At 53.3% G+C, this 57,671-nt stretch carries 48 protein-coding genes, 1 pseudogene and 1 riboswitch (2 of these 50 cut by a window edge); of the genes and pseudogenes, 23 read left to right on the top strand and 26 right to left on the bottom strand.

Translation table 11 applies throughout. The features are described from left to right. A protein-coding gene (locus RYZ59_RS09425) for a sugar efflux transporter (protein WP_318047530.1) crosses the window boundary here: on the bottom strand, nucleotides 1-949 show its 5' portion. The gene continues 230 nt to the left of window position 1, outside the view; only the first 949 of its 1,179 coding nucleotides appear in the window; the start codon lies at nucleotides 947-949; its stop codon lies beyond the left edge, outside the window. Between the two features lie 115 nt (nucleotides 950-1,064). Continuing rightward, nucleotides 1,065-1,187 (bottom strand): glucose uptake inhibitor SgrT, encoded by a 123-nt coding sequence (gene sgrT / locus RYZ59_RS09420; RefSeq protein ID WP_137383736.1) that lies wholly within the window; start codon nucleotides 1,185-1,187, stop codon nucleotides 1,065-1,067. A gap of 99 nt (nucleotides 1,188-1,286) precedes the next feature. On the opposite strand from sgrT, the gene sgrR reads away from it, so the two are divergent. The 4 genes from sgrR to thiQ all read left to right on the top strand — a co-directional run bounded on the left by sgrR (nucleotide 1,287) and on the right by thiQ (nucleotide 6,596). After that, on the top strand, nucleotides 1,287-2,942 hold the full coding sequence (gene sgrR, locus RYZ59_RS09415) for an HTH-type transcriptional regulator SgrR (RefSeq protein WP_318047534.1): 1,656 nt from the start codon (nucleotides 1,287-1,289) through the stop codon (nucleotides 2,940-2,942). A gap of 46 nt (nucleotides 2,943-2,988) precedes the next feature. Then, nucleotides 2,989-3,112, top strand: a riboswitch (TPP riboswitch). 232 nt (nucleotides 3,113-3,344) lie between these two features. Continuing rightward, entirely contained in the window at nucleotides 3,345-4,328 is a 984-nt protein-coding gene (gene thiB, locus RYZ59_RS09410; RefSeq protein WP_202039516.1) for a thiamine ABC transporter substrate binding subunit, read from the top strand. After that, entirely contained in the window at nucleotides 4,304-5,914 is a 1,611-nt protein-coding gene (thiP, locus tag RYZ59_RS09405) for a thiamine/thiamine pyrophosphate ABC transporter permease ThiP (protein ID WP_318047536.1), read from the top strand. Before thiB ends, thiP begins: the two co-directional genes overlap by 25 nt. Then, the gene (gene thiQ, locus RYZ59_RS09400) at nucleotides 5,898-6,596 is read left to right on the top strand and encodes a thiamine ABC transporter ATP-binding protein ThiQ (protein WP_318047538.1); all 699 of its coding nucleotides are present in this window, start codon (nucleotides 5,898-5,900) and stop codon (nucleotides 6,594-6,596) included. The genes thiP and thiQ overlap by 17 nt, the downstream gene beginning before the upstream one ends. Before the next feature lie 44 nt (nucleotides 6,597-6,640). On the opposite strand, the gene RYZ59_RS09395 is transcribed toward thiQ, so the two are convergent. Continuing rightward, nucleotides 6,641-7,408, bottom strand: coding sequence for a DedA family protein (locus RYZ59_RS09395; protein ID WP_318047540.1), 768 nt, complete (start codon nucleotides 7,406-7,408; stop codon nucleotides 6,641-6,643). Between the two features lie 119 nt (nucleotides 7,409-7,527). After that, nucleotides 7,528-8,373 carry an arabinose operon transcriptional regulator AraC gene (araC, locus tag RYZ59_RS09390; protein WP_005124526.1) on the bottom strand — a complete coding sequence of 282 codons (846 nt, stop codon included), beginning with the start codon at nucleotides 8,371-8,373 and terminating at the stop codon, nucleotides 7,528-7,530. A 339-nt stretch (nucleotides 8,374-8,712) separates the two neighbouring features. Between araC and araB the strand changes: the two genes are divergently transcribed. The 6 genes from araB (at nucleotide 8,713) to rluA (ending at nucleotide 18,925) form a co-directional block, all read left to right on the top strand. Beyond that, nucleotides 8,713-10,422, top strand: coding sequence for a ribulokinase (gene araB / locus RYZ59_RS09385; protein ID WP_137371171.1), 1,710 nt, complete (start codon nucleotides 8,713-8,715; stop codon nucleotides 10,420-10,422). Nucleotides 10,423-10,432: 10 nt separating this feature from the next. Further along, entirely contained in the window at nucleotides 10,433-11,935 is a 1,503-nt protein-coding gene (gene araA, locus RYZ59_RS09380; RefSeq protein ID WP_318047545.1) for an L-arabinose isomerase, read from the top strand. 97 nt (nucleotides 11,936-12,032) lie between these two features. Next, nucleotides 12,033-12,728 carry an L-ribulose-5-phosphate 4-epimerase gene (araD, locus tag RYZ59_RS09375; RefSeq protein ID WP_318047546.1) on the top strand — a complete coding sequence of 232 codons (696 nt, stop codon included), beginning with the start codon at nucleotides 12,033-12,035 and terminating at the stop codon, nucleotides 12,726-12,728. 90 nt (nucleotides 12,729-12,818) lie between these two features. Further along, on the top strand, nucleotides 12,819-15,170 hold the full coding sequence (gene polB, locus RYZ59_RS09370; protein ID WP_318047547.1) for a DNA polymerase II: 2,352 nt from the start codon (nucleotides 12,819-12,821) through the stop codon (nucleotides 15,168-15,170). Between the two features lie 177 nt (nucleotides 15,171-15,347). Next, nucleotides 15,348-18,254 carry an RNA polymerase-associated protein RapA gene (gene rapA, locus RYZ59_RS09365; protein WP_318047549.1) on the top strand — a complete coding sequence of 969 codons (2,907 nt, stop codon included), beginning with the start codon at nucleotides 15,348-15,350 and terminating at the stop codon, nucleotides 18,252-18,254. 11 nt (nucleotides 18,255-18,265) lie between these two features. Continuing rightward, nucleotides 18,266-18,925: a bifunctional tRNA pseudouridine(32) synthase/23S rRNA pseudouridine(746) synthase RluA gene (gene rluA, locus RYZ59_RS09360; protein WP_137383748.1), complete on the top strand. Its 660-nt coding sequence runs from the start codon at nucleotides 18,266-18,268 to the stop codon at nucleotides 18,923-18,925. 84 nt (nucleotides 18,926-19,009) lie between these two features. Here rluA and djlA read toward each other — a convergent pair whose 3' ends face one another. After that, nucleotides 19,010-19,825, bottom strand: coding sequence for a co-chaperone DjlA (gene djlA / locus RYZ59_RS09355; protein ID WP_202039525.1), 816 nt, complete (start codon nucleotides 19,823-19,825; stop codon nucleotides 19,010-19,012). Nucleotides 19,826-20,275: 450 nt separating this feature from the next. On the opposite strand from djlA, the gene lptD reads away from it, so the two are divergent. Genes lptD through apaH form a run of 6 tightly spaced genes read left to right on the top strand, consistent with a single transcriptional unit; the run spans nucleotide 20,276 to nucleotide 27,021 of the window. Further along, a complete protein-coding gene (gene lptD, locus RYZ59_RS09350; protein ID WP_318047552.1) occupies nucleotides 20,276-22,636 on the top strand; it encodes an LPS assembly protein LptD in 2,361 nt (786 codons plus the stop codon). Between the two features lie 53 nt (nucleotides 22,637-22,689). Next, nucleotides 22,690-23,976, top strand: coding sequence for a peptidylprolyl isomerase SurA (gene surA, locus RYZ59_RS09345; protein WP_318047554.1), 1,287 nt, complete (start codon nucleotides 22,690-22,692; stop codon nucleotides 23,974-23,976). Next, complete coding sequence (gene pdxA, locus RYZ59_RS09340) at nucleotides 23,976-24,968, top strand: 4-hydroxythreonine-4-phosphate dehydrogenase PdxA (RefSeq protein ID WP_318047556.1); 993 nt, start codon at nucleotides 23,976-23,978, stop codon at nucleotides 24,966-24,968. Before surA ends, pdxA begins: the two co-directional genes overlap by 1 nt. Further along, the gene (gene rsmA, locus RYZ59_RS09335; RefSeq protein WP_048212723.1) at nucleotides 24,961-25,782 is read left to right on the top strand and encodes a 16S rRNA (adenine(1518)-N(6)/adenine(1519)-N(6))-dimethyltransferase RsmA; all 822 of its coding nucleotides are present in this window, start codon (nucleotides 24,961-24,963) and stop codon (nucleotides 25,780-25,782) included. The genes pdxA and rsmA overlap by 8 nt, the downstream gene beginning before the upstream one ends. Before the next feature lie 2 nt (nucleotides 25,783-25,784). After that, nucleotides 25,785-26,162, top strand: coding sequence for a Co2+/Mg2+ efflux protein ApaG (apaG, locus tag RYZ59_RS09330; RefSeq protein WP_003018867.1), 378 nt, complete (start codon nucleotides 25,785-25,787; stop codon nucleotides 26,160-26,162). 10 nt (nucleotides 26,163-26,172) lie between these two features. Further along, on the top strand, nucleotides 26,173-27,021 hold the full coding sequence (gene apaH / locus RYZ59_RS09325) for a bis(5'-nucleosyl)-tetraphosphatase (symmetrical) ApaH (RefSeq protein ID WP_137383753.1): 849 nt from the start codon (nucleotides 26,173-26,175) through the stop codon (nucleotides 27,019-27,021). A gap of 67 nt (nucleotides 27,022-27,088) precedes the next feature. On the opposite strand, the gene folA is transcribed toward apaH, so the two are convergent. From folA to RYZ59_RS09280, 9 genes are all read right to left on the bottom strand, one after another. Next, on the bottom strand, nucleotides 27,089-27,568 hold the full coding sequence (gene folA, locus RYZ59_RS09320; RefSeq protein WP_003018873.1) for a type 3 dihydrofolate reductase: 480 nt from the start codon (nucleotides 27,566-27,568) through the stop codon (nucleotides 27,089-27,091). A gap of 198 nt (nucleotides 27,569-27,766) precedes the next feature. After that, nucleotides 27,767-29,629 (bottom strand): glutathione-regulated potassium-efflux system protein KefC, encoded by a 1,863-nt coding sequence (gene kefC / locus RYZ59_RS09315; protein ID WP_318047558.1) that lies wholly within the window; start codon nucleotides 29,627-29,629, stop codon nucleotides 27,767-27,769. Then, entirely contained in the window at nucleotides 29,622-30,152 is a 531-nt protein-coding gene (kefF, locus tag RYZ59_RS09310; protein WP_048212726.1) for a glutathione-regulated potassium-efflux system oxidoreductase KefF, read from the bottom strand. Before kefF ends, kefC begins: the two co-directional genes overlap by 8 nt. A gap of 104 nt (nucleotides 30,153-30,256) precedes the next feature. Further along, entirely contained in the window at nucleotides 30,257-30,490 is a 234-nt protein-coding gene (locus RYZ59_RS09305) for a YgdI/YgdR family lipoprotein (protein ID WP_040230165.1), read from the bottom strand. A 90-nt stretch (nucleotides 30,491-30,580) separates the two neighbouring features. Continuing rightward, nucleotides 30,581-31,924, bottom strand: a complete 1,344-nt coding sequence (locus tag RYZ59_RS09300; protein ID WP_318047562.1) for an MFS transporter — start codon at nucleotides 31,922-31,924, stop codon at nucleotides 30,581-30,583. Between the two features lie 145 nt (nucleotides 31,925-32,069). Then, complete coding sequence (gene fixX / locus RYZ59_RS09295) at nucleotides 32,070-32,357, bottom strand: ferredoxin-like protein FixX (RefSeq protein WP_318047564.1); 288 nt, start codon at nucleotides 32,355-32,357, stop codon at nucleotides 32,070-32,072. Next, nucleotides 32,354-33,640, bottom strand: a complete 1,287-nt coding sequence (locus RYZ59_RS09290) for an FAD-dependent oxidoreductase (RefSeq protein WP_202039533.1) — start codon at nucleotides 33,638-33,640, stop codon at nucleotides 32,354-32,356. Before RYZ59_RS09290 ends, fixX begins: the two co-directional genes overlap by 4 nt. A 50-nt stretch (nucleotides 33,641-33,690) precedes the next feature. Then, a complete protein-coding gene (locus RYZ59_RS09285) occupies nucleotides 33,691-34,632 on the bottom strand; it encodes an electron transfer flavoprotein subunit alpha/FixB family protein (RefSeq protein ID WP_318047566.1) in 942 nt (313 codons plus the stop codon). Between the two features lie 15 nt (nucleotides 34,633-34,647). Then, on the bottom strand, nucleotides 34,648-35,418 hold the full coding sequence (locus RYZ59_RS09280; protein ID WP_318047568.1) for an electron transfer flavoprotein FixA: 771 nt from the start codon (nucleotides 35,416-35,418) through the stop codon (nucleotides 34,648-34,650). Between the two features lie 480 nt (nucleotides 35,419-35,898). Here RYZ59_RS09280 and caiT point away from each other — a divergent pair, with 480 nt between their 5' ends. The 6 genes from caiT (at nucleotide 35,899) to caiE (ending at nucleotide 42,980) form a co-directional block, all read left to right on the top strand. Continuing rightward, nucleotides 35,899-37,416 carry an L-carnitine/gamma-butyrobetaine antiporter gene (gene caiT, locus RYZ59_RS09275; protein ID WP_318047569.1) on the top strand — a complete coding sequence of 506 codons (1,518 nt, stop codon included), beginning with the start codon at nucleotides 35,899-35,901 and terminating at the stop codon, nucleotides 37,414-37,416. A 34-nt stretch (nucleotides 37,417-37,450) separates the two neighbouring features. After that, a complete protein-coding gene (gene caiA / locus RYZ59_RS09270) occupies nucleotides 37,451-38,593 on the top strand; it encodes a crotonobetainyl-CoA dehydrogenase (protein WP_137383761.1) in 1,143 nt (380 codons plus the stop codon). A gap of 60 nt (nucleotides 38,594-38,653) precedes the next feature. Then, nucleotides 38,654-39,871, top strand: coding sequence for an L-carnitine CoA-transferase (gene caiB / locus RYZ59_RS09265; protein ID WP_318047572.1), 1,218 nt, complete (start codon nucleotides 38,654-38,656; stop codon nucleotides 39,869-39,871). Nucleotides 39,872-39,934: 63 nt separating this feature from the next. Then, a complete protein-coding gene (gene caiC, locus RYZ59_RS09260) occupies nucleotides 39,935-41,488 on the top strand; it encodes a crotonobetaine/carnitine-CoA ligase (RefSeq protein WP_318047574.1) in 1,554 nt (517 codons plus the stop codon). Nucleotides 41,489-41,542: 54 nt separating this feature from the next. Then, nucleotides 41,543-42,328 carry a crotonobetainyl-CoA hydratase gene (gene caiD / locus RYZ59_RS09255; RefSeq protein ID WP_318047575.1) on the top strand — a complete coding sequence of 262 codons (786 nt, stop codon included), beginning with the start codon at nucleotides 41,543-41,545 and terminating at the stop codon, nucleotides 42,326-42,328. A 55-nt stretch (nucleotides 42,329-42,383) separates the two neighbouring features. Further along, on the top strand, nucleotides 42,384-42,980 hold the full coding sequence (gene caiE / locus RYZ59_RS09250; protein ID WP_318047577.1) for a carnitine operon protein CaiE: 597 nt from the start codon (nucleotides 42,384-42,386) through the stop codon (nucleotides 42,978-42,980). Nucleotides 42,981-43,056: 76 nt separating this feature from the next. On the opposite strand, the gene caiF is transcribed toward caiE, so the two are convergent. From caiF to RYZ59_RS09195, 11 genes and pseudogenes are all read right to left on the bottom strand, one after another. Continuing rightward, the gene (caiF, locus tag RYZ59_RS09245) at nucleotides 43,057-43,452 is read right to left on the bottom strand and encodes a carnitine metabolism transcriptional regulator CaiF (RefSeq protein WP_318047579.1); all 396 of its coding nucleotides are present in this window, start codon (nucleotides 43,450-43,452) and stop codon (nucleotides 43,057-43,059) included. A 272-nt stretch (nucleotides 43,453-43,724) separates the two neighbouring features. After that, nucleotides 43,725-46,952 (bottom strand): carbamoyl-phosphate synthase large subunit, encoded by a 3,228-nt coding sequence (carB, locus tag RYZ59_RS09240; protein ID WP_318047581.1) that lies wholly within the window; start codon nucleotides 46,950-46,952, stop codon nucleotides 43,725-43,727. 17 nt (nucleotides 46,953-46,969) lie between these two features. After that, a complete protein-coding gene (carA, locus tag RYZ59_RS09235; protein WP_318047583.1) occupies nucleotides 46,970-48,118 on the bottom strand; it encodes a glutamine-hydrolyzing carbamoyl-phosphate synthase small subunit in 1,149 nt (382 codons plus the stop codon). Between the two features lie 454 nt (nucleotides 48,119-48,572). After that, the gene (gene dapB, locus RYZ59_RS09230; RefSeq protein ID WP_318047585.1) at nucleotides 48,573-49,409 is read right to left on the bottom strand and encodes a 4-hydroxy-tetrahydrodipicolinate reductase; all 837 of its coding nucleotides are present in this window, start codon (nucleotides 49,407-49,409) and stop codon (nucleotides 48,573-48,575) included. Between the two features lie 173 nt (nucleotides 49,410-49,582). Then, on the bottom strand, nucleotides 49,583-50,497 hold the full coding sequence (gene rihC / locus RYZ59_RS09225; protein WP_318047587.1) for a ribonucleoside hydrolase RihC: 915 nt from the start codon (nucleotides 50,495-50,497) through the stop codon (nucleotides 49,583-49,585). 65 nt (nucleotides 50,498-50,562) lie between these two features. Then, nucleotides 50,563-51,513 (bottom strand): 4-hydroxy-3-methylbut-2-enyl diphosphate reductase, encoded by a 951-nt coding sequence (gene ispH / locus RYZ59_RS09220; RefSeq protein ID WP_202039546.1) that lies wholly within the window; start codon nucleotides 51,511-51,513, stop codon nucleotides 50,563-50,565. A gap of 1 nt (nucleotide 51,514) precedes the next feature. Continuing rightward, complete coding sequence (gene fkpB / locus RYZ59_RS09215; RefSeq protein WP_137383771.1) at nucleotides 51,515-51,964, bottom strand: FKBP-type peptidyl-prolyl cis-trans isomerase; 450 nt, start codon at nucleotides 51,962-51,964, stop codon at nucleotides 51,515-51,517. Nucleotides 51,965-52,081: 117 nt separating this feature from the next. Further along, nucleotides 52,082-52,579, bottom strand: a complete 498-nt coding sequence (gene lspA / locus RYZ59_RS09210; RefSeq protein ID WP_187259118.1) for a signal peptidase II — start codon at nucleotides 52,577-52,579, stop codon at nucleotides 52,082-52,084. After that, a complete protein-coding gene (gene ileS, locus RYZ59_RS09205) occupies nucleotides 52,579-55,395 on the bottom strand; it encodes an isoleucine--tRNA ligase (protein WP_318047590.1) in 2,817 nt (938 codons plus the stop codon). The genes lspA and ileS overlap by 1 nt, the downstream gene beginning before the upstream one ends. Before the next feature lie 37 nt (nucleotides 55,396-55,432). Next, nucleotides 55,433-56,371, bottom strand: coding sequence for a bifunctional riboflavin kinase/FAD synthetase (gene ribF, locus RYZ59_RS09200; protein ID WP_318047592.1), 939 nt, complete (start codon nucleotides 56,369-56,371; stop codon nucleotides 55,433-55,435). 7 nt (nucleotides 56,372-56,378) lie between these two features. After that, nucleotides 56,379-56,582 (bottom strand): annotated as a pseudogene (locus RYZ59_RS09195) (DUF2575 domain-containing protein). A 117-nt stretch (nucleotides 56,583-56,699) separates the two neighbouring features. On the opposite strand from RYZ59_RS09195, the gene rpsT reads away from it, so the two are divergent. Continuing rightward, nucleotides 56,700-56,963, top strand: a complete 264-nt coding sequence (gene rpsT, locus RYZ59_RS09190) for a 30S ribosomal protein S20 (RefSeq protein WP_003018940.1) — start codon at nucleotides 56,700-56,702, stop codon at nucleotides 56,961-56,963. A gap of 59 nt (nucleotides 56,964-57,022) precedes the next feature. Here the strand turns inward: rpsT and nhaR are convergent, their stop codons facing one another. Further along, nucleotides 57,023-57,671, bottom strand: the 3' portion of a protein-coding gene (gene nhaR, locus RYZ59_RS09185) for a transcriptional activator NhaR (protein ID WP_137383775.1). Its footprint extends 251 nt past the window's final position; the window shows 649 of its 900 coding nt (coding positions 252-900); the start codon falls outside the window, past its right edge; its stop codon occupies nucleotides 57,023-57,025.

Raw genomic sequence — 57,671 nt, 5'->3', positions numbered from 1 at the left:
ATACCGCGTTAAACAGTTGCAGCACCAGCAGCGCCGTATGGCTGTGAAAGAAAATAAGACCAAGATAAAACAGCACGCCGGCCGCCACGGCGGTAATCATCATTCGCCGTTTACCAAAGCGCTTCACGTAATAGCCCGCCAGAATCATCGCCGGAATTTCCAGCCCGGCCGCCGTCCCCATCAGGATCCCAGCAAGCTTGTCGGGTAAACCCAGTTCAAGGCTTATCCACAGCGGCATATCGATGATGTACATCGTGTTGCAGGTCCACATCAACGTGGAGGCAATAAACAGCATGCGTACATTTTTATCCTGCCAGCCCCCCGTTTGTTCAAGCGGTAGATCAACAGGTTGTTCCACCCGGGCGACAGAGGGCAGGATCAGCGCAATCAGCACCAGGCTTATCGCAAAAATGCCAGCCGCAATAGAGAACATCACCGTGAAACCGTAATTCAGTGCCAGCATGAAGGCCAGCGGTGGCCCAATAACCCACGCCAGCGAAAGCTGCGCACGCATCACCGAACTAAACATCACCACTTCACGCGCGGAATTATCCGCATACTCCCGCGCCAGCGCAAACAACTGCGGCATCGCGGTATTGGCCAGCGAGGCCAGCAGCACCCCGCAGGTGATCAACGTGAGATAGTGACGATTAAAGGCAAACAGCAGCGCGTTGCCAATTGCCATCAGGCAGCAAAACATAATCAGCTTGCGCCGATCGCCCTGGCTGTCGGAACGTTTTGCAAGCCCGAGACTAACCACAATCCCGGCAATCGCATTGACGGTATAAAACAACCCAACCCAGAATGGCTGCGCCCCGACTTCACGGCTCAGGAACAGACTCAGCGTGGGTGCCTGCAATGCCCCCGCCACGCCCATCATAAAAGCGACCAGCATAAATGCCGCGTAAACGCCGTTGAGGCGCCGTCCCATGGTCATAATCCAGAGCATTGTTATCCCTATTGGCTGGGCTGATACGAAAAAAGCCAGCAGATAATACCTGCTGGCGCGGCGATTAACACCAATACTCAGTCACACATGATGTCTGCAATTCCCAATTCAGGAGTCAGGCTGTCACCTCCCACTGCATCAGATCTTCGAGCATCTTTAAGCGCTGCGGTGCGCTCAGGCAAGCCAACCAGGACGATTTCTCTGTCGCGGTAAAGTACTTCATATAGAACTGACGCATAGATGACCCCTTCGTTGTCTCATCGCTTCATCGGAATCTATTATTGGCTTAATATAAGGATAATAAAATTGCTGAGTTTTTTGCAGGAGTTCCCCTTTTATGTCTTCTGGTCGTTTGCAACAACAGTTCATCCGTCTGTGGCAATGCTGTGACGGCAAAACGCAAGACACGACGCTGAACGAGCTGGCGGAGCTGCTTAGCTGCTCGCGCCGCCATATGCGAACCCTGCTCAACACCATGCAGGAACGCGGCTGGTTAACATGGGAAGCGGAGGTCGGTCGGGGTAAACGCTCACGCCTGACATTCCTCTATACCGGGCTGGCGCTCCAGCAGCAGCGGGCAGAGGACCTGCTGGAACAGGATCGCATCGATCAACTGGTACAGCTGGTCGGTGACAAAACCGCCGTACGGCAGATGCTGGTCTCCCACCTTGGCCGCAGCTTTCGCCAGGGGCGGCACATCATGCGCGTCCTGTATTATCGACCGATGCGCAACCTGCTGCCCGGTACGGCATTACGTCGTTCCGAAACCCATATCGCCCGGCAAATCTTCAGCGCCTTAACCCGTGTAAATGAGGAAAATGGGGAACTGGAAGCGGATATTGCCCATCACTGGCAGCAGATATCACCTTTACACTGGCGATTCTTTCTACGCCCGGGGATTCATTTTCACCACGGTCGTGAGCTGGAAATGGACGATGTGATCGCCTCACTGACCCGCATTAATACGTTGCCGCTGTACTCACATATTACCCAGATCGTCTCTCCCACGGCCTGGACGCTGGATATCCATCTGGCCCAGCCAGACCGCTGGCTTCCCTGGCTATTGGGGCAGGTCCCCGCCATGATCCTGCCGCGAGAATGGGAAACGCTAAACAATTTCTCCAGTCACCCGATTGGGACTGGCCCGTATGCGGTAATACGAAACACCAATAACCAACTGAAAATTCATGCATTTGATGATTACTTTGGCTACCGGGCGCTGATCGACGAAGTTAACGTTTGGGTATTACCCGACATCGGAGAAGAGCCTGGCGGCGGGTTGACGCTAAAAGGTCCCACAGAGGATGAAAAGGCAATCGAAAGCCGCCTCGAAGAAGGTTGCTACTACCTGCTGTTTGATACGCGTACCCACCGCGGCGCTAATCAGGAGGTCCGCGAGTGGGCTAGCCGCGTACTCTCGCCAACCCATTTAATCTGCCACGCCGATGAACAGTATCAGCGACTGTGGTTCCCCGCCTATGGTTTACTCCCCCGCTGGCACCACGCCAAACCCGGCCATGGTGAAAAACCAGCCGGACTGGAAACGCTGACGCTCACTTACTATCGCGATCATATCGAACACCGGATTATCGCGCAGATCATGAAAACGTTGCTGGCGCAGCATCAGGTGCAACTGAATATTCAGGAGATCGACTACGATCAATGGCATGCAGGTGAAATAGTCAGCGATATCTGGCTAAACAGCGCCAACTTTACCCTACCGCTGGACTTCTCGCTGTTCGCCCATTTGTGCGAAGTCCCGTTGCTGCAAAACTGTATCTCGCGGGACTGGGAAAACGATGCCGCCCGCTGGCGAACCGGTGAAATGAGCCTGGCGGCATGGTGCCAACAGTTGCTCGCCACAAAGGCCATTGTGCCATTGATCCACCACTGGTTGATCATTCAGGGACAGCGCAGTATGCGCGGGTTACGCATGAACACCCTCGGCTGGTTTGATTTTAAATCGGCGTGGTTTGCACCACCGGATCCTTAGATCCGGCTCTTGATTGCCGCATAGCAACAAAATCATTACACTAACGCCGTTCTCAACGGGGTGCTAAATAAAAACATACACAAAATCATTCGATCTGCGTATGGGCTGAGAGATACCCGTCGAACCTGATCCGGATAATGCCGGCGAAGGGATTTGAGGCTGTAGCTCAAGTCCTTTGCCACCTAACTCGTCATACTTCAAGCTGTAGATGCGTTGGCTTTATTACTCGGCCCATCCATGGGCCTCGCCCTTTCAGGGCCGCTGCAAGCAGCGTTCAAATCTGCTCCCGGCAGGTTTGTCGCTCACCCCAGTCACGTACTACCTGTACGCTCCTGGGGATGCGCTGCGTCGCCGCCTTCCTGCAACTCGAATTATTTAGAGTTTTACTTTATGAGGTGCAAAGTGTTTAAAAAATGTCTTCCGCTTGTACTGCTGTGCGCGGCGCCTGCCTTCGCTAAACCTGTACTGACCGTCTATACCTACGACTCGTTCGCTGCTGACTGGGGCCCGGGCCCGACAATCAAAAAAGCCTTTGAAGCTGACTGCAACTGCGAGCTGAAACTGGTCGCGTTAGAGGATGGCGTATCGTTGCTAAACCGCCTGCGTATGGAAGGAAAAAACAGCAAAGCTGACGTCGTACTGGGACTGGACAACAACCTTCTGGCTGCCGCTACGCAAACCGGGCTGTTCGCTAAAAGCAACGTGCCGGAGAATGCAGTCAGTGTGCCAGGCGGCTGGAAAAACGACACCTTTGTCCCATTTGATTACGGTTATTTCGCCTTTGTTTATGATAAAAACAAGCTGAAAAACCCGCCGAAGAGTCTGAAGGAACTGGTAGAAAGCGACCAGAAATGGCGCGTAATCTACCAGGATCCGCGTACCAGCACGCCGGGTCTGGGGCTGCTGCTGTGGATGCAAAAAGTCTATGGTGATAAAGCGCCGCAGGCATGGCAGAAACTGGCGGCAAAAACCGTCACCGTCACCAAAGGCTGGAGTGAGGCCTACGGCCTGTTCCTGAAGGGTGAAAGCGACCTGGTGTTGAGCTACACCACCTCTCCCGCCTATCACATCATCGAAGAGAAAAAGGGTAACTACGCCGCCGCTAACTTTAGCGAAGGTCACTATCTGCAGGTGGAAGTTGCCGCACGTACCGCAGCCAGCAAGCAACCGGAGTTGGCGGAAAAATTTCTGAAATTTATGGTATCTCCGGCATTCCAGAATGCGATCCCAACGGGCAACTGGATGTATCCGGTGACGCAGGTCACCCTGCCGCCAGGATTTGAGCAACTGGAAAAACCGGTCAACGCACTGGAATTTACCCCGCAGCAAGTTGCTGCCCAGCGTCAGGCATGGATTAGCGAATGGCAACGCGCCGTCAGCCGTTAATTCCCGGCTGGCTGATCCCAGGGCTTTCAGCTGCCACATTGATGGTGGCTGTCGCGCTAGCCGCATTTCTGGCGCTGTGGTTTAACGCACCGCAGGGAGAATGGTTATCGCTCTGGCAGGACAGCTACCTGTGGCATGTGGTGCGCTTTTCTTTCTGGCAGGCATTTTTATCCGCAGCGTTGTCCGTTATCCCGGCGATTTTCCTCGCCAGAGCGCTCTATCGCCGGCGCTTTCCCGGACGTCTGGCCCTGTTGCGCCTGTGCGCGATGACGCTGATCTTGCCGGTGCTGGTCGCCGTATTCGGCATCCTTAGCGTATATGGTCGTCAGGGCTGGCTGGCCTCGCTCTGGCACACATTCGGGCTGGAGTGGACGTTTTCGCCTTACGGCTTACAGGGTATTCTGCTGGCACATGTCTTTTTCAACCTGCCGATGGCCAGTCGCCTACTGCTGCAATCGCTGGAGAACATCCCCGGCGAACAGCGACAGTTAGCCGCACAGTTAGGGATGCGCGGCTGGCATTTCTTCCGTTTTGTCGAATGGCCGTGGCTGCGTCGTCAGATCCTTCCCGTAGCAGCACTTATCTTTATGCTGTGTTTCGCCAGCTTCGCCACCGTGCTGTCGCTCGGCGGCGGACCGCAGGCAACCACTATCGAGCTGGCTATCTATCAGGCACTAAGCTTTGATTACGATCCCGCGCGGGCGGCTATGCTGGCCCTGATCCAAATGGTTTGCTGTTTAGCGCTGGTACTGCTCAGCCAACGGTTGAGTCGCGCCATTGCGCCCGGCACGACGCTGGTACAAGGCTGGCGCGATCCTGACGATCGCCTACACAGCCGACTGACTGACTTAATACTGATTGTTCTCGCGCTGTTGCTGTTGCTTCCGCCGTTGCTGGCGGTGATTGTCGATGGTTTAAACCGCAATGTACTGGATGTGCTTACGCAGCCAGTGCTGTGGCAAGCTCTGGGGACGTCACTGCGCATCGCGCTGGCGGCAGGCATATTGTGCGTCATTCTGACGATGATGCTGCTGTGGAGTAGCCGCGAACTGCGCGCCCGGCAGCAGGTATTGGCAGGTCAGGCGCTGGAACTGAGCGGTATGATGATACTCGCCATGCCGGGTATCGTGCTGGCCACCGGGTTCTTTTTGCTGCTCAATAGCAGCATTGGGTTACCGGAATCGGCTGACGCCATCGTGATTTTCACCAATGCGCTGATGGCGATCCCTTACGCGCTGAAAGTGCTGGAAAACCCGATGCGCGATGTGACCGCACGCTACAGTATGTTGTGTCAGTCTTTGGGCATTGAAGGATGGTCACGGCTAAAAGTGGTTGAACTACGCGCCCTGAAACGCCCGCTGGCGCAGGCGATGGCCTTTGCCTGTGTCCTGTCGATTGGTGATTTTGGCGTAGTCGCCCTGTTCGGCAATGAAGATTTCCGCACCCTGCCGTTTTATTTGTATCAACAGATTGGATCTTACCGCAGTCGGGATGGCGCTGTTACTGCGTTATTGTTGCTGATCCTGTGCTTCACGCTGTTTACCGTTATTGAGAAATTGCCGGGACGAAATGTTAAAACTGATTGATATTACATGGCTTTATCACCACTTACCCATGCGTTTCACATTATCGGTGGCGCGCGGTGAGCAGGTCGCGGTGCTCGGGCCAAGCGGCGCCGGGAAAAGCACGCTATTGAATCTGATTGCCGGATTTCTGGCGCCTGCCAGCGGCACAATGATGATTGAAGGCGAAGATCACACCGCTACACCGCCCTCTCGTCGTCCTGTTTCCATGCTGTTTCAGGAAAACAACCTGTTCAGCCATCTGAACGTGCAGCAAAACATCGGCCTGGGTCTGAATCCGGGATTAAAACTGAACGCGTCTCAGCGTGAGAAACTACAGCACATCGCCCAACAAATGGGTCTTGATAACCTGCTGGACAGGCTTCCCGGCGAGCTTTCCGGCGGTCAACGGCAACGTGTGGCGCTGGCGCGTTGTCTGGTTCGCGAGCAACCTGTTTTACTGCTTGATGAGCCGTTCTCTGCACTCGACCCGGCGTTGCGCCAGGAGATGTTATCGCTGGTTGCCGAAGTTTGTCGTGACAAACAACTGACGATGCTGATGGTTTCCCATAGCGTTGAAGATGTGGCACGCATTGCACCACGTTCAATTGTGGTCGCCGATGGGCGCATTGCATGGCAAGGCAAAACGGACGATCTGTTAAGCGGCAGCGCCAGCGCCTCGGCGCTATTGGGCATTAAAGCATAATGCGTTGCCGGATAAGGCGAAGCCGCCATCCGGCAAAGGAATCGTCAGTAACCTACCACTTTACGCAAAATATCGAGATACACCGGCATCAGTGGATGACGCAATAACGCCACCAGCGCGACCACACCAATCCCCAGCGTCAGCGGCGCCAGATACAGCAGGCGGCCACGCGGTAAATATGCGGTTAAGCGATCGACAGCCGCTTTGCCACTGCGCCACAGTCGCCAACACAGCCAGCCACCCACCCACAGCAGCAGTGCAGTCGCCAGCAGCAGCCATTTGAAATCTCCGCTCTGCATATCAGAAGGAATATCGATTGCCGCGCCCGCCAGAATCCCCGGCAGGAAATAGAACGGAGGCCACAACACACAGCCGATGATATTGGGGACGATGAATTTGGCGACGGGCAGATCCAGCATTCCCGCCACCATCGGTACCAGTGGACGCGTCGGCCCCACAAAACGCCCCACCAAAATAGTAAACATGCTGTGCTGGTGTAGCGCGTGTTCGGTCTTGTCCAGCAACGCTTTGTTCTTTTTCATGAAGGACCAACGGTGCAACGGCTTTTTAAAGCGCCATCCCAGCCAGAAAGAGATCCAGTCCCCCAACAAGCAACCAACGATGCCTGCAAGCCAGGCATGCCAGAAATTCAGTTCACCACTGCCAATTAAGGCGCCCAACCCCGCCATCATCACGGTGCCTGGTAGAATCAGGCCAACCAGCGCCAGCGACTCTAAAAAAGCCACCAGAAGCACAGCTATCAAAGAGTACAGGGCGGACTGGAGAATAAAGTGTTCCAGCAATGCTTGCATAATGTGTCCGTCAGATTTACGAAGCAGGGATTCTGCTAACCCTTCTCAACTTCGTCAAGCCATCAATTGGCTGAATAGATTGCGAGTTATGACAACTTTCAGGACACATCATTCACTTTTTATTCACATCCAGCGCGAAACTCGCTCGGACTGGCACCGGTACATTTTTTGAAAACGCGGGAGAAATAGAGCTGATCGTCAAAGCCAACATTGCGACCTACGGTGGCAATGGGCATACGTGTGGTACTCAGTAATAGCTTCGCCTGGCTGATGCGCTGATCTTCGCGCCAGCTTAATACGCTGATACCCAATTGCTGACGAAACAGATGCGACAACCGGGACGGTGACAGGCAGACGTGCTGCGCAACGCTGGCAATATCAAAATTACTGTCCGCCAGATGATCGCTGATGTACTGGCAGGCATCGCGCACGCGGTTATCCATCGGCGGATGCAGCGATTCGTTAATCGCGTCCATGCGTCTGAGCAATAATTGCTCCAGCAGGTTTATCGCCAGCAGTTCGGAATAGCGCCCTTCCCCCTGTCCGGCATGAATGATCTGTCCAAACAGTTCGTTAAAATGCGGCTGGTGCGCTTCGTCCGGGCGGAAAAAACCGGTCTGGGCAAAGATTGCCGGCCAGGCCAGCCACTCCTGCCAATAGGCGCGCGGTCGGAAGTAGACCCACTGGTGATACCACTCGCTGGCATCAGGATGGCGTCCGTAATGGTGAATTTCGCCGGGTGGGAACAACAAAATGTCGCCAGGTCGACAGACAAACTGCTTCCCCTGATTATTGATAACCCCTTCGCCGCGGATGGTGAGATTAAGGATATAACCCTTCATACCCAGCGGCCTGTCGATAAAAAAATCCAGGTATCCATTCGCCTCAATGGGGGTTAATCCGGCCACCAAATGTGCGTTAAACGAATAACCTGGCAACAGGGGATCGTTTTGCGTTTCAGCCATAATTTCAATACTCCCTATATCCTGCCAAGAAACAATTTGTCCATATTACGCCAGACATCATCGCTGTCGCCCCTGAGGACCGCTGTATTTGCGGTAATGGACCACCAATCCCGCTTGTGAAAAGCTCTTTGTAAAAAACATGTGCTACGCCAACGTCAAAATCGGCTAACAAAAGTGTCTATAACTACGGCAGAAATGTCCACATTGATTATTTGCACAGCGTCACACTTTGTGATGCCACAGCATTTTAGTCCATAAGATTAGCGGATCCTGCCTGACGGTTTTTATCGCTACTCACTACTGTTTATCCATACCCGTATTTTTGGATGGAGTAAGACGATGGCGATTGCAATTGGCCTCGATTTTGGTAGTGATTCAGTACGCGCTTTGGCGGTGGAATGTGCCACCGGCGAAGAGATCGCCACCAGCGTTGAGTGGTACCCACGTTGGCAGGAAGGGCAGTATTGCGATGGCCCAAACAACCAGTTTCGCCATCATCCGCGCGACTACATTGAATCCATGGAAGCGGCGCTGAAAACCGTACTGGCCGAACTGAGCGCTGAGCAGCGCGCGGAAGTAGTCGGTATTGGCGTTGACAGTACCGGTTCAACCCCGGCACCCATCGATGCAGACGGTAACGTGCTGGCGCTGCGTCCGGAGTTCGCGGAAAACCCGAATGCAATGTTTGTCCTGTGGAAAGATCACACCTCAGTAGAAGAAGCTGAAGAAATCACCCGCCTGTGCCACACACCAGGCAAGATAGATTACTCCCGCTATATCGGCGGCATTTATTCCAGCGAATGGTTCTGGGCCAAAATCCTGCATGTAACTCGTCAGGACCATGCGATAGCCGAAGCTGCGGTCTCGTGGATTGAGCTATGCGACTGGGTTCCGGCCCTGCTCTCCAACACCGTACGCCCACAGGATATTCGTCGCGGTCGCTGCAGCGCCGGGCATAAATCCCTGTGGCATGAAAGCTGGGGTGGCCTGCCGCCAGCCAGTTTCTTTGACGAACTCGACCCCATCCTCAACCGCCATCTGCAATACCCAATGTTTACCGATACCTTCACCGCGGATCTGCCGGTTGGCACCCTGTGCGCCGAGTGGGCACAGCGTCTGGGACTACCGGAAAGTGTGGTGATTGCAGGCGGCGCTTTTGACTGCCATATGGGCGCGGTCGGCGCAGGTGCACAGCCTAACACGCTGGTGAAAGTCATCGGCACGTCGACCTGCGACATTCTGATTGCCGACAAGCACAGCGTTGGCGAGCGTGCGGTGAAAGGCATTTGCGGCCAGGTTGATGGCAGCGTGGTACCTAATTTTATTGGCCTCGAAGCTGGTCAGTCTGCATTCGGCGATATCTATGCCTGGTTTAGCCGCGTGCTGAGCTGGCCTCTGGAACAGCTTGCCGCACAGCATCCGGAACTGCAGACCCAGATTAAAGCCAGTCAAAAACAGCTGCTGCCTGCACTCACCGAAGCCTGGGCGAAAAATCCATCACTGGAGCATCTGCCGGTGGTGCTCGACTGGTTCAACGGTCGCCGTACGCCCAATGCCAACCAGCGTCTGAAAGGCGTAATTACCGATTTGAATCTGGCAACCGACGCGCCAGCGCTGTTCGGTGGTCTGATTGCCGCCACCGCCTTTGGTGCGCGCGCCATTATGGAATGCTTCACCGAACAGGGTATTGCGGTTAACAACGTAATGGCGCTTGGCGGCATCGCGCGCAAGAACCCGGTCATCATGCAGGCTTGCTGTGACGTGCTGAACCGTCCGCTACAGATTGTTGCTTCAGACCAGTGCTGTGCGCTCGGTGCGGCTATCTTCGCCGCCGTTGCCGCGAAAGTACACGCTGATATCCCTGCCGCTCAGCAGCAGATGGCAAGCGCCGTGGAAAACACGCTGCAACCACGCCCAGAGCAGGCTCAACGTTTTGAACAACTCTACCGCCGCTATCAACAGTGGGCAGTAAGCGCTGAACAACAATACCTTCCGACTGCCGCTCCGGCGCAACAAGCCCCGGTAGATCTGGCAACCCTGACACATTAAGGACACGACAATGACGATTTTTGATAACTATGAAGTGTGGTTTGTGATTGGTAGCCAGCATCTGTATGGCCCTGAAACACTGCGTCAGGTAACCCAACATGCCGAGCACGTCGTTAACGCACTGAATACTGAAGCTAAACTGCACTGCAAACTGGTCTTAAAACCGCTGGGTACCTCGCCTGACGAAATCACCGCTATTTGTCGTGACGCCAACTATGACGATCGCTGCGCAGGGATGGTGGTCTGGCTGCATACCTTCTCCCCGGCCAAAATGTGGATCAACGGCCTGGCGATCCTCAATAAACCGCTGATGCAGTTCCACACCCAGTTTAACGCCGCCCTGCCGTGGAACAGCATTGATATGGACTTTATGAACCTGAACCAGACCGCGCACGGCGGCCGTGAGTTCGGTTTCATCGGCGCGCGTATGCGTCAACAGCATGCCGTGGTCACCGGTCACTGGCAGGATAAACAGGCACACGAACGTATCGGTTCCTGGATGCGCCAGGCCGTGTCCAAACAGGATACCCGCCACCTGAAAGTCTGCCGCTTTGGCGACAACATGCGTGAAGTTGCGGTCACCGACGGCGATAAAGTCGCTGCGCAGATCAAGTTCGGCTTCTCGGTAAATACCTGGGCCGTAGGCGATCTGGTGCAGGTAGTGAACGCAATTAGCGACGGCGAAATCAACGCGCTGATCGACGAGTACGAAAGCACCTACACCATGACAGCGGCCACTCAGATCCACGGTGACAAACGTCAAAACGTGCTGGAAGCGGCGCGTATTGAACTGGGCATGAAGCGTTTCCTGGAACAGGGCGGATTCCACGCCTTTACGACAACATTCGAAGATTTGCACGGCCTGAAACAACTTCCGGGTCTGGCCGTACAGCGTCTGATGCAGCAGGGCTACGGCTTTGCGGGCGAAGGCGACTGGAAAACTGCCGCTCTGCTTCGCATCATGAAGGTGATGTCAACCGGTCTGCAGGGCGGCACCTCATTTATGGAGGATTACACCTACCACTTCGAGAAGGGCAACGATCTGGTGCTCGGCTCGCACATGCTGGAAGTGTGCCCGTCTATCTCGGTGGAAGAAAAACCGATCCTCGACGTACAACACCTCGGCATTGGTGGTAAAGACGATCCGGCCCGCCTGATCTTCAATACTAAAACCGGCCCTGCTGTTGTTGCCAGCCTGATCGATCTCGGCGATCGCTATCGTCTGCTGGTTAACTGCATCGACACCGTACCCACTCCACATGACCTGCCGAAACTGCCGGTGGCAAACGCACTGTGGAAAGCCCAGCCGGATCTGCCAACCGCATCTGAAGCCTGGATCCTCGCCGGCGGCGCGCACCACACCGTCTTTAGCCATGCGTTGGATCTGAACGATATGCGTCAGTTTGCTGAAATGCACGATATTGAGATCGCAGTGATCGATAACGACACCCGCCTGCCGGCCTTTAAGGACGCACTGCGCTGGAACGAAGTGTATTACGGGTTCAAACGTTAATTGTCGAAACGGATTGCCCGGTGGCATTTCATCTACCGGGCCTGCAAACCACTGTAGGCCGGATAAGCGAAGCGCCGTCCGGCATTCAGGAGTTAACATGTTAGAAGATCTTAAACGTCAGGTACTGGAAGCCAATCTGGCGTTGCCTAAGCACAATCTGGTCACCCTGACCTGGGGCAACGTTAGCGCCGTCGATCGCGAGCGCGGCGTATTTGTGATTAAACCATCCGGTGTCGATTACAGCGTCATGACTGCCGACGATATGGTCGTTGTCAGCATCGCAACAGGCGAAGTGGTGGAAGGCCAGAAAAAACCCTCTTCTGATACACCAACGCACCGTCTGCTGTACCAGGCATTCCCGACGATTGGCGGCATTGTTCACACCCATTCTCGTCACGCAACCATCTGGGCGCAGGCGGGCCAGTCAATCCCGGCCACGGGTACAACGCATGCGGACTATTTCTATGGCGCCATCCCCTGCACGCGTAAAATGACCGATGCCGAGATTAACGGCGAATATGAATGGGAAACCGGCAATGTGATCGTCGAAACCTTTGAGAAACAAGGGATTGATGCCGCACAGATGCCTGGCGTATTAGTGCATTCTCACGGCCCGTTTGCATGGGGAAAAAATGCCGAGGATGCAGTACATAACGCGATTGTGCTGGAAGAAGTCGCCTATATGGGCATCTTCTGTCGCCAACTCGCACCGCAGTTACCGGATATGCAGCAAACGTTGCTGGATAAACATTACCTGCGTAAACACGGTGCTAAAGCGTATTACGGACAGTAACCACTGTCGAACATGACAACTGTATAAAATCACAGCTAACCTATCAGAACCAGGCTATAATAATGCCTGGTTTTTTGATGGATACGCAGCGTGGCGCAAGCAGGTTTTATTTTAACCCGGCACTGGCGGGACACCCCACAGGGGACAGAGGTTTCATTTTGGCTGGCAACGGACAATGGGCCACTGCTGGTTACGCTTGCGCCACAGGAATCCGTCGCGTTTATCCCCACACACCAGACGCCTCGCGTAACGTCATTATTACGCACAGAAAACGGCTATCGGCTGACACCGCTCACACTCCAGGATTTCCACCGTCAACCGGTTTCAGGCCTGTATTGCCGCTCGCACCGCCAGCTTATGCGGCTGGAAAAACTGCTGCGTGAAAATGGTGTGACGGTTTACGAGGCCGATGTGCGTCCGCCAGAACGTTATCTGATGGAACGCTTTATTACCTCCCCGGTTTGGGTCGAAGGTACGCCTCAAAACAACACGCTGATTAATGCCCGGCTGAAACCGAACCCGGACTACCGACCACCGTTGAAATGGGTATCGCTGGATATCGAAACAACGCGTCACGGCGAGCTGTACTGCATTGGCCTTGAAGGTTGCGGGCAGCGTATTGTCTATATGCTCGGCCCGCCGAATGGCGATGCCTCCCGGCTGGATTTTGAACTTGAGTATGTCGCCAGCCGCCCGCTGCTGCTGGAAAAACTTAACGACTGGATTGCCCATCACGATCCTGATGTGATCATCGGTTGGAATGTGGTGCAGTTCGATTTACGCGTCCTGCAAAATCATGCTGAACGTTATCGTATCCCACTGCGTTTTGGCCGCGACAACAGCGAACTGGAGTGGCGTGAGCACGGTTTTAAAAACAGTGTTTTTTTCGCGCAGGCTAAAGGGCGTCTGATTATTGACGGCATTGAGGCGCTGAAATCCGCATTCTGGAATTTCTCGTCATTCTCGCTGGAAACGGTATCGCAGGAACTCCTTGGCGAAGGGAAGTCGATTGATAATCCCTGGGACAGAATGGACGAAATTGACCGCCGTTTTGCCCAGGATAAGCCTGCTCTTGCCACTTACAACCTCAAAGACTGTGAGCTGGTCACGCGTATTTTTCATAAAACCGAGATCATTCCGTTTCTGCTGGAACGTTCGACGGTCAACGGTCTGCCTGTCGACCGGCACGGCGGTTCGGTTGCCGCTTTCGGGCACCTCTACTTACCGCGGATGCACCGCGCCGGTTACGTCGCGCCCAATCTGGGAGAAGTTCCCCCTCATGCCAGCCCCGGCGGCTACGTGATGGACTCGCGCCCGGGTTTGTACGACTCTGTATTAGTGCTGGATTACAAAAGCCTGTATCCCTCAATTATCCGTACTTTCTTGATCGACCCCGTGGGACTTATCGAAGGGATGGCACATCCGGACCCGTTGCACAGCACCGAAGGGTTCCTCGACGCGTGGTTCTCCCGCGAAAAGCACTGCCTGCCGGAGATTGTTACCCAAATCTGGCACGGGCGCGACGAAGCGAAACGCCACGGCAATAAACCGCTCTCGCAGGCGTTGAAAATCATCATGAACGCATTTTACGGCGTGCTGGGCACCACCGCCTGTCGCTTTTTCGACCCGAGACTGGCCTCATCCATTACCATGCGCGGCCATGCGATCATGCGCCAGACCAAAGCGTTAATTGAGGCTCAGGGTTACGATGTCATCTATGGCGATACCGATTCCACCTTTGTCTGGCTGAAAAAGGCGCACTCAGAAGACGATGCAGCCCAAATTGGTCGGGAGCTGGTGAGCTATGTCAACACCTGGTGGGCGCAATCGCTGAAGCAGCAAAATCTGACCAGCGCGCTGGAGCTGGAGTTTGAAACCCATTTTTGTCGCTTCCTAATGCCGACCATTCGCGGTGCAGATACCGGCAGTAAAAAACGCTATGCGGGGATGATTCAGGACGGTGCTGAGCAACGAATGGTGTTTAAGGGACTGGAAACGGTACGAACCGACTGGACACCGCTGGCACAGCAGTTTCAGCAGGCGCTGTACCTGCGAATTTTTCGTAACGAACCTTATCAGGAGTTTGTCCGCGAGACCATCGACAAGCTGATGGCGGGTGAACTGGATGAACAACTGATTTATCGCAAACGTCTGCGCCGCCCGTTAAGCGAATACCAGCGCAATGTCCCACCGCACGTTCGTGCGGCGCGACTCGCCGATGAACAGAATGCAAAACTTGGCCGCCCACCACAGTATCAAAATCGCGGGACGATCAAATATGTCTGGACGGTAAATGGCCCAGAACCCGTGGATTATCAACAATCCCCCCTGGATTACGAGCACTATCTGACCCGCCAGATCCAGCCGGTAGCCGAGGGAATTCTTCCCTTTATTGATGATAATTTTGCTACACTACTCACAGGACAACTGGGGTTATTTTGACGCGTGACGAAACCGCCGCCATCCAGTACCATAGCGCCCTTTCCATTTCTGGACCCATTTAACACCACTACCACTGATTTATTAGCCTGGTAGCGGGGTCGTATGCTCTCAAAACCTCGGGCTAGCCCGAAAAATGACGAGCATTGCCTGCAATTAAAGATATAGAGCCGAACATATATGCCTTTTACACTTGGTCAACGCTGGATCAGCGATACAGAAAGCGAATTGGGACTTGGTACCGTTGTCGCCATGGATGCGCGAACCGTCACTTTACTTTTCTCATCGACGGGCGAAAACCGTCTGTATGCGCGCAGTGATTCCCCCGTGACCCGCGTGATGTTCAATCCTGGCGATACGATAACAAGCCATGAAGGCTGGCAACTGCATGTCGATGAAGTAAAAGAAGAAAACGGCCTGCTTGCTTATATCGGAACCCGTCTCGACACCGAAGAAACTGGCGTCATGTTGCGTGAAGTGCTGCTCGACAGCAAGCTGGTGTTCAGTAAACCCCAGGATCGCCTGTTTGCTGGCCAGATTGACCGTATGGACCGCTTCGCACTGCGCTATCGTGCGCGTAAATTTCAAAGCGAGCAGTACCGCATGCCGTGGAGTGGTCTGCGCGGTCAGCGCACCAGCCTGATCCCACACCAGCTTAACATCGCCCACGATGTCGGCCGTCGCCATGCGCCTCGCGTTCTGCTGGCTGATGAAGTTGGGTTAGGTAAAACCATTGAAGCCGGGATGATATTGCATCAACAGCTACTTTCCGGCGCTGCAGAACGCGTGCTGATCATCGTCCCGGAGACGCTACAGCACCAGTGGCTGGTCGAAATGCTGCGCCGTTTCAACCTGCGTTTCGCGCTGTTCGATGACGAACGCTATGCAGAAGCGCAGCACGATGCCTACAACCCGTTTGAAACTGAGCAACTGGTTATCTGCTCTCTGGACTTTGCCCGTCGCAGTAAACAACGTCTGGAGCATCTGTGTGATGCCGAATGGGACCTGCTGATTGTCGATGAAGCCCATCACCTGGTATGGAGCGAAGATGCGCCCAGCCGCGAGTATATGGCCATTGAACAGCTGGCAGAGCGCGTGCCGGGTATCCTGCTGCTGACCGCAACGCCGGAACAACTCGGCATGGAAAGTCACTTTGCGCGTTTGCGCCTGCTGGACCCAAGCCGCTTCCACGATTTTGCCCAGTTCGTTGAAGAACAAAAAAATTATCGCCCGGTTGCCGATGCGGTTGCCATGCTGCTGGCTGGCAACAAGCTGAGTAACGATGAGCTAAACATGCTTGGCGACATGATTGGCGAACAGGATATTGAGCCGCTATTACAGGCAGCGAACAGCGACAGTGACGACGCCCAGAGCGCGCGTCAGGAGCTGGTTTCGATGCTGATGGACAGACACGGCACCAGCCGCGTATTGTTCCGTAACACCCGTAACGGTGTGAAAGGCTTCCCGAAACGCGAACTGCATACCATCAAGCTGCCGCTGCCAACCCAATACCAGACAGCCATCAAAGTCTCGGGCATTATGGGCGCACGTAAGAGTGCGGAAGATCGCGCACGCGATATGCTCTACCCGGAACAGATTTATCAGGAATTTGAAGGCGATACCGGTACCTGGTGGAACTTTGACCCGCGCGTGGAATGGCTGATGGGTTACCTGACCAGCCACCGCTCACAGAAAGTGCTGGTGATCTGCGCGAAAGCCACCACCGCGTTGCAACTTGAGCAAGTGCTGCGCGAACGCGAAGGTATCCGCGCCGCCGTGTTCCATGAAGGGATGTCGATCATTGAGCGTGACCGTGCCGCCGCCTGGTTTAGCGAAGAAGATAGCGGTGCGCAGGTAATGCTGTGTTCTGAAATCGGCTCCGAAGGGCGTAACTTCCAGTTCGCCAGCAATCTGGTGATGTTTGACCTGCCGTTTAACCCGGACCTGCTGGAACAACGTATCGGCCGTCTGGACCGTATTGGTCAGGCGCATGATATTCAGATTCACGTTCCGTATCTGGAAAAAACCGCGCAATCCGTGCTGGTGCGCTGGTACCACGAAGGTCTGGATGCGTTCGAGCACACCTGCCCGACCGGCCGTACCATCTATGACACGGTCTATAACAATCTGATCGGCTACCTGGCGGAGCCAGAAAACACCGATGGCTTTGACGATTTGATCAAAACCTGCCGCGAACAGCATGACGCGCTGAAAGCACAGCTGGAGCAAGGTCGCGATCGCCTGCTGGAGATCCACTCTAACGGCGGCGAAAAAGCACTGGCGTTGGCTGAAAGTATTGAAGAACAAGACGACGATACTAGCCTGATCGCCTTCGCGATGAACCTGTTTGATATCGTTGGTATTAATCAGGATGACCGTGGCGACAATTTGATCGTGCTGACACCTTCCGATCACATGCTGGTGCCTGATTTCCCAGGACTGCCGGAAGATGGCTGCACCATTACGTTTGAGCGTGATGTCGCTCTGTCGCGTGAAGACGCGCAGTTTATTACCTGGGAGCACCCGCTGATCCGTAATGGTCTGGATCTGATCCTCTCCGGCGATACCGGTAGCAGCACCATTTCGTTGCTGAAAAACAAAGCATTACCGGTCGGTACTCTGCTGGTTGAACTGGTCTACGTTGTTGAAGCGCAAGCGCCAAAACAGCTGCAGTTAAACCGCTTCCTGCCGCCAACGCCGGTACGCATGCTGCTGGATAAAAACGGCAATAATCTTGCCGCCCAGGTTGAATTCGAAACCTTTAACCGTCAGCTCAGCGCCGTTAACCGCCACACCGGCAGCAAACTGGTCAATGCCGTGCAGCAGGATGTTCATGCCATTCTGCAACTCGGTGAAGCGCAAGTAGAAAAATCGGCCCGTGCGCTGATCGATGCAGCACGTAAAGAAGCAGATGAGAAACTGACCGCGGAACTGTCGCGTCTCGAAGCGCTACGAGCCGTGAACCCGAACATCCGTGATGACGAGCTTGCAGCCATAGAAAGCAACCGTCAGCAGGTGATGGAAAGCCTCGATCAGGCTGGCTGGCGACTGGATGCGCTACGCCTGATCGTCGTGACACATCAGTAACGGAGCTGAAAATGGGGATGGAAAACTACAATCCGCCGCAGGAACCCTGGTTGGTTATCCTGTACCAGGATGAGCACATTATGGTGGTCAACAAGCCAAGCGGCTTGTTGTCCGTACCGGGTCGCCTGGATGAGCATAAAGACAGCGTGATGACACGTATTCAGCGCGACTATCCGCAGGCTGAATCCGTACATCGTCTGGATATGGCCACCAGCGGCGTGATTGTAGTAGCGCTGACCAAAGCAGCAGAGCGCGAACTCAAACGCCAGTTTCGCGAGCGTGAGCCGAAGAAGCAGTACGTGGCGCGGGTGTGGGGACATCCCGCACCTGCCGAGGGGCTGGTTGATTTACCACTGATTTGTGACTGGCCCAACCGGCCAAAGCAAAAGGTGTGTTATGAAACCGGAAAATCCGCGCAAACAGAATACGAAGTTGTGGAGTTTGCCGCGGATAATACCGCCCGGGTCGTGCTCAAACCCATTACTGGACGTTCCCATCAGTTACGCGTGCATATGCTGGCGTTAGGACATCCGATTCTGGGTGACCGCTTCTATGCGCCACCGGAGGCGCTGGCAATGGCACCGAGACTGCTGCTGCATGCAGAGATGTTAACCATCACTCATCCCGAATACGGCAACAGTATGACGTTTAAAGTCCCGGCGGATTTTTAAATTCAGTTCCCATTTATGCCGGGGGAGCTTCGCTTGCCCGGCCTACAGTTATCAACGTAGGCCGGATAAGGCGCGGCATAACGATTATTTAAAGCCTTTCTGTTCTTTAATTAGCTCGTAAGCTTTTTGAATTTCCTGCGCTTTTTGCTTCGCCATTTCCATCATTTCTGGCGGCAGGCCTTTTGCGACCAGCTTGTCAGGGTGATGCTCGCTCATCAGCTTACGATAGGCGCGCTTAATGGTGGTCGCATCATCTGTTGCTTTTACCCCCAACACGTTACAGGCATCTTCCAGCGTGGGTCCGCGTTGCGCCTGCTGCCAGCCGCCGCCCGCAGATTGCTGTTGATATCCGCCGCCAAACTGCGCCCCACCCTGCATCATGCGCAGGAACTGATCAAACTGGGTACGCGAAATGCCCAGTTCTTCAGCGATGACGTACAGCACTTCACGCTCGTTAGGATGCAACGACCCATCGGCAAACGCGGCCTGAATTTGAATTTCCAGAAACATGCGGATCAGATCGAATCGGCCAAAACAGACGCTACGAAACTGACGCATCTTTTCACGTAATGGGTAATTATCCGATTTTCCTACCCGGAAAGCGTGTTGTGCAGCCGTTCGCGAGTCACCGTGCAAATTCATGCGGTCCATCAACTGGCTGGCGATATGAATATCCGCCTCAGTAACACGTCCCTTGGATTTAGTCAGATGCCCCATCACCTCAAAAGTGGTGGCAAAAAACAGCGCCTGACGCTCTCGTTGGTTGGCGAACCATGCCATTTTGCGCATGCGGGCTTTGTCGAACATATGGCCAACTAACAGGCCTAACACCACACCCCAGAAGCCGCCGCCCATCATTAAGGCCACGGCCACACCAATAATCTTTCCCCAATACTGCATACATTCCCCAAATCTTTATGCTCTTGGCCAGGCTATGTCCCACAATATAAGGTGCTTTTACCGTTTTACGGCTGCGGTCAATTGTGGGACATAGCCTATAATTTGCATTATCATACCTGTCATTCAATGCCGTGCCTAACACCACAAACGCCATACCCGTTGGATTTCGAGTTACGACAAGGCGGCTACGCAGGGACAAATTCGTCTGGCACGAATTTGCACAACCTCAGACAGCCTCCAAAAAGGGATCAAGATGGCCCTCATGGCATCCCCTGGCGCTTTACAGTGCAGGTAACTGGGGAAAACGAGGAAGACAACGAATATGCAGCTTGAAAGGTGACGGGTATAAAATGGGCAGGATTAATACTAGCGAAGTGAAGATGAGATAAGTTAGGCTGTGACCGTTTGTCACGCGCGACGCTACTGATGATGGAACAATAAATACAACGTATGAAAAAACGTATTCCCACTCTTCTGGCCACCATGATTGCCACCGCCCTCTATAGTCAACAGGGTCTGGCAGCCGATCTCGCCTCACAGTGCATGTTGGGCGTGCCAAGCTATAACCGTCCTCTGGTGCAGGGCGATACCAATGAGTTACCTGTCACCATCAATGCCGATCACGCGAAAGGGAACTACCCTGATGACGCCGTGTTTACCGGCAACGTGGATATTGCACAGGGTAACAGCCGCCTACAAGCCGATGAAGTGCAGCTTCATCAAAAACAGGCCGAAGGTCAACCCGCTCCCGTTCGTACCGTCGATGCGCTGGGCAACGTCCATTATGATGACAACCAGGTCATTCTGAAGGGACCAAAGGGCTGGGCAAACCTGAATACGAAAGACACCAACGTCTGGGAAGGTGACTATCAGATGGTGGGACGCCAGGGGCGCGGGAAAGCGGACCTGATGAAACAGCGCGGAGAGAATCGCTACACCATTCTGGAAAACGGCAGTTTTACCTCCTGTCTTCCGGGTTCCAATACCTGGAGCGTCGTCGGTAGTGAAGTGATCCATGACCGTGAAGAACAGGTCGCTGAAATCTGGAACGCCCGTTTTAAACTGGGCCCGGTTCCGGTGTTTTACAGCCCCTATTTGCAGCTACCTGTAGGCGATAAGCGCCGTTCCGGTTTCTTGATCCCGAACGCAAAATACTCCACCAAGAACTATTTTGAGTTCTACCTGCCATATTACTGGAATATCGCGCCCAACATGGACGCCACCATTACGCCGCATTATATGCATCGCCGTGGCGGCGTGATGTGGGAGAACGAATTCCGTTACCTGACCCAGGCGGGCGCAGGTCTGATGGAACTCGACTACCTGAATTCCGACCGGGTCTACGACGACGAACATCCGAATGATGATAATTCACGCCGCTGGCTGTTTTACTGGCAACACGCCGGTGTGATGGACCAGGTGTGGCGTTTCAACGTCGACTATACCAAAGTCAGCGACTCCAGCTACTTTAATGATTTTGACAATAAGTACGGTTCCAGTACCGACGGTTATGCGACACAGAAATTCAGCGTCGGCTATGCGGTGCAAAACTTTGATGCGACAGTCTCCACCAAACAGTTCCAGGTTTTTGACGATCAGAACAACAGCAGTTATTCCGCTCAGCCACAGTTAGACGTCAACTTCTATCAGAATGACGTCGGTCCATTTGATACCCGTATTTATGGACAGGCGGTGCATTTCGTCAATACCAATGACGACATGCCGGAAGCGACGCGTGTTCACCTTGAGCCGACCATCAATCTGCCGCTATCCAATCAGTGGGGAAGTATCAACACTGAAGCGAAGCTGATGGCGACGCATTACCAGCAGACCAATCTGGACTGGTATAACAACAATCCGAGTAACGTAAATAAGCTCGACGATTCCGCTAACCGCGTCATGCCGCAGTTCAAAGTTGACGGTAAGCTGGTCTTCGAACGTGATATGGAAATGCTGGCGCCAGGCTATACCCAGACACTGGAGCCGCGTGCGCAGTATTTATATGTGCCGTATCGCAACCAAAGTCATATCTATAACTATGACTCTTCCCTGCTGCAATCTGACTACAGCGGCCTGTTCCGTGACCGCACCTATGGTGGCCTGGACCGTATTGCCTCCGCAAACCAGGTAACGACAGGTGTCACATCTCGCGTTTATGATGACGCGGCCATTGAACGTTTTAATATTTCTGTGGGTCAAATCTACTATTTCACCGAGTCTCGCACTGGCGATGACAACATTAAATGGGAGAATGACGACAAAACCGGTTCACTGGTATGGGCTGGCGATACCTACTGGCGCATCTCCGATCGTTGGGGTTTACGCAGTGGGATACAATACGACACACGTCTGGACAGTATCGCCACCAGCAGCAGCAGCATCGAGTACCGTCGCGACGAAAACCGTATGCTGCAGTTGAACTACCGCTATGCCAGCCCGGAATATATCCAGGCAACACTGCCGTCGTATTACTCTACGGCAGATCAGTATAAAAACGGGATTTCTCAGGTGGGTGCAGTGGCGAGCGTGCCGATCGCTGAGCGTTGGTCAATCGTCGGAGCTTACTACTTCGATACCAATGTGAACAAAGTGGCGGATTCCATGCTGGGCTTGCAGTACAACTCCTGCTGTTATGCCATTCGCGTCGGCTACGAACGTAAGCTGAATGGTTGGGATGACACCCAGAAACACGCGGTATATGACAACTCGATCGGCTTTAATATCGAACTGCGTGGCCTGAGCTCTAACTATGGCCTTGGCACCAACCAGATGCTGCGTTCGAACATTTTGCCGTATCAAAGCTCTTTATGATCTGATTGATTTACAACGTAATCCGCATTGCGGTTAATTGAAATGGAAAAAGTATGAAGAACTGGAAAACGCTGCTTCTCGGTATCGCCATGGTCGCGAATACCAGTTTCGCTGCCCCACAGGTAGTCGATAAAGTCGCAGCCGTCGTCAATAACGGCGTCGTTCTGGAAAGCGACGTCGATGGCTTAATGCAGTCAGTAAAACTGAATGCGGGTCAGGCAGGTCAGCAATTACCGGACGATGCCACGCTGCGTCATCAGATCCTGGAACGTTTGATCATGGATCAAATCGTTCTGCAGATGGGTCAGAAGATGGGCGTAAAAATCTCTGATGAGCAGTTGGATCAGGCTATCGCCAACATTGCCAAGCAGAACAATATGACGCTGGATCAAATGCGCAGCCGTCTGGCTCAGGATGGTCTGAGTTATTCGACCTATCGCAACCAGATCCGTAAAGAGATGACCATCTCTGAAGTGCGTAATAATGAAGTTCGCCGTCGTGTCACCATCCTGCCACAGGAAGTTGATGCCCTGGCGCAGCAAGTTGGCAACCAAAATGATGCCAGCACTGAGCTGAACCTGAGCCACATTTTGATTCCATTACCGGAAAACCCAACGTCAGATCAGGTTAACCAGGCGGAAAGCCAGGCGCGTTCTGTGGTTGATGAAGCGCGTAGCGGTAGCGATTTTGGCAAGCTGGCCATCACCTATTCTGCTGACCAGCAGGCGCTGAAAGGCGGCCAGATGGGCTGGGGACGTATTCAGGAACTGCCCGGTATCTTTGCTCAGGCGTTAAGCACCGCGAAAAAAGGCGATATCATTGGCCCAATTCGTTCAGGTGTCGGCTTCCATATTCTGAAAGTCAACGACATGCGTGGCCAGAGCCAGAGCGTCTCCGTGACTGAAGTTCATGCCCGCCATATTCTGCTGAAACCGTCGCCGATCATGACCGATCAACAGGCTCGCCTGAAACTGGAACAAATTGCAGCTGATATTAAGAGCGGTAAAACGACCTTTGCAGCAGCAGCAAAAGAGTTCTCTCAGGATCCGGGTTCAGCAAACCAGGGCGGTGACCTGGGTTGGGCTGCAGCCGATATTTTCGATCCTGCTTTCCGCGATGCGCTGACCCGCCTGAACAAGGGTCAGATGAGCACGCCGGTGCACTCTTCCTTCGGCTGGCATCTGATCGAGCTGCTGGATACGCGTAACGTTGATAAAACTGACGCGGCGCAGAAAGACAAAGCTTACCGTATGCTGATGAACCGTAAATTCTCGGAAGAAGCAGCGACCTGGATGCAGGAACAGCGCGCCAGTGCGTACGTTAAAATTCTGAGCAACTAATGACTCGAACTCAACGTGTTGTGATCACTCCCGGCGAACCTGCCGGGATTGGTCCGGACCTTGTGGTCCAGCTTGCACAGCGCGAGTGGCCGGTAGAACTCGTTGTTTGTGCTGATGCCACGCTACTCCGTAACCGGGCAGCCATGCTCGGTTTACCGCTTTCGCTCCTACCCTACTCTCCAGATATCCCAGCCCAACCACAATCAGCCGGTACGCTGACGCTATTGCCGGTTGCGCTGCGCGCGCCTGTCGTCGCGGGTCAACTGACGGTAGAGAATGGGCAATATGTGGTCGATACGCTGGCTCGCGCCTGCGATGGTTGTCTACAGGGCGAGTTTGCCGCGCTGATAACCGGCCCCGTTCACAAAGGCGTGATCAATGACGCTGGCGTGCCGTTTACCGGGCATACTGAGTTTTTTGAAGACCGCTCACAGGCGAAGAAAGTCGTGATGATGCTGGCGACGGAAGAATTGCGTGTTGCTCTGGCGACCACACATCTGCCGCTTAAAGCCGTTGCTGACGCCATTACCCCGGCATTATTGCGGGAAGTGATCGGCATTCTGCATCATGATTTACGCACCAAATTTGGCCTGAACGATCCGCATATTCTGGTTTGCGGCTTGAACCCGCATGCGGGAGAAGGCGGTCATATGGGGACGGAAGAGATAGACACCATCATCCCGGTACTGGATGAACTGCGTGCGCAGGGGATGAAATTAAACGGTCCACTGCCTGCAGATACGCTGTTTCAGCCCAAATATCTCGACCACGCGGATGCCGTGCTGGCAATGTACCACGATCAGGGCCTCCCCGTGCTAAAATACCAGGGATTTGGTCGCGGAGTGAATATCACGCTGGGCCTGCCCTTTATTCGCACATCCGTTGATCACGGCACCGCACTTGAACTGGCGGGTCGTGGGCAAGCAGATGTCGGCAGTTTTATTACGGCGCTTAACCTCGCCATCAAAATGATTGTTAATACCAATGAATAATCGAGTCCATCAGGGCCATTTAGCCCGTAAACGTTTCGGGCAAAACTTCCTCAACGATCAGTTTGTGATCGAAAGTATTGTCTCTGCTATCAACCCGCAAAAGGGTCAGGCAATGGTCGAAATCGGCCCGGGCCTTGCTGCATTGACCGAGCCAGTAGGCGAACGTCTGGACAAGCTCACGGTCATCGAACTGGACCGCGATCTGGCTGCGCGTCTGCAAACACACCCGTTTTTAGGGCCAAAGCTGACTATTTATCAGCAAGATGCCATGACCATGAACTTCGGTGAGCTATCACAAACGATGGGTCAGCCGCTGCGCGTATTTGGCAACCTGCCGTACAACATCTCCACACCGCTGATGTTCCATCTTTTTACCTATACTGATGCCATTGCCGACATGCATTTCATGTTGCAAAAAGAGGTGGTCAATCGTCTGGTTGCAGGGCCAAACAGTAAAGCGTATGGTCGATTAAGCGTCATGGCGCAATATTACTGCAATGTGATCCCGGTGCTCGAAGTTCCACCGTCGGCTTTCACACCAGCACCGAAAGTAGATTCCGCCGTTGTACGCCTGGTCCCTCACGCGACGATGCCGTACCCGGTTAAAGATGTTCGCGTCCTGAGCCGCATTACCACCGAAGCGTTTAATCAGCGCCGTAAAACGGTACGTAATAGCCTCGGTAATCTGTTCAGCGTTGAAGTGCTGACAGAGTTGGGCATTGACCCGGCAATGCGAGCGGAAAATATCTCTGTCGCGCAATACTGCCGGATGGCTAACTATCTGTCAGAAAACGCGCCTTCGAAGGAGAGTTAAGCATGATCAATTCGCCCCGAGTGTGTATTCAGGTACAAAGCGTCTACATTGAGGCGCAATCCTCACCTGATGATGAACGTTACGTTTTTGCTTATACCGTGACTATCCGCAATTTGGGGCGAGCGCCAGTGCAGCTGTTGGGGCGTTATTGGTTGATAACCAATGGTCATGGGCGCGAAACCGAAGTTCAGGGTGAAGGTGTGGTTGGCGTTCAGCCTCACATCGAACCTGGCGAAGAGTACCAGTACACCAGCGGCGCCGTTATTGAAACGCCGCTGGGCACCATGCAGGGTCATTACGAAATGATCGATGAGCAGGGCATCGCCTTTACTATCGATATTCCCGTATTCCGACTTGCCGTTCCAACACTCATTCATTAAAACAATTTCTATGGCAACATACCTGATTGGCGACGTTCATGGTTGCTACGATGAACTGGCAGCATTGCTGCATCAAGTAGACTTTACCCCTGGAAAAGACACCTTATGGCTCACCGGCGATTTGGTCGCGCGTGGGCCAGGATCGCTGGACGTCCTGCGCTATGTGAAATCGCTGGGCGACAGCGTGCGCCTGGTATTGGGTAATCACGATTTACACCTGCTGGCCGTGTTTGCCGGCATCAGCCGTAATAAACCCAAAGACAGAGTCACATCGTTGCTCGAAGCGCCGGATGCTGACGAATTAATCAACTGGCTTCGTCGTCAGCCGCTGTTGCAGGTAGACGAAGAGAAAAAACTGGTCATGGCGCACGCTGGCATTACCCCTCAATGGGATTTGCAGACCGCGAAAGACTGCGCACGGGACGTAGAAGCCGTGCTGTCGAGTGACTCTTATCCGTTTTTCCTTGATGCGATGTACGGTGACATGCCGAACAACTGGACGCCGGAGCTGACGGGGCTGGCCCGTTTGCGCTTTATTACTAACGCGTTTACCCGCATGCGTTACTGCTTCCCCAATGGTCAGTTGGATATGTACAGTAAAGAGTCGCCAGAAGATGCGCCAGCCCCGCTGAAGCCGTGGTTTGCCATTCCTGGACCGGTCAGTGAAGCCTACAGTATTGCATTCGGGCACTGGGCATCGCTGGAGGGCAAAGGCACGCCGGAAGGTATTTACGCGCTGGATACGGGTTGCTGTTGGGGGGGAGATCTCACCTGTCTGCGCTGGGAAGACAAACAGTACTTTGTACAGCCATCAAATCGCCATTTGAATCTGGACCCCGGCGAGGCGGTCAACGCCTGATAAGTCGTCTGCCGGATGCGGTGCTCGCACCTTATCCGGCCTACGAATGAGCCATCAGGCATCCAAATTAACGACGCTCCAGAATCTCGAAGCAGTAGCTGTGGGAGTTTTGCGCGTCGGCATCGTGGAATTCACTGAACACCGATTCCCAGTCATCCGGTTCGTAGTCCGGGAAATGCGTATCCCCTTCAACTTCCGCATCAATATGCGTCAGATACAGTTTCTGTGCTTTTGGCAGGAACTGCTCATACACGCGCCCGCCGCCAATCACCATGATTTCAGGTTCATCGCCACAGGCTGCAATCGCCTCATCAACAGACTTCACCCACTGCACGCGATCGTCGGTGCCGGGTTTGCTGCTGATGACGATATTTTTACGCCCAGGCAGCGGTCGCCCGATGGATTCCCAGGTATGGCGCCCCATGACAACCGGTTTGTTTAAGGTATTACGTTTAAACCAGGCGAGATCGGCAGGTAGGTTCCACGGCATGGCGTTCTCCATACCGATGACGCGATCTACCGCTAACGCCGCAATCAGACTGATCATTGATTATTTCCCGGATACAAAAAAATTGTCGCCACTATACGGAAAGCGCAATCTTTCGTCGACTAGCCAAAGGAAGATGTGCAGGAAAATTTTCTGTTCTGCTGGCGAGTCCGTGAATTCTGAGTGGACTCCCAGCATTACAGTCGTTCAAAAACAGCCAACTAGCAGTAAAGTTTGCAGAACATCACACTTTTTACCTTATGCTGACGGTTTTACTTCCGGCTCATCGGCGGTGTCGCCCGTATGTTTACCTTCATCCGTGCCTTGCCAGCCATGGCGTTGAATTAACGATAAATGTTGACGATCTTCGGCAATAATTTCACTCAGCATTGCGCTGGTACGCTTATAAACAGCCGCACGCGAAATCGCGTCATCTTCGCCTTTCACCATCTCCTCAACCATCAATATATTGAAGCGCCGGAAGACGTCGGCTCGCTCACGCGCTTCATAGCGCCCAAGCCCGAGACTTTCCAACGCCAGTCGCCCGGTTTTTAATGCTCCTTCAAAAGTTTCACGTTCCGGCATTTCCACCCCGGCCTGGCGCAGACGGATGTAGTGATCCACATCGCGCGCACGGGCAATAATGTGCAAATGCGGGAAGTGATCTTTCACCATCTCGGTCAGTTGCAGGCTGGTTTGGGGATCGTCGATGGCATTAATGATCACTTCCGCTTTGGCTGCTCCCGCAGACTCCAGCAGATCCATACGCGTCGCATCGCCATAGAAAACCTTCATACCAAATTTGCGCAACGTCTCAACATGATCCGGATCGTGATCAAGGACCACCATCTTGACGCCACTCGACAGCAGCAGACGACCGGTTATCTGGCCGAAGCGTCCAAATCCTGCGATGATTACCCGCGGTTGTTCTTCATCAATTTCATCTGCTTCACGTTCTTCACCGGTAGCGGATTTTTCCAGACGCGTCAGGACAACCAGTAAAATCGGTGTCGCCGCCATCGACAATGCCACCGCCAGCGTCAGCGCTTTCGCCCATTCGGGATCGAGCACGTTCGCCATTTGCGCCGCGCCAAATACCACAAAAGCAAATTCACTGCCCTGCCCTAATAATACGGCAAACCAGCGACGCTGCTTACCCGGCACCTGTAATGGCCGGGCAATAAGCCACAGCATCACAGTTTTAATTACCAGGAAACCGACCAACAGAACAATAATACGCAAGGGGTTATCAATTAGCGTACCGAAATCGATAGACATGCCCACGCCGATGAAAAACAGTCCTAACAGCAGGCCCTTAAACGGCTCAATATCGCTTTCCAACGCATGACGGTACTCAGAGCTCGCCAACAGAACGCCCGCCAGAAACGCGCCCATCGCCATTGATAACCCGACCTCTTCCAGCAGCAAACCAAAGCCGAAAACGAGGAACAGCGCGACGGCGCTGAACACTTCTCGCAGGCCCGAGCGGGCGACAAAACGCAATGCCGGACGCGTGACATAACGCCCTAACAGCACCACCAGCGTCAGCGCCCCCGCCACTTTAAGCGCCGACAGCGCAAATGCCCCCAGCGTTGTCGATGCACCGCTCGCTGCCAGCAATGGGATCATCGCCACCAGCGGAATGGCCGCGATATCCTGGAACAACAGCACGGCAAACGCGCTACGCCCCATTTGCGAAACCATCAGGTTACGTTCATTCATTGCCTGCATCGCAATCGCGGTGGATGAAAGCGCCAGCGTCATACCGATCAGCTCCGCCACCTGCCAGCGCAGCCCAAGGAACATACAGAACAGGCCAATCAGCCCGCCACAGACCACCATCTGCAATGCACCGCCGCCAAACACCGAGGCCCGCAGCTTCCACAGACGCTGTGGATCCAGCTCCAGACCAATAACAAACAGCATCAGCACCACACCGATTTCCGCAAAATGCAGGATAGATTCGGCGTCCGTCACCAGCCTCAAGCCCCACGGACCGATAATGCACCCGGCGATGAGATAGCCCAACACCGACCCTAAACCCAGCCGCACGGCGATGGGCACAATCAGTGCCGCCGAACCGAGATAAATCAGCGCCTGTATCAGCGTATGACTATCCATGGTGTTCCTCCTGCCATTCCATCAGACGTTGTTTATAGTGGCGCGCCTGCGCCTGTAGCGTTTCATCATCACAGATGAACGTACAGTGCATAGCAAACGGTGGCAGCCATTTGAGTCCGCAATACAACGCCGTGGCCTGTAAAGGCTGGGAAAGCACGTCAAAACCGGGGTGGGAACCGATATCAAAGTGGTTTTCACCGCCGCCAGTGGTTACTGCCCACATCAGGTGTTTGCCATGCAGCGCGGTACCGCCGTGACCATACGCCCAGCCGTGGGAGAGGACCTTATCCATCCACAGTTTGAGTAACGGAGGTGTGCTGTACCATTGCATAGGATGTTGCCAGATAATCAGGCTCGCACGTGACAGCGCGTCCTGTTCTGCGGCGATATCGATATTGAAATCGGGATAGAGTTCGTAGAGCGAACGAACCTCTACTCCCTCCAGTGTCCTTACCTGCTCAAGCATCCGCTTATTCGCATGCGAATGCTGCGGATAGGGATGTGCATAAATGATGAGAATCATGATTAGCCTGCGATCACTGCATTATTGTAATACCAGTGAGTTTAGTCAGTTAATCCGCAGGCTAACAGTCAATATTATTGAGTGGCTAAATGGAGAAAACTGAACTAATTATCCAGTTCACTCATATCCTTAACCTGATCGCGGTTAATCTGTTCCGTCTTACCCGTCTGGGCATTTTTGTACGATACCAGGCCCGTATCTTCATCCACTTGCGGTTTGCCATCGGTGACGATCGTTTTACCGTCGGTGGTTTTAACCGCCTGGTTTGAGGAGCAACCGGCAACGGTAAACAGTGCTGCGGCGGTAAAAATGGAGGTGATCAGAATATGTTTTTGCATGGTGTTCTCCCTGCTTTTCAGTCATTTTCAGTGATATACCCGTTAACTATAGGCTAACTGACTGAGTAGTAGGGAAAATACAGAACACTCTTAACCGCTCGCTCTGGACATCGATTTTCTACGAATCGTCATTTGACTGGTTTGCGCCAGCGTCAATCCTCGCGTTTCTGGCGCGAAGGCAATAGAAACCAGCAGGCCAATCAACGAAATCCCTGCCCCCATTAACATCACGGAGTTAATCCCATATTTCGTGATGAAGATCGGCAGCGCCCAGGTTGAAACAATGGTTCCGATGCGGCTCAACGACATGATCACACCAACGGCAGACGCACGAATATCGGTAGGGAACAGTTCATTAGGATACAGCCATTGCAGGTTCCCTGGACCTCCAGAGAAAAACGCATACACAGCGAAGGCCAGCACCACCAGCCAGGCCCCCATATCCGGGATCAGCCCCAGAGCGGCCAACGCCAGGGTCATCATAATAAAGCTGCCAATCAACAACGGTCGACGACCTGCGCTATTGAGCCAGAACATCGGTGGAATACAGCCCAGCATGAAGCACAGGCTGATCACCACATTACCCAACGCGGCGCTTTTCCCAACACCAAGGCCCAGCAAACCAACAATCTGCGGGCCAAAAGTGTAAATAGCAAACATCGGGATCACCTGGCAGGTCCAGATGGCCGCGACAAATGAGACAAATGGAAAGTGACGACGATTAAACAACTGAAGAAAACGGGTTTCCTGTGGCGCTTCTTCGTCGAACACCACCGGTTCGCCGAACAGTTTGATCATCATCGCTTCACACTCTTTCACCCGGCCTTTGCGCAACAGCCAGCGCGGCGATTCAGGAAGATCAAAACGGCCAATCAGGATCAAAATGCAGGGGATCACCGCGCTGCCGAGCATCCAACGCCATCCGCCCTCAACATCGTACAGCCAGTAGCCGACCAGATCGGCGCAGGTGGCACCGACATACCACATCGCGGCAATAAAACCGATGGAGAACGCACGTTGACGGGTATTGGAAAACTCGGTAATCATCGAGGTCGCAATCGGGTAATCAGCGCCAATGACCACCCCAATTAATACGCGCATCACTAACAATTCAACGGGCGAGGTCACAAACATCGTCGCCACCGATATCACGCCAATGGCGATAATATCGATAAGGAACATTTTGCGCCGCCCGACCTTATCGGAAATGTAACCAAACAGTGACGTACCAACAAATAGCCCAGCCAGCGTTCCGGCACCCAGCAGACCAATCCACTCGGCATCCAGTTTTAACGCTGGCGTGAGCTGCTCCAGCGCAACGCCAATCATCACCAGCACATACCCATCCAGAAATGGCCCACCGCTTCCCCACAGCATTATCCGGCGGTGAATAGAGGTAAATTTGATGTCATCAAAGTTTCTGGGCTGCTGCATAGCGACTTCCTGTTTCAACACGGGCAAAGCGTCATCTGTAGGCCGATAAGGCGTTTACGCCGCCATCCGGCATTGGCGCCACATGATTGCCGGATGGCGATGCTACCGCATCTTATCCGGCCTACGGGGCACAACCTCGTACTGATTAGCCGTAGCGGAACTCCACGCCAAACGTCCCGCGCGGGTATTCCCATTTTTCCAGCGCCGTATCAAGTCCGAGAATGCGGCACGTTCCGCACTCCAGGCACCCGGCGTAATCAAAACGCACGCTGCCATCATCCTGCTTTTTATACAGCCCCACCGGACAGGCCTTAATCAGCACCTCCAGCGCCTGTTTATCCGGCTGCGTTTTCAGAATGATATGTGGGCTCTCTTCATCCACATTGAATTTATTGACGCCCAGTTTGACGTCCACATTGACGGGAGATGTCATAATACGGTCACTCCTTTCAGGCCATCTTTCATCAGATTGATGAAGCCCACTTTCTTCGCATGGCGCAGGATTTTTTTACGCATGGGTACCGGGGCTGAACCATCGACGGTGAACAGGTCGCGCGCGATACTGACCGCCATTTCAGGATAGGCGGTAAACATGCGTGGGTTATCAAGAAATGCAGGCAGTTTTTGATACATGCGCATGTCGCGCATCGGGCCATCATCCAGGTGCTGATGGTATTCGCCGAGCGACTGCTTGCTAAAGTCGTCACGCGTCATGGCAGAAAGCACCGTCTTCGCCGCCGCCTCACCTGCCGATATCGCTAAATCCATACCGCGGATGGTGAAGCCAAGATTCATACACATCCCGGCAGCATCACCGGCAATCAGGACGCCATCGCCTACCAGCTCTGGCTGCATATTCATTCCGGCTTCCGGTACGACGTGTGCGGCGTATTCCACCAGCTTGCCACCGGCAATCAGCGGTGCTACAGCCGGATGCTGTTTGAAATCTTCCAGCATCTGCGGGACCGATTTTTTCGCGTCTTTCAGATGATGAAGACCACAGACCAGCCCCAGAGAGAGCGTTGTTTCGTTCGTATAGAGGAAGCCGCCTCCCATCAGGCCATCGGTTGGCGACCCGGCAAACAGACAGGCGGCGCCTTCGTTACCCTGCAACTGAAAGCGATCCTCAATCACCGACTTTGGCAACTCGATCAGCTCTTTCACGCCAACGGCAACATGCGATGCCTGAACGCGCTTTGCCATACCCAGCTTTTCAGCCAGCAGAGAATTCACCCCGTCGGCGAGGATCACCACTTTCGCTTCCAGAATATCGCCGTCGGCTTCCACGCCCACGACTTTGCCTTCGCGCTGCACAACGTTATCCACGCGAATACCGGTGATGAGCTGAGCGCCGGCTTCTTCGGCCTGTTCCATCAGCCAGGCGTCAAACTTACTGCGTAATACGGAATAAGAAACCTGCGACGATGTTGCATCCTCACCGTTGCAGTAATCGATGGTCATCGCCCCTTTGTCGGTCATAAAGGCGAGTTTTTCGTGGGTAATCACACGTTCAATCGGGGCTTGTTCTGCAAAACCTGGGATAATGCGCTCCAGGCTATGCGCATACATGCGCCCGCCGGTGACATTCTTCGCGCCAGCAGAATTTCCGCGCTCGATAACCAACACTTGTGCACCTTCGCGAGCGAGCACCAGCGCCGCAACCGAACCGGCCAGGCCTGCACCCACGATGATGGCATCAAAGATATCTTCGGACATAACAAACTCCTCTCTGCAGCAGGGTACTCTCGTACCCTGCCCGATATGGTTTAGCGCGCTAAGGCAGCCGTCAGCGCAGGCAGGATCTTCAGTGCATCACCAACGATGCCGAAATCCGCGTGCTGGAAGATCGGTGCATTTTTGTCTTTGTTGATAGCGAAGATTGTTTGCGCGCCGTTGGCGCCAACCATATGTTGGATCTGCCCGGAGATCCCCACTGCCAGATACAGTTCAGGCTTCAACATCAGGTTGGAGATGCCGACGTAGCGTTCGTGCTCCATCCACTTCTCGTTTTCTGCCACCGGACGGGAACAGGCCAGCTCAGCGCCAATCGTCTGGCACAGCGCTTCAGCCAGAGAGATATTCTCTTTGCTGCCAATACCACGTCCCACGCTAACCACCAGACGGGCTTTATCAAGATCAACGCTGTTGCTCTGACGCGCCTGAGTTGCCGTACGCGTCACGGCAATGGTCGGAGCCTGCCATTGCACCGTGTGCATCTCTCCGCTGCGGGAGGTGTCTGGCTGTTGGGCGTCAAACGTTCCGCTACTAAGCGTCAGTACGGCAAACGGTGACGCGATGGTTTCCGCTCCCATTGCCAGGCCACCGTAGACCATATGTTTGACCGCGGCTTTTCCGTCCTGCAATGTCACTGCACTGGCATCGTTGGAAACTGCCGCTGATAAACGAAAACCCAGTTTTGCCGCTAACAGCTTGCCACGACGCGTATTCGGCAGCAGTACCGCCCCCCCTTCGCTGTGCTGACGAATCGCCTCAGCCATTACCCCGGCGTAATCCTCCATCATGCGATCTTCTGGCTTACCGCTGAGCAACCAGGCATGATCCGCACCCAGTTGGAATGCCATCGCGCTATCAGCGTCACTCAGTACGAATGTGTTAACTTTTTCACCTAAAGCCTGCGCACCACTCATCAGTTCCGGCAGACGAGAAGGGGTATCGCTGAATACCCAGACACTGGAAAACTTGTTCATAACATCCCCTGATAATTAAATGATTTTGCGAAGATTCTCGACAAACGCGGCAATCTGTTCTTCACCGTCACCTTCAATCACAACGCGTTGACGCTCGCGTTGTTTCGGTGCGGCAACCTGTTGTACGGAATACGCCTGTGCGCCAGTAAACCCAATGTCCGCTGGCGACCAGACCTGAACCGGCTTTTTCGCCGCACCGAGAATGGCTTTCATGGAAGGGATTTGAGGGGTGTTGATGTCAGTTGAGACCGCAATCACCGCTGGCAGCGGTATGCTTAGGGTTTCGACTTCATCTTCCAGTTCACGTTCTACCGTCAACGTGCTGTCGGTAAGAGAGAGGATTTTACTCACACCGTTAATCGCCGGGATATTCAGCGCTTCGCCCACCAGCAGACCAACCTGCTGTGCGTACAAATCGGAAGAACCATCACCACAGATAAGCAGATCAAAGCCTGATTTTTGTGCGGCAGCGGCCAGCGCGCTTGCGGTATGTTGTGGCAGCGCCTGTTCAAACTGCTCGTCAATCACCACAATCAGTTCATCAGGACCACGGGAGAGCACATCTTTACGCCCTTTGGCATTGGTCAGTGCTTTCCCACCCACGCTCATGGCGACGACCTGTGCCTCACCTTGTTGCTGTTTTAACTGACACGCAGCTTCAATTGCATTCAGATCATATTGGCTGATTTTGCCATCCGCTTTGCTGAAATCGAGTGTTCCGTCAGCATTATTAATTGCAATATCCTGTTCATCAGGTACGCATTTGTAGCAAGTAATTATCTTCATTGCATCTCCAGAAATCATGAAGGAAACGTTATTTATATCGGCGGTGTTAAATACAAATATCACGCTCTTTAATTCGGAAATAAAACATTAATCACCAATATTGAAAATGTCACACATTGAAATTCGTAACTTTCAATAGTGTTACATGCCTCACCAATATTGAACAAAACATGTCAAACAGGAAAATTTTCAATATTGTTTGCTGGTTCAACAATATTGAAAGACAAACACTTAAAAAAGTTAAAAAACCAACATCAACCCATTGAATATAAAGATGTAAAGTTGATTTTTAAGCCAAAATTACCAGCATAAAAAAGTGTGACGCACATAACAGAACCACCCGTTACGAATACCCATTATGAGTTACTCATTGAGGCGCCCCAGAGGTTAAACAGTTATCAACAAATCATTAATAATAAATAAACAAAGATTACAAACGGGAACGCTAAATAAATTTCGTTTTCACACTGGAATTCAATTATGAAAAATGAAAAGAGAAAGTCGGGAATTGAACCTAAGGTTTTCTTTCCGCCATTAATAATTGTCGGGATACTTTGCTGGCTAACAGTGAGAGATCTCGATGCCGCTAATGTGGTTATTAATGCAGTATTTAGTTATGTCACCAATGTCTGGGGTTGGGCATTTGAATGGTATATGGTCATCATGCTCTTCGGCTGGTTCTGGCTGGTTTTTGGTCCGTACGCCAAAAAGAAATTAGGCGACGAAAAACCAGAATTTAGCACCGCCAGTTGGATTTTCATGATGTTCGCCTCCTGTACATCCGCTGCCGTACTGTTCTGGGGCTCGATAGAGATCTACTACTATATCTCTACGCCCCCCTTTGCTCTCGCCCCGAACTCAACAGGAGCGAAAGAGATAGGCCTGGCATACAGCCTGTTCCACTGGGGACCGCTGCCGTGGGCAACCTATAGCTTCCTCTCCGTTGCCTTCGCCTACTTCTTCTTTGTGCGCAAAATGGACGTCATCCGCCCCAGCTCTACACTGGTGCCGCTAGTTGGCGAAAAACATGCAAAGGGCTTGTTCGGAACGATCGTCGATAACTTCTATCTGGTGGCGCTGATCTTTGCGATGGGTACCAGTCTCGGTCTGGCGACACCGCTGGTAACCGAGTGTATGCAGTACCTGTTCGGCATTCCGCATACGCTGCAATTAGACGCCATCATCATTACCTGCTGGATCATCCTGAACGCTATTTGCGTAGCCTGTGGCCTGCAAAAAGGGGTCAAGATCGCCAGTGATGTGCGCAGCTACCTGAGTTTCCTGATGCTCGGTTGGGTGTTCATCGTCAGCGGTGCCAGCTTCATCATGAACTACTTCACCGACTCCGTCGGCATGCTGCTGATGTATTTACCGCGCATGTTGTTCTATACCGATGCTATCGGCAAAGGCGGCTTCCCGCAGGGCTGGACCGTCTTCTACTGGGCATGGTGGGTCATTTACGCCATCCAGATGAGTATCTTCCTGGCACGTATTTCTCGTGGTCGTACCGTACGTGAACTGTGCTTCGGGATGGTGCTGGGCCTGACCGCGTCGACCTGGATCCTGTGGACTGTCCTTGGCAGTAACACGCTGTTGCTGATGGATAAAAACATCCTCAATATCCCGCAGTTGATTGAACAACACGGTGTGGCACGCGCCATTATCGAAACCTGGGCCGCCTTACCGTTTAGCACCGCCACGATGTGGGGATTCTTTATCCTCTGCTTCATTGCCACTGTCACTCTGATTAACGCCTGTTCCTATACCCTGGCGATGTCGACCTGTCGCGAAGTTCGCGACGGTGAAGAACCTCCGCTGCTGATCCGTATCGGGTGGTCCGTCCTGGTCGGCGTCATCGGCATCGTTCTGCTGGCGCTGGGTGGGTTGAAGCCCATTCAGACCGCAATTATCGCCGGGGGATGTCCGCTGTTCTTCGTCAACATCATGGTGACGCTGTCCTTTATAAAAGACGCCAAAGTGCACTGGAAAGACAAGTAATTCTCATTAACCCAATTGATCAAGAGGCTGAAAGATGGATTTCAACTTAAATGACGAGCAGGAACTGTTTGTCGCCGGTATTCGTGAACTGATGGCCAGTGAGAACTGGGAAGCTTATTTTGCCGAGTGCGATCGCGACAGCGTCTACCCTGAGCGTTTTGTAAAAGCGCTGGCGGATATGGGCATCGATAGTCTGTTGATCCCGGAAGAACACGGTGGTCTGGAAGCCGGTTTCGTCACCGTTGCCGCCGTCTGGATGGAACTGGGTCGTCTTGGCGCCCCCACTTACGTGTTGTACCAATTACCGGGAGGTTTTAACACTTTCCTGCGTGAAGGCACCCAGGAGCAAATTGATAAAATCATGGCGTTCCAGGGAACCGGTAAGCAGATGTGGAACTCGGCGATCACCGAACCGGGAGCAGGATCGGATGTTGGTAGTCTGAAAACCACTTATACACGCAAAAATGGTAAGGTTTATCTTAATGGCAGTAAGTGCTTCATCACCAGTAGCGCCTATACCCCGTATATCGTGGTGATGGCGAGAGATGGTGCATCGCCGGATAAACCTGTTTATACCGAGTGGTTTGTTGATATGAGCAAAGCAGGTATCAAGGTCAACAAGCTGGAGAAACTTGGTCTGCGCATGGATAGCTGCTGTGAAATCACCTTTGATGACGTCGAACTGGATGAGAAAGACATGTTCGGTCGGGAAGGTAATGGTTTCAACCGCGTAAAAGAAGAGTTTGACCACGAACGTTTCCTCGTCGCGCTGACCAACTACGGTACGGCAATGTGCGCCTTTGAAGATGCGGCGCGCTACGCTAATCAGCGTGTACAGTTTGGCGAAACTATCGGCCGTTTCCAGCTGATTCAGGAGAAGTTCGCGCATATGGCGATCAAACTGAACTCCATGAAAAACATGCTGCTGGAAGCCGCATGGAAAGCGGATAACGGCACCATTACTTCGGGTGACGCGGCAATGTGCAAATACTTCTGCGCCAACGCCGCGTTCGAAGTGGTAGACAGCGCTATGCAGGTACTGGGTGGCGTGGGTATCGCGGGCAACCATCGCATTACCCGTTTCTGGCGTGACCTGCGCGTTGACCGTGTTTCTGGTGGCTCTGACGAAATGCAGATCCTGACGTTGGGTCGTGCGGTACTCAAGCAATACCGCTAAGTGGGATGCCGGATGGCACTTCGCTTATCCGGCCTACAACTAACTGCCAGGAGCAAAATTATGAATCATTTATCCATGCCAACCTTTGGGCCACTTGCCGGGCTGCGGGTTGTCTTTTCAGGCATTGAAATTGCCGGGCCGTTCGCCGGGCAAATGTTTGCCGAATGGGGTGCGGAAGTTATCTGGATAGAGAACGTGGCATGGGCCGATACCATCCGCGTGCAACCCAACTACCCGCAGCTTTCACGCCGTAATCTGCACGCACTCTCGCTCAATATTTTCAAAGATGAAGGTCGGGAAGCGTTTCTGAAATTAATGGAAACCACCGACATCTTCATCGAAGCCAGTAAGGGCCCGGCCTTTGCCCGTCGCGGCATTACTGATGAGGTATTGTGGGAGCATAACCCGAAACTGGTTATCGCCCACCTTTCCGGCTTCGGTCAGTTTGGCACCGAGGAGTACACCAATCTTCCGGCTTATAACACCATCGCGCAGGCATTCAGCGGCTATCTGATCCAAAACGGCGACGTTGATCAACCTATGCCCGCCTTCCCATACACCGCCGATTACTTTTCTGGCATGACCGCAACCACCGCCGCGCTGGCTGCGCTGCACAAAGTGCGCGAAACGGGTAAAGGGGAAAGTATTGACGTTGCCATGTACGAAGTGATGCTGCGTATGGGTCAGTACTTCATGATGGATTACTTCAACGGCGGCGAAATTTGCCCGCGCATGACCAAAGGTAAAGACCCCTACTACGCCGGTTGCGGTCTGTATAAATGTGCTGATGGCTACATCGTTATGGAACTGGTTGGTATCACGCAAATCAACGAGTGCTTTAAAGATATTGGTCTGGCTCACATCCTCGGTACCCCTGAAGTCCCGGAAGGAACTCAGCTTATCCATCGCGTTGAATGCCCATACGGCCCATTAGTCGAAGAAAAACTGGATGCCTGGCTGGCGCAACACACCATTGCCGAGGTCCAGGCACGCTTTGCCGAACTGAACATCGCTTGCGCGAAGGTGCTGACGATTCCAGAACTGGAAGGCAACCCGCAGTACGTTGCCCGTGAATCTATCACTCAGTGGCAAACGATGGATGGTCGCACCTGCAAAGGGCCAAACATCATGCCGAAATTCAAAAATAATCCGGGGAAAATCTGGCGTGGCATGCCATCACACGGCATGGATACCGCCGCCATTCTGAAAAATATCGGTTATAGCGAAGCAGACATAAATGAGCTGGTCGGCAAAGGCCTGGCCAGGGTTGAGGAATAAACGCGACGCGCTAACCCACGGGTTTGGTTAGCGCTCACGCCTGTTTTCAGTGGATAAAGCAATATGGATATCGTTGGCGGACAAAACTTACGTCAGATGTGGGACGACCTGGCCGGGGTGTACGGAAATAAAACGGCACTTATTTTCGAATCCTGCGAAGGAAGCGTTCAGCAGTTTAGCTATGCCTCGCTTAATGAAGAAATTAACCGCACGGCGAATCTTTTCCATTCTTTAGGGGTCCGCAAGGGCGATAAGGTCGCATTGCATCTGGATAACTGTCCGGAATTCATTTTTTGCTGGTTTGGACTGGCAAAAATCGGCGCCATTATGGTCCCGATTAATGCCCGTCTGCTGGGTGAAGAAAGCGCCTGGATTCTGCAAAACAGTCAAGTGCGCCTGCTGGTCACCAGCGCCCAGTTTTATCCTATGTACCGCCAGATACGCCAGGAAAACGAGACACCACTGAATCACATCTGTCTGATTGGCGATCGGCTTCCGGCGGATGACGGCGTAAGCCACTTTTCCCTCCTGAAAGACCGACAGTCAGCCACGCTATGCTATACGCCCGCGTTATCTACTGACGATACGGCGGAAATTCTGTTTACCTCAGGCACCACCTCACGTCCCAAAGGGGTGGTAATTACCCACTACAACCTGCGTTTTGCAGGTTACTACTCTGCCTGGCAAATCGCCCTGCGCGATGATGACGTCTACATGACGGTGATGCCTGCGTTTCATATCGACTGCCAGTGCACGGCTGCAATGCCGGCATTTTCATCAGGGAGCACCTTCGTGCTGATTGAGAAGTACAGCGCCCGGGGCTTCTGGGACCAGGTACGTCGATATCAAGCGACGGTGACGGAATGCATCCCGATGATGATCAGAACGCTGATGGTACAGCCCGCCTCGCCGACGGACAGGCAACATCATCTGCGTGAAGTGATGTTCTACCTCAACTTATCAGAGCAGGAAAAAGACGACTTTACCGGGCGTTTTGGCGTCAGGCTGCTGACCTCCTACGGTATGACAGAAACCATCGTCGGCATTATTGGCGACCGTCCAGGAGACAAACGGCGCTGGCCTTCAATTGGTCGTGTCGGTTTTAGCTATGAAGCTGAAATTCGCGACGACCAAAACCGTCCCCTGCCCGCCGGTGAAATGGGCGAAATCTGCATTAAAGGCGTGCCGGGCAAAACCATCTTCAAAGAGTACTACGCGCAACCGGAGGCAACCGCCAAAGCGCTGGAACCTGAAGGCTGGTTACATACCGGTGATTCGGGCTATCAGGATGAGGATGGCTATTTTTATTTCGTCGACAGACGCTGCAATATGATTAAACGCGGCGGAGAAAATGTCTCCTGCGTCGAGCTGGAAAATATTATTTCTGCACATCCGAAAATTCAGGACATTGTGGTTGTCGGTATCAAAGACACTATCCGTGATGAAGCGATTAAAGCATTTATTGTCCTGAATGAAGGTGAAACATTAAGCGAAGCCGAGTTTTTCAGCTTCTGCGAACACAATATGGCGAAATTTAAGGTTCCCTCTTTTATGGAGATCAGAACCGACCTGCCGCGAAATTGTTCAGGGAAAATAATTAAAAAAAATCTGAAATAACCTCTCTGGCAGGAATATCTCCTGCCTGAAAACCTATTTATCTGGAGATGAACCATGAGTGAATCATTACATCTGACCCGCAATGGCCCGATTCTGGAAATTACGCTGGACAGGCCCAAAGCCAATGCCATTGACGCCAAAACCAGCTTTGCCATGGGTGAAGCGTTTCTTAATTTTCGTGACGACCCGGAATTACGCGTAGCGATTATCACCGGCGGCGGTGAGAAATTCTTTTCTGCGGGCTGGGACTTAAAAGCGGCGGCTGAAGGTGAAGCGCCGGACGCCGATTTTGGCCCAGGCGGCTTTGCCGGTTTAACCGAAATATTCGATCTCGATAAACCGGTCATCGCTGCGGTAAACGGCTATGCATTTGGTGGTGGTTTCGAACTGGCGCTGGCGGCCGATTTTATCGTCTGCGCAGAGAACGCCAGCTTCGCCCTGCCGGAAGCCAAACTCGGTATTGTACCGGACAGTGGCGGCGTACTGCGTCTGCCGAAACTGCTGCCGCCGGCTATCGTCAATGAAATGGTGATGACCGGCAGACGCATGAGCGCCGAAGAAGCGCTGCGTTGGGGGATTGTGAACCGTGTTGTTAGCCAGAGTGAATTGATGGACAGCGCCCGCGAACTGGCGCAACAGCTGGTGAATAGCGCCCCACTGGCTATCGCCGCGCTGAAAGAGATTTACCGTGCGACCAGCGAAATGCCGGTGGAAGAAGGCTACCGTTACATCCGTAGCGGCGTACTGAAACATTATCCCGCTGTCCTGCACTCTGAAGATGCGCTGGAAGGACCACAGGCATTTGCGGAAAAACGCGATCCGGTGTGGAAAGGTCGTTAATGTGCCGATGCCGGATAGCGATTCGCTTATCCGGCAATAAAACCGAGATAAAACGATGAGCTACTACGCCTTTGAGGGCCTGATCCCGGTGGTACATCCGGATGCCTTTATCCATCCCAGCGCCGTACTGATTGGCGATGTCATTGTGGGTGCCGGAGTTTATGTTGGCCCGCACGCGTCATTGCGTGGTGATTATGGTCGCTTGATCCTGGAGGCAGGTTCTAATCTGCAGGATGGCTGCATTATGCACGGCTACTGCGACACCGACACCATCGTGCATAAGAACGGGCACATCGGCCATGGCGCAATCCTGCACGGTTGCGTGGTGGGCAGAGATGCGCTGATCGGCATGAACAGCGTCATTATGGACGGCGCAGTGATTGGCGAAGAGAGCATTGTCGCCGCCATGAGCTTTGTCAAAGCCGGCTTTCAGGGAGAGGCAAGGCAGATGCTGGTAGGCTCACCCGCTCGCGTATTGCGTGAAGTCACGGACCAGGAACTGCACTGGAAACGGCTAAACACCAAAGAATATCAGGATCTTGCAATCCGCTGCCAAACAGGTCTACACGAAACACTGCCCTTAACGCGGGTCGAAGAAAACCGGCCGCGCCTGAAAGGCACGACGGACGTAAAACCCAAATCAGCACAGTAATTGATGCCGGATGCGCTCACGCTTATCCGGCTTACGCGTCAATCACCGTTTATGCCACCATCAGGCAAACTAATTATTAGCGACGCATACTCTTGGAGAGCATCATCTGCCATTTCTGCTCACGATTAAGCTCTGTTGGAGGAACAGCGGACAGGCGCGGCGTTTTCGCCACACTTACCTTTTTTTCCTGCAAATTGTGATTCAATCGGCGGTAGAGATGAGAATCAATACTAATGACTTTTACCAGACGCTGGCACTGGCAGCCCCGACCAGCAATCTGATTCGGGATCATCTTAACTTCACAAACAATTTCTCCCACTTCCGACAGAATATAAGAGAGCGTATTAATTGCTTTGCAGTGTTCAATATCAAAATGGCGGGAAATTTCCTTGGCGGTAATCCAACGATCCTCAACCATCATCCAGTCGGCAATTAACAAATAAAGCGGTCTTTCAACATATTTTTCACACATAAGCACACCATTTCACAAATTAAAAATCTGGCTACGGCCTGTCCAAATTAATAAAAACTAAGCCATATTAAAATTGTGGATATAAAGGATAGTATGCGACTTAAATATTGAATAGTGTGAGCAATATCGTGCTTATTACATTGAAAATGTGGTTACGTAAACGGACTTGTCCAGGAATGACCTTACGCAAGATAAAAAAGGGTTTCTTTACAGAAACCCTTTCAAAATTATATTACAGGTCCGGTTAGAGCAATATCCGCCGGACCCTTTATTTACGACTTTTTGATCTGCGCGTGCATTTCCTGAACCGACGTCACCTTCTCGGTAGCATCAGCATTCAGCGCCATTGCTGTGGCGAAACCGCCGTTCAGCGTAGTGTCATAATGCACTTTATACTGCAGCGCGCTACGGCGAATCAGCTTGGAGTCTTCAATGGCCTGACGACCTTCGGTGGTATTGATGATGTAGGTATATTCGCCATTCTTAATACGGTCCTGAATGTGCGGACGACCTTCATGCACCTTGTTCACCAGGCGTGGATTGATACCCGCTTCACCCAGAACAATCGCGGTCCCGTGCGTCGCATCCAGCTCGAAGCCAAACTTCAGCAGTTTCGCCGCAAGGTCAACCACGCGCTCTTTATCGCCTTCGCGAACGGAGAGCAGCGCACGACCCTGTTTTTTCATGGTGGAGCTGCTGCCCAGCTGTGCCTTAGCGAACGCTTCGGCAAAGGTACGCCCTACGCCCATGACTTCACCGGTAGAGCGCATTTCTGGTCCTAACAGCGGGTCAACGCCCGGGAATTTATTGAACGGCAGCACCACTTCTTTTACCGAGTAGTACGGCGGGATGACTTCTTTGGTAACGCCCTGCTGTGCCAATGTTTTACCCGCCATCACACGTGCCGCCACTTTCGCCAGCGGTACACCAGTGGCTTTAGAGACGAACGGAACGGTACGCGCCGCACGTGGGTTCACTTCAATCAGGTAAACTTCGTTGTTCTTCACGGCAAACTGGACGTTCATCAGACCGCGAACCTGCAGTTCGAAGGCCAGTTTCTGCACCTGTTGACGCATGACGTCCTGAATTTCCTGACTCAGCGTATAAGCAGGCAGAGAACATGCGGAGTCACCGGAGTGCACGCCCGCCTGTTCGATGTGCTCCATGATACCGCCAATCAGCACCATTTCACCGTCGCAGATAGCATCCACGTCAACTTCTACCGCATCGTCGAGGAAGCGGTCCAGCAGCACTGGCGCATCGTTGGAAACGCTCACCGCCGTCTGGAAGTAGCGACGCAGGTCAGCTTCGTCGTAGACAATTTCCATCGCGCGGCCGCCGAGAACGTAGGACGGACGCACCACCAGCGGATAACCGATTTCTTTTGCTTTCTCAACAGCCTGCTCGATAGCGGTTACGGTGGCGTTGGCCGGTTGCTTCAGCTTCAGACGGTCAACCGCCTGCTGGAAACGTTCACGGTCTTCGGCACGGTCAATCGCATCCGGGCTGGTGCCGATAACCGGAACACCTGCAGCTTCCAGCGCACGAGCCAGTTTCAGCGGAGTCTGGCCGCCGTACTGAACAATAACGCCTTTCGGCTTCTCGATACGCACGATTTCCAGCACATCTTCCAGCGTCACCGGCTCGAAGTACAGACGGTCAGATGTGTCGTAGTCGGTGGAAACGGTTTCCGGGTTACAGTTGACCATGATGGTCTCGTAACCGTCTTCACGCAGCGCCAATGAGGCGTGTACGCAGCAGTAGTCGAATTCAATCCCCTGGCCGATACGGTTCGGACCACCGCCCAGCACCATAATTTTGTCGCGATCCTGAGTCGGATTCGCTTCGCACTCTTCTTCATAGGTGGAGTACATGTAGGCGGTGTCGGTGGAGAATTCTGCGGCACAGGTGTCCACGCGCTTGTATACCGGGTGCAGCTGATACTGTTCACGCAGTTTGCGAATTTCTGCTTCGCGCACGCCCGCCAGTTTAGCCAGACGCGTATCGGCGAAGCCTTTGCGTTTAAGCATACGCAGGAAGTCAGCGTCGAGGCCGTTAATGCCCACGTCAGCCACTTTTTCTTCCAGACGCACCAGCTCTTCAATCTGTACCAGGAACCAGCGGTCGATGTTGGTCAGGTTGAACACACCATCGACAGACAGGCCAGCGCGGAACGCATCAGCGATGTACCAGATACGCTCAGCGCCTGCGTCTTTCAGCTCACGGCGGATTTTAGTCAGCGCTTCCGGATCGTCCAGGCTTACTTTCGGGTCAAAACCGGTCGCGCCCACTTCCAGACCGCGCAGCGCTTTCTGCAGGGATTCCTGCTGGGTGCGGCCAATCGCCATCACTTCACCAACAGATTTCATCTGGGTAGTCAGACGGTCGTTTGCGCCCGCAAATTTCTCGAAGTTAAATCGTGGAATCTTCGTCACAACGTAGTCGATGGACGGCTCGAAGGATGCCGGAGTACGACCGCCAGTGATGTCGTTCATCAGCTCATCGAGGGTGTAACCCACCGCCAGTTTCGCCGCTACTTTCGCAATCGGGAAGCCTGTTGCTTTGGACGCCAGCGCTGAGGAACGGGATACACGCGGGTTCATTTCGATGACGATCAGACGACCATTTTTCGGGTTTACCGCAAACTGGACGTTAGAACCACCGGTTTCCACGCCGATTTCACGCAGTACCGCCATCGAGGCGTTACGCATGATTTGATATTCTTTGTCGGTCAGCGTCTGGGCTGGTGCTACGGTGATGGAGTCACCGGTATGGATGCCCATGGCGTCGAAGTTTTCAATGGAACAGACGATGATGCAGTTGTCGTTTTTATCACGCACCACTTCCATCTCGTACTCTTTCCAACCAATCAGCGATTCATCAATCAGCAGCTCATTGGTTGGGGAAAGGTCCAGACCGCGTTCGCAGATTTCTTCGAACTCTTCGCGGTTGTAGGCGATACCGCCGCCGGTGCCGCCCATGGTGAAGCTAGGGCGGATAATGCACGGGAAGCCAACATCAGCGGCAACCGCCAGCGCTTCTTCCATGGTGTGGGCGATGCCTGAACGCGCGGTGTCGAGGCCGATTTTTTTCATCGCGATGTCGAAGCGACGACGGTCTTCCGCTTTATCAATGGCATCTGCCGTCGCGCCAATCATGGTGACGCCGAACTCAGCCAGTACGCCCTGGCGTTCCAGTTCCAGCGCACAGTTCAGCGCTGTCTGACCGCCCATGGTTGGCAGCACCGCATCCGGGCGTTCTTTCTCAATAATTTTGCGTACTACTTCCCAGTGAATCGGCTCGATGTAGGTGGCATCGGCCATTTCCGGGTCGGTCATGATGGTTGCCGGGTTTGAGTTCACCAGAATAACGCGGTAACCCTCTTCACGCAGGGCTTTACACGCCTGCGCGCCGGAATAGTCAAACTCACACGCCTGACCGATTACAATCGGACCCGCGCCCAGAATCAGGATACTTTTTATGTCTGTACGTTTTGGCATGGCTCTTTTACTCCTGATTATTTCGCGGACTGACGGTATTGCTCAATAAGCTCGATAAAGTGGTCAAACAACGGCGCAGCGTCGTGCGGACCTGGGCTCGCCTCCGGGTGCCCCTGGAAGCTGAATGCCGGTTTATCGGTACGATGAATCCCCTGCAGGGTGCCGTCGAACAGTGACTTGTGGGTCACGCGCAGGTTGGCAGGCATGGAGGCCTCATCAACCGCAAAACCGTGGTTCTGCGCGGTGATCATCACGGTATTGTTATCAATATCTTTCACCGGATGGTTGCCGCCGTGGTGGCCAAACTTCATCTTGATGGTTTTTGCACCGCTCGCCAGCGCCAGCAGCTGATGGCCGAGGCAGATGCCAAATACCGGAATATCGGTTTCGAGGAATTTCTGAATCGCGGTAATCGCGTAGTCGCACGGTGCCGGGTCGCCAGGACCGTTGGACAAGAAGATACCGTCCGGATTCATTTTCAGGACCTCTTCTGCAGAGGTCTGCGCCGGGACAACCGTCAGGCGACAGCCGCGATCCGCTAACATACGCAGAATGTTACGTTTGGCACCGAAATCGTAAGCCACGACGTGGAACGGGAGTTCATCAGCAGATTTTGCTTCCGGTAAGTTACCTTCCAGCGTCCAGCTACCCTGCGTCCAGCTATACGGCTCCGCGGTGGTCACTTCTTTCGCCAGATCCATACCGTTCAGGCCCGGAAACGCTTTGGCTTTTTCCAGCGCCAGCGCCGCATCCGGGTTGTCACCCGCAATAATGCAGCCGTTCTGTGCGCCTTTTTCACGCAGCAGACGCGTCAGCTTACGAGTATCGATATCGGCAATCGCCACGATGTTATGGCGCTTGAGGTAAGAAGAGAGGTCTTCGGTATCGCGGAAGTTGCTGGCAATCAGCGGCAGGTCGCGAATGACCAGGCCTTGCGCATGTACCTGAGAAGATTCTGCATCGGCTTCATTGGTGCCGACATTACCGATATGAGGATAAGTAAGAGTGACGATTTGGCGGGAATAGGAAGGATCAGTGAGGATTTCTTGATAACCGGTCATTGAAGTATTGAAAACGACTTCCCCAACCGCCGAACCTGTTGCCCCTATGGCCCGACCGTGAAACTGGGTTCCGTCTTCCAGAACCAATAGCGCTGACTTAATCAAAACACCCTCCAGAGAATATTCACTCACTTTATTTGCATATTAATTCATTAACACACTATGAATCAATGCAAATTTGCTTACCTATGGATTTCTGGCAAACGGCGGCATTCTAGAGATAGCCCACGTAAAAGTCTACCCAAAAGGACAATTTTTATTATTATTTTGCGCCATTGACGAATTAACCCGCCTCCAGGCATCAAAAAGATCAACTAACTTAGAGTGGAAAACGCTTGCGGAGCAGGAAGAGTATCAAATCTCAAAAACAAGAGATAAAAAGCAGACCAAATGGTCAAAATTTACATTTAACCAACACAAAAAGACAGTAAAACCTATAAAAATAAGACACTAAATTCAAAATCAACATCAAACAGATAAAATAAAGGGCAATAAAATATTGCCCTATGTAATCAAGTAATTATGACTACAATAACCACATCACGAAGGGTAATAAACCTTACAAATTGCGTAAATCGAGCACATCTCGCATATCAAAAAGACCATTTGATTTAGATTTCAGCCAAACTGCCGATCTCACCGCACCGTTGGCGAATGTCATACGGCTGGAGGCTTTATGCGTAATCTCGATGCGCTCACCGATATCAGCAAACATCGCGGTATGTTCCCCAACGATATCTCCCGCACGCACCGTCGCAAAACCGATAGTGCCCGGCACACGTTCACCGGTATAACCTTCACGCGCATAGACGGCACAGTCTTTTAAATCTTTATCCAGTGCCCCGGCTATCGCCTCCCCCATCGCCAGCGCGGTACCAGACGGCGCATCCACTTTATGGCGGTGGTGCGCTTCAATAATTTCGATATCGGTATAGTCACCCATGACTTTTGCGGCTTTCTCCAGCAGCTTCAGCATAACGTTCACGCCGACGCTAAAGTTAGCAGCGAAGACGATGCCAATATCCTGTGCGGCATCGTGAATAGCCTGTTTTCCCGCCTCATCGAAGCCGGTGGTGCCAATCACCATGCCTTTACCGTGCTGGCGACAAAACGCCAGATGTGTCAGCGTACCTTCCGGGCGGGTAAAATCGATAAAAACGTCAAAATCATCTTTTATCTCTTCAAGACTGCTTTGCACGGTCACGCCCGTCTTTCCTGCGCCCGTCTTTCCTGCGCCCGCCAGTTCCCCGGCATCGCTACCCAATAAGGAAGAGCCTTCACGCTCCAGCGCCGCGCCAAGCTGTACGCCGTCCATGCCAAGAGTGGCCTGAATCAACTGACGCCCCATGCGTCCTCCGGCTCCCGCGATGGCAACGCGGATTTGTGCATCATGCATAGCTATTCTCTTTTGTTAATTTTACGTAAATCGTTTTCAGATTAACCAGCGCATCGCTGCGCCGCCAGCCGAAAACGTCGATAATTAGAATTTAATGATAAACAGGGAAAGATATCAGTAAAAGGCATGACGCCACGGAATAAGCAGCGTCATATCGTTATATCGCGTGGAAATCAGGGGGCCAGTGCCAGAACGTGTGCCACCCACTGCTGGAAACCCTCGACATCCAGCCCCAGCGCCACCTGGGCATTAGCGGGTTGCCCCAGCCGCCCTTCAATATCTACTACCGTTGTGCCAGAGGTATATTCCCCCTGCGTTTCAACGGCGACAAAACAGGACTTGAGCGTAAAGAGATCCGGGCGCACCAGCCAGGCAATAGCGCACAGGTCGTGCATTCGCAGCCCCGTATTCATGCTACCGCTACGGTAGTGACTGAACAGCGCATGCAGCATTTTTCCGGTCTGATTAAGCCCTGGTAACGTCGCCAGATAATCCGGCGCAAGCATGGCCTGGTTGGTCACGTCCAGCCCGCACATTACAATCTCCAGCCCACTCCGGAATACTTTCGCTGCCGCTTCCGGGTCGATAGCGATATTAAACTCAGCGTTTGGCGTGAAGTTCCCGCGCCCGGCCGAACCGCCCATCATCACCAGGCGCTGAATGTTGAATACGCATTCAGGATAATGAGTCAGCAGCAACGCAATGTTGGTCAAAGGACCAATTGCCACCAACGTCACCGGCTGGGGGGCATGCATCAGCGCATCACGAATGGCCTGGAAGGCAGGTTTTGCCAGCGGCTGGCGGTCGTGCTCGACAAATTCGTACCCTTCCATGCCGGACTCACCGTGTACGGAAGCAGCATCACGCAACGGGCGCACCAGCGGCATGGATGCGCCCTGCGCCAGGGGAATATCCGCCTTCCAGAAATGCAGCAACTGCAACGCATTACGGGTGGTTTTTTCCACCGACACATTGCCTGCTACCGTGGTCATCAGTTGCAGATCCAGCTCAGGGGCAAACAGCGCGGCGGCAATAGCGGCGGCATCATCAATGCCGGGATCGGTATCAAGAATGATCGGTAAGCGCATGGTTTCTCCAAAAAAAATGCCAGACGTTAAGTCTGGCATCTTCGCATAATCATGGCGTGAAAGACTTACTCTACTTCACGAACATCCACACGCAGCTCTTTAGGTACTTCGAAAACAATATTCTCTTCACGGCCTTCAAGCGGGATAGCTTCCCCACCACCCAGCTCCTGCAGACGAGCAATCACATTCTGCACCAGAATATCGGGTGCCGAGGCGCCAGCGGTCACGCCTACGCATTTCGCCTCTTTCACCCACGCTTCCTGAATGTCAGTCGCATCATCAATCAGATACGCGGCTTTCCCCATCCGCTGCGCCAGTTCAGCCAAACGGTTGGAGTTAGACGAGTTCTTCGAGCCGACCACCAGCACAACATCAGCCTGTTCCGCCAGCGCGCGAACCGCTTCCTGACGGTTGGTGGTGGCATAACAGATATCGTCTTTGCGCGGCCCGACAATTTTCGGGAAACGTTGGCGCAGCGCGTCGATGACATCCGAAGTATCGTCAACGGAGAGCGTGGTCTGCGTCATGAAGGAAAGTTTACCTTCATTTTTCACGTCCAGTTTCAACACATCTTCCGGTGATTCAACCAGATACATCCCCCCTTGCGGGTTACTGTATTGGCCCATCGTACCTTCAACTTCCGGGTGTCCGGCGTGGCCGATCAGGATCGACTCTTCGCCGCGACGACTGGCACGGGCGACTTCCATATGCACCTTCGTCACCAACGGACAGGTCGCATCAAAAACTGTAAGGTCGCGGCCTTTGGCTTCGTTACGCACTGCCTGAGACACGCCGTGGGCGGAGAAAATCAGAATTGAGCCGTCCGGCACTTCGCTGATTTGCTCAATAAAAATAGCGCCGCGCTCGCGCAGGCTATCCACCACGTAGCGGTTATGCACCACTTCGTGACGGACATAAATCGGCGCGCCGTAAATAGCCAGCGCGTTTTCTACAATGCTGATAGCGCGGTCTACGCCAGCGCAGAAGCCGCGCGGGTTGGCCAACAGGATCTGCATTTTACGCCTCCAGTACTGGTTCGACTTCCAGCACTTCAATATCAAAATGAACGGTATGCCCAGCCAGTGGATGGTTGAAATCAACCGTGATCGAATCACCGTTGATTTCGCGGATAACACCAGGCATCTCACTGCCGTCCATTGCGGTAAAGAGCATGATTGCGCCAATTTCTGGCTCGCCCGCGTCCATAAACTCCCGACGTGAGAAATACTGAATGAGGTCCGGGCTGGTGATACCAAAGGCCGCATCAGGCTCCAGGGAGAACGTGGTTTTATCGCCCTCTTTTAAGCCCAGTAGGTGCTGCTCCAGTCCTTCAGACAGAGAACCGTCGCCCAGGCGAAACAGCGCTGGCTTGCCGTTATTGCGGGTTGACTCAGCGGTGGAGCCATCGTCGAGCTTAAGGGTGAAGTGCACCAGCACCGCACTGTTACTCTGTACTGATTTTGACATGCAGGTTGCTCTTTAAAATTGCTGCCGACTGTAGGCCCGGTGGCGCTACGCTTACCGGGCAAACAAGGATCGCAGTGTATTGTAGGCCGGATTAGCATAGCGCCATCCGGCATTTTTTTATGCGACTTTTTTCTCTTTCGACGGCAGGAAGCCTTCAAGAACAATCAATGCCGCGCCGATACAGATAGCAGTATCGGCCAGATTGAAAGTCGCGAAATGCCAGTCGCCGACGTAAAAGTCAATCATATCAACCACGAAGCCGTGCCACAGGCGGTCGAACAAGTTGCCCAGTGCACCGCCAATGATTAACGCATACGCGATGTTGTTCAGCTTCTGCGTCGCCTTCGAGCGATACATCATCACCATCAGGATGACGCAAATACCGATGGCGATGCCGGCAAAGAACCAACGTTGCCAGCCGCCGCTGTCGGCTAAGAAGCTAAACGCCGCACCATAGTTACGCGCGTAGTGCAGATTAAGCGACGGAAACAGCGACACCGTATCCCCCAGAGCAAAGTTCTGGAGGATCAGGTATTTGCTGCCTAAGTCGATAATCAGCACGACTACCACCAGCCACAGCCAGCGTAGCCCTGTTGAACAAAGAGGCTTACTCATCAGGCAAACTTACGTTGTTCGCCATCACCGGCGATGTTGCTGACACAGCGTCCGCAGATTTCTGCGTGTTCCGCCACCTGGCCGACGTCGGTGGTGTAATGCCAGCAGCGCGGGCACTTCTCACCTTCGGCTTTACTCAGTACGATCTTCAGCCCTTTGAGCAGTTCGCTCTGCTGAGCATCAGCCGGAGCCGCAGCATAATCCGCAACCGTTGCGCCGGAGGTCAGCAGTACAAAGCGCAACTCTTCGCCCAGTGCGGTCAGTTTCGCCGCCAGTTCTGGTTCAGCGTACAGCGTCACTGCCGCTTCCAGAGAACCACCGACTTTCTTATCTGCACGCGCCTGCTCGATAACCTTGTTCACTTCGCCACGTACTTTCAGCAGCTCGTCCCAGTAGGCATCGTTCATCGCTTCGGTTTCGCCTAAGCCAAACAGACCGTCGTACCACTCACCGGTAAAGACGTACTTCTCGCGGGAGCCCGGCAGGTAACCCCAGATTTCATCGGCGGTGAAGGACATGATCGGCGCCATCCAACGAACCAGCGCTTCGGCAATATGGAACAGCGCAGTCTGGCAGCTACGACGCGCCACGCTGTCCGCTTTCGCGGTGTACTGACGGTCTTTGATGATGTCGAGGTAGAACGACCCCATTTCTACGGAGCAGAAGCGCATCAGGCGCTGTACCACTTCGTGGAAGTCATAGGCTTCGTAAGCTTTCAGGATCTCTTCCTGAGCCGCCTGCGCACAACCTACCGCCCAGCGGTCCAGAACCACCATCTCTTCCGGTTTCACCATGTCTTTAACCGGATCGAACCCGTTCAGGTTCGCCAGCAGGAAGCGTGCGGTGTTACGGATACGACGATAGCTGTCGGCAGCACGTTTCAGGATTTCATCAGAAACGGCCATTTCACCGGTATAGTCGGTCGATGCCACCCACAGACGCAGAATATCCGCGCCCAGTTTGTTCATCACATCCTGCGGAGAAACGGTGTTACCGATAGACTTGGACATCTTACGGCCCTGACCATCGACGGTGAAACCGTGGGTCAGTACCTGGCGGTAAGGCGCTTTGCCTTTCATGGCGGTGGAGATCATCAGAGAAGACATGAACCAACCACGGTGCTGGTCAGAGCCTTCCAGATACATATCTGCCGCATGCCCTGCAAACTCAGGACGCACGTCAACGACGGATGAGTGGGTTGAACCGGAGTCAAACCACACGTCCAGCGTATCCGGTACTTTGACGTACTGGTCAGCTTCGTCGCCGAGGATATCTTTCGGGTCGAGATCCCACCACGCCTGGATGCCGTCAACTTCAACGCGTTTGGCGACTTCTTCCATCAGTTCGATCGCGCGCGGGTGCAGCTCTTCGGTGTCTTTGTGGACAAACAGAGACATCGGCACGCCCCACGTACGCTGACGGGAGATACACCAGTCAGGGCGGTTGGCAACCATCGATTCAATACGCGCCTGGCCCCAGTCCGGGATCCACTGCACGCCTTTGATCTCTTTCAGCGACTGCGCGCGCAGACCTTTTTGATCCATGCTGACGAACCACTGCGGCGTCGCACGGAAGATGATCGGTGACTTGTGACGCCAGCAGCATGGATAGCTGTGCTGCATCTTCTCAACGTGCAGCAGTGCGCCTTTTTCGCTCAGCAGTGCAACGATTTTGTCGTTGGCTTTAAAGACGTTCACCCCGTCGAGTTCCGGGTAAGTGCCCGCCAGGTATGCGCCGTCCGGGCCAACCGGGTTAGCGATTTCCAGACCGTATTTCTGGCTGATGACGTAGTCATCCGGGCCGTGGCCGCCGGCGGTATGCACCGCACCGGTACCCGCATCCAGCGTCACGTGATCGCCAAGGATCGCCGGCACGTCAAAGCCCATAAACGGATGGGTAAAGCGCAGCAGTTCCAGCTCAGCGCCTTTGACGGTGCCAAGGATGGTGTATTCAGCCGCGCCAATACGCTGCATCACGCTTTCAACCAGATCTTTTGCCAGAATCACCGCCTGGCCGTCCATCTGTACCAGCGCATAGTCAAAGTCAGGCGCCAGAGAAATTGCGCGGTTCGCCGGTAACGTCCACGGGGTGGTGGTCCAGATAACCAGAGAGACTGGGCCATTGACATCAGAGACGCCAAATTTTGCTTTTACTGCGTCCGGGTCAGCCGCATGGAACGCAACGTCAATAGATGGAGACGTTTTGTCATAATACTCAACTTCCGCTTCCGCCAGCGCAGAACGGCAGTCAACGCACCAGTGCACCGGCTTCGCGCCTTTGTGCAGGTGACCGTTGCCGATGATTTTACCCAGCGCACGAATGATGTTGGCTTCGGTTTTGAAGTCCATGGTCAGGTACGGATGCGACCAGTCGCCCAGTACGCCAAGACGGATAAAGTCTTTACGCTGACCGTCAACCTGGGTCGCTGCGTATTCGCGGCACTTGGCGCGGAACTCAGCGGCGGTGAACTTCTCGCCCGGCTTGCCGTATTCCTGCTCCACTTTCAGCTCGATCGGCAGACCGTGGCAGTCCCAGCCCGGAACGTAAGGCGAGTCATAACCCGTGAGTCCTTTGGACTTCACGATAATGTCTTTCAGAATCTTGTTAACCGAGTGACCAATATGAATGCTGCCATTCGCATAAGGAGGGCCATCATGCAGAATGAAGGTTTTTTTGCCTTTTTTGGCCGCACGAATGATGCCGTACAGGTCATCATCAGTCCAACGCGCCAGCATTCCCGGTTCGCGCTTGGCGAGATCGCCGCGCATCGGGAACCCTGTTTCCGGCAAATTCAGGGTTGATTTATAGTCACTCATCAGATTCTCGGTTCCGTATTTAAAACTCGTATAGGCATTAAGCCGGTTTTGTTAGCCCGAAAAATTCACGGGCAGTCAACTCATCACGCGCAATCTGCGCTTTTAGCTCATCCAGCGAGGCAAATCGCTGTTCGCTGCGTATTTTTTTACGCAGTACTACATCTATATGGCGACCATACAGGTCCATTACAACGTCCAATAGATGCACTTCCAACTGTTGGCGTACGCCTGCTACCGTCGGGCGGGTGCCGATGTTGGCGACGCCGGGCAACGGTTTATCGCCCAGTCCCATCACTTCAACTGCATAAACCCCTTTCACCGGAGAAACCTGGCGACGCAGCGGTAAGTTTGCCGTCGGAAAACCGATGGTGCGCCCTAATTCATCACCGTGAACGACACGTCCTGAGATAGTAAAAGGATGCCCAAGCAGGCTTTCGGCCAGTTGCAGGTTATCTTCCGCCAGCGCCTGACGTACCGCGGTGCTGCTAATGCGCACACCGCCTTCGCAGAAGGTTTGGGTGCTGGTGATATCAAAACCATACTCAGCGCCCGCTTCTTGTAATAACAAGAAATCGCCCGCACGGCTAGCGCCAAAGCGGAAATCATCACCAACGGCAAGAAATTGTACACCAAGGCGCTTAACCAGCAGATCGCTGATGAAGGTCTGCGCCGTTAATGCGGCAAAACGCCTGTCAAAGCGCACGCACAGCACGTAATCCACGCCGCATTCGGCCAGATAACGCAGTTTTTCCCGCAGGCGGGTAAGGCGCGCAGGTGACTTATCCGTCGCAAAAAGTTCCAGCGGCTGTGGCTCGAAAATCATCACCATCACTGGCAGACCGCGTTTGCGCCCTTCTTCCCGTAAGCCCTGCAACAAGGCACGGTGGCCACGGTGCACGCCGTCGAAATTACCAATAGTCAGCACACACCCATGCGGGGCCTGACTGAGATTATGTATGCCTCGTATCAGCTTCATGTCTGGCTCAAAACAGTGAAAATCGTGAAAGTATACCCTGTACAGCGGTCAAGGTTAACCGGCGATTGTTTCCTCGAAACAGAAAGAAGATTGTTTTCATTGTTATGAAACAAATTGATGCCCTTCACCGGTATACCAATTCAATTTTTCTCATCGAAAAGCTGTATTCACAGCACGCAAGCTGGTAGAATCCTGCGCCATCACTACGCAACGAGTGCTGTAATTTAAACGGCGCTTATTTGCACAAATCCATTGACAAAAGAAGGCTAAAAGGGCATATTCCTCGGCCTTTGAATTGTCCATATAGAACACATTTGGGAGTTGGACCTTGGCTAATATCAAATCAGCTAAGAAGCGCGCCGTTCAGTCTGAAAAGGCCCGCAAGCACAACGCTAGCCGTCGCTCTATGATGCGTACTTTCATCAAGAAAGTATACGCAGCTATCGAAGCTGGCGACAAAGCTACTGCACTGAAAGCATTTAACGAAATGCAACCAATCGTGGACCGTCAGGCTGCTAAAGGTCTGATCCACAAAAACAAAGCTGCACGTCATAAAGCAAACCTGACTGCACAGATCAACAAACTGGCTTAATCGCCTGCTTGTTGTCGCTTTGTGAAAAAACCCGCGCAAGCGGGTTTTTTTATATCTGCTTATTTGCTCACTGGCGTAAAGAGTGCGGAATAGTCCGCATTACAAATACGCTGCACCGCCGGGTGCTGGATCATTCTCTCCGCAAAAATGGCATGGTATTCCTCCATCACGTTCTCCACACGTCCAATCTCCACAATCGAATCATCGGCATAGAAATTGTTCGAATAGAGCGTTGGCGCAACGAAAATGGCATTGTGCGTGGCACCAAAGGCTTTCATCAATGCAGCATCATCAAACTCACCGAGGATTTCAACATTCAGCCCCTGAGAATTAATCCAGTTCAGCAGCTTACGCCCCAGCATTGAACGACGACCAGGGATCAGCAATCGCCGCTCTTCAAGACAGGCCGGAAATGGCTTCTCAGGCAAGGGATTTGTGCACCAAAAACTGACACAGCACTCGCCTATTTTCACCGAGAACAGACCTTCCTGCTGCGTCGAATCAATCGGACAATCGGAGATAATCATATCCAGCTTGTGCTGACTGAGCTGCTCTAGCAGCATCTCATGCGTAGATTCAAAGCAGCGCAGGTGGATTTGTTCATCTTCCACCACGGCGGCATCCAGCACACTGCTGACCAGCTGTTTAGACAACGCATCCGCCACACCGACATCGAACAATAAATTAGACTCTTTGCGATAGTTCACG

The sequence above is a fragment of the Citrobacter sp. HN-141 genome (assembly GCF_033341895.1).
Taxonomy (GTDB): Bacteria; Pseudomonadota; Gammaproteobacteria; order Enterobacterales; family Enterobacteriaceae; genus Citrobacter.
The sequence above is the reverse complement of the archived record's forward strand: the minus strand, read 5'-3'. Positions and strand labels throughout refer to the sequence as shown.

Coding starts and splice junctions, on each gene's coding strand:
- sgrT (WP_137383736.1), bottom strand. CDS start 1,187: ATGCGTCAGTTCTATATGAAGTACTTTACCGCGACAGAGAAATCGTCC.
- sgrR (WP_318047534.1), top strand. CDS start 1,287: ATGTCTTCTGGTCGTTTGCAACAACAGTTCATCCGTCTGTGGCAATGC.
- thiP (WP_318047536.1), top strand. CDS start 4,304: ATGGCAACGCGCCGTCAGCCGTTAATTCCCGGCTGGCTGATCCCAGGG.
- thiQ (WP_318047538.1), top strand. CDS start 5,898: ATGTTAAAACTGATTGATATTACATGGCTTTATCACCACTTACCCATG.
- RYZ59_RS09395 (WP_318047540.1), bottom strand. CDS start 7,408: ATGCAAGCATTGCTGGAACACTTTATTCTCCAGTCCGCCCTGTACTCT.
- araC (WP_005124526.1), bottom strand. CDS start 8,373: ATGGCTGAAACGCAAAACGATCCCCTGTTGCCAGGTTATTCGTTTAAC.
- araB (WP_137371171.1), top strand. CDS start 8,713: ATGGCGATTGCAATTGGCCTCGATTTTGGTAGTGATTCAGTACGCGCT.
- araA (WP_318047545.1), top strand. CDS start 10,433: ATGACGATTTTTGATAACTATGAAGTGTGGTTTGTGATTGGTAGCCAG.
- araD (WP_318047546.1), top strand. CDS start 12,033: ATGTTAGAAGATCTTAAACGTCAGGTACTGGAAGCCAATCTGGCGTTG.
- rapA (WP_318047549.1), top strand. CDS start 15,348: ATGCCTTTTACACTTGGTCAACGCTGGATCAGCGATACAGAAAGCGAA.
- rluA (WP_137383748.1), top strand. CDS start 18,266: ATGGGGATGGAAAACTACAATCCGCCGCAGGAACCCTGGTTGGTTATC.
- djlA (WP_202039525.1), bottom strand. CDS start 19,825: ATGCAGTATTGGGGAAAGATTATTGGTGTGGCCGTGGCCTTAATGATG.
- lptD (WP_318047552.1), top strand. CDS start 20,276: ATGAAAAAACGTATTCCCACTCTTCTGGCCACCATGATTGCCACCGCC.
- surA (WP_318047554.1), top strand. CDS start 22,690: ATGAAGAACTGGAAAACGCTGCTTCTCGGTATCGCCATGGTCGCGAAT.
- pdxA (WP_318047556.1), top strand. CDS start 23,976: ATGACTCGAACTCAACGTGTTGTGATCACTCCCGGCGAACCTGCCGGG.
- rsmA (WP_048212723.1), top strand. CDS start 24,961: ATGAATAATCGAGTCCATCAGGGCCATTTAGCCCGTAAACGTTTCGGG.
- apaG (WP_003018867.1), top strand. CDS start 25,785: ATGATCAATTCGCCCCGAGTGTGTATTCAGGTACAAAGCGTCTACATT.
- apaH (WP_137383753.1), top strand. CDS start 26,173: ATGGCAACATACCTGATTGGCGACGTTCATGGTTGCTACGATGAACTG.
- folA (WP_003018873.1), bottom strand. CDS start 27,568: ATGATCAGTCTGATTGCGGCGTTAGCGGTAGATCGCGTCATCGGTATG.
- kefC (WP_318047558.1), bottom strand. CDS start 29,629: ATGGATAGTCATACGCTGATACAGGCGCTGATTTATCTCGGTTCGGCG.
- kefF (WP_048212726.1), bottom strand. CDS start 30,152: ATGATTCTCATCATTTATGCACATCCCTATCCGCAGCATTCGCATGCG.
- RYZ59_RS09305 (WP_040230165.1), bottom strand. CDS start 30,490: ATGCAAAAACATATTCTGATCACCTCCATTTTTACCGCCGCAGCACTG.
- RYZ59_RS09300 (WP_318047562.1), bottom strand. CDS start 31,924: ATGCAGCAGCCCAGAAACTTTGATGACATCAAATTTACCTCTATTCAC.
- fixX (WP_318047564.1), bottom strand. CDS start 32,357: ATGACATCTCCCGTCAATGTGGACGTCAAACTGGGCGTCAATAAATTC.
- RYZ59_RS09290 (WP_202039533.1), bottom strand. CDS start 33,640: ATGTCCGAAGATATCTTTGATGCCATCATCGTGGGTGCAGGCCTGGCC.
- RYZ59_RS09285 (WP_318047566.1), bottom strand. CDS start 34,632: ATGAACAAGTTTTCCAGTGTCTGGGTATTCAGCGATACCCCTTCTCGT.
- RYZ59_RS09280 (WP_318047568.1), bottom strand. CDS start 35,418: ATGAAGATAATTACTTGCTACAAATGCGTACCTGATGAACAGGATATT.
- caiT (WP_318047569.1), top strand. CDS start 35,899: ATGAAAAATGAAAAGAGAAAGTCGGGAATTGAACCTAAGGTTTTCTTT.
- caiA (WP_137383761.1), top strand. CDS start 37,451: ATGGATTTCAACTTAAATGACGAGCAGGAACTGTTTGTCGCCGGTATT.
- caiB (WP_318047572.1), top strand. CDS start 38,654: ATGAATCATTTATCCATGCCAACCTTTGGGCCACTTGCCGGGCTGCGG.
- caiC (WP_318047574.1), top strand. CDS start 39,935: ATGGATATCGTTGGCGGACAAAACTTACGTCAGATGTGGGACGACCTG.
- caiD (WP_318047575.1), top strand. CDS start 41,543: ATGAGTGAATCATTACATCTGACCCGCAATGGCCCGATTCTGGAAATT.
- caiE (WP_318047577.1), top strand. CDS start 42,384: ATGAGCTACTACGCCTTTGAGGGCCTGATCCCGGTGGTACATCCGGAT.
- caiF (WP_318047579.1), bottom strand. CDS start 43,452: ATGTGTGAAAAATATGTTGAAAGACCGCTTTATTTGTTAATTGCCGAC.
- carB (WP_318047581.1), bottom strand. CDS start 46,952: ATGCCAAAACGTACAGACATAAAAAGTATCCTGATTCTGGGCGCGGGT.
- dapB (WP_318047585.1), bottom strand. CDS start 49,409: ATGCATGATGCACAAATCCGCGTTGCCATCGCGGGAGCCGGAGGACGC.
- rihC (WP_318047587.1), bottom strand. CDS start 50,497: ATGCGCTTACCGATCATTCTTGATACCGATCCCGGCATTGATGATGCC.
- ispH (WP_202039546.1), bottom strand. CDS start 51,513: ATGCAGATCCTGTTGGCCAACCCGCGCGGCTTCTGCGCTGGCGTAGAC.
- fkpB (WP_137383771.1), bottom strand. CDS start 51,964: ATGTCAAAATCAGTACAGAGTAACAGTGCGGTGCTGGTGCACTTCACC.
- lspA (WP_187259118.1), bottom strand. CDS start 52,579: ATGAGTAAGCCTCTTTGTTCAACAGGGCTACGCTGGCTGTGGCTGGTG.
- ileS (WP_318047590.1), bottom strand. CDS start 55,395: ATGAGTGACTATAAATCAACCCTGAATTTGCCGGAAACAGGGTTCCCG.
- ribF (WP_318047592.1), bottom strand. CDS start 56,371: ATGAAGCTGATACGAGGCATACATAATCTCAGTCAGGCCCCGCATGGG.